At 64.9% G+C, this 54840-nt stretch carries 55 protein-coding genes (2 of these 55 running past the window's edge); 26 read left to right on the forward strand and 29 right to left on the reverse strand.

What is annotated here, in order from left to right:
• On the reverse strand, nucleotides 1–2153 hold the 5' portion of the coding sequence (gene ppsA / locus PSELUDRAFT_RS01320) for a phosphoenolpyruvate synthase (protein ID WP_088965143.1). It extends 235 nt beyond the left edge of the window; 2153 of the gene's 2388 nt are visible here — the first part of the coding sequence; it begins with the start codon at nucleotides 2151–2153; the stop codon falls past the left edge of the window.
• Nucleotides 2154–2441: 288 nt separating this feature from the next.
• Between ppsA and PSELUDRAFT_RS01325 the strand changes: the two genes are divergently transcribed.
• The 4 genes from PSELUDRAFT_RS01325 (at nucleotide 2442) to PSELUDRAFT_RS01340 (ending at nucleotide 5257) form a co-directional block, all read left to right on the forward strand.
• Nucleotides 2442–3263: a pyruvate, water dikinase regulatory protein gene (locus PSELUDRAFT_RS01325; RefSeq protein WP_088965144.1), complete on the forward strand. Its 822-nt coding sequence runs from the start codon at nucleotides 2442–2444 to the stop codon at nucleotides 3261–3263.
• Nucleotides 3264–3562: 299 nt separating this feature from the next.
• Nucleotides 3563–4588: a tryptophan--tRNA ligase gene (gene trpS, locus PSELUDRAFT_RS01330; RefSeq protein WP_088965145.1), complete on the forward strand. Its 1026-nt coding sequence runs from the start codon at nucleotides 3563–3565 to the stop codon at nucleotides 4586–4588.
• 58 nt (nucleotides 4589–4646) lie between these two features.
• Complete coding sequence (locus PSELUDRAFT_RS01335) at nucleotides 4647–4958, forward strand: chorismate mutase (protein ID WP_088965146.1); 312 nt, start codon at nucleotides 4647–4649, stop codon at nucleotides 4956–4958.
• Nucleotides 4955–5257 carry an isochorismate lyase gene (locus PSELUDRAFT_RS01340; protein WP_197693922.1) on the forward strand — a complete coding sequence of 101 codons (303 nt, stop codon included), beginning with the start codon at nucleotides 4955–4957 and terminating at the stop codon, nucleotides 5255–5257. The genes PSELUDRAFT_RS01335 and PSELUDRAFT_RS01340 overlap by 4 nt, the downstream gene beginning before the upstream one ends.
• On the opposite strand, the gene PSELUDRAFT_RS01345 is transcribed toward PSELUDRAFT_RS01340, so the two are convergent.
• On the reverse strand, nucleotides 5258–5872 hold the full coding sequence (locus PSELUDRAFT_RS01345) for a LysE/ArgO family amino acid transporter (protein WP_088965147.1): 615 nt from the start codon (nucleotides 5870–5872) through the stop codon (nucleotides 5258–5260).
• Nucleotides 5873–5987: 115 nt separating this feature from the next.
• Here PSELUDRAFT_RS01345 and PSELUDRAFT_RS01350 point away from each other — a divergent pair, with 115 nt between their 5' ends.
• Entirely contained in the window at nucleotides 5988–6881 is an 894-nt protein-coding gene (locus tag PSELUDRAFT_RS01350; protein ID WP_088965148.1) for a LysR family transcriptional regulator ArgP, read from the forward strand.
• A gap of 41 nt (nucleotides 6882–6922) precedes the next feature.
• Here PSELUDRAFT_RS01350 and PSELUDRAFT_RS01355 read toward each other — a convergent pair whose 3' ends face one another.
• The 11 genes from PSELUDRAFT_RS01355 to PSELUDRAFT_RS01405 form a co-directional block, all read right to left on the reverse strand.
• Nucleotides 6923–7264, reverse strand: a complete 342-nt coding sequence (locus PSELUDRAFT_RS01355) for a hypothetical protein (protein ID WP_088965149.1) — start codon at nucleotides 7262–7264, stop codon at nucleotides 6923–6925.
• A complete protein-coding gene (locus PSELUDRAFT_RS01360; RefSeq protein WP_088965150.1) occupies nucleotides 7264–8046 on the reverse strand; it encodes an MBL fold metallo-hydrolase in 783 nt (260 codons plus the stop codon). Before PSELUDRAFT_RS01360 ends, PSELUDRAFT_RS01355 begins: the two co-directional genes overlap by 1 nt.
• A gap of 10 nt (nucleotides 8047–8056) precedes the next feature.
• Nucleotides 8057–8836 (reverse strand): TatD family hydrolase, encoded by a 780-nt coding sequence (locus PSELUDRAFT_RS01365; RefSeq protein WP_088965151.1) that lies wholly within the window; start codon nucleotides 8834–8836, stop codon nucleotides 8057–8059.
• Nucleotides 8837–8947: 111 nt separating this feature from the next.
• On the reverse strand, nucleotides 8948–9658 hold the full coding sequence (locus PSELUDRAFT_RS01370; protein ID WP_088965152.1) for a hypothetical protein: 711 nt from the start codon (nucleotides 9656–9658) through the stop codon (nucleotides 8948–8950).
• 102 nt (nucleotides 9659–9760) lie between these two features.
• Nucleotides 9761–10153, reverse strand: coding sequence for a PilZ domain-containing protein (locus tag PSELUDRAFT_RS01375; protein WP_231895279.1), 393 nt, complete (start codon nucleotides 10151–10153; stop codon nucleotides 9761–9763).
• Entirely contained in the window at nucleotides 10153–11154 is a 1002-nt protein-coding gene (gene holB, locus PSELUDRAFT_RS01380) for a DNA polymerase III subunit delta' (protein WP_088965153.1), read from the reverse strand. The genes PSELUDRAFT_RS01375 and holB overlap by 1 nt, the downstream gene beginning before the upstream one ends.
• Nucleotides 11154–11777 carry a dTMP kinase gene (gene tmk, locus PSELUDRAFT_RS01385; protein ID WP_088965154.1) on the reverse strand — a complete coding sequence of 208 codons (624 nt, stop codon included), beginning with the start codon at nucleotides 11775–11777 and terminating at the stop codon, nucleotides 11154–11156. The genes holB and tmk overlap by 1 nt, the downstream gene beginning before the upstream one ends.
• Entirely contained in the window at nucleotides 11777–12775 is a 999-nt protein-coding gene (mltG, locus tag PSELUDRAFT_RS01390; RefSeq protein ID WP_088965155.1) for an endolytic transglycosylase MltG, read from the reverse strand. The genes tmk and mltG overlap by 1 nt, the downstream gene beginning before the upstream one ends.
• Before the next feature lie 134 nt (nucleotides 12776–12909).
• Nucleotides 12910–13464 (reverse strand): DUF2946 family protein, encoded by a 555-nt coding sequence (locus tag PSELUDRAFT_RS01395; protein WP_088965156.1) that lies wholly within the window; start codon nucleotides 13462–13464, stop codon nucleotides 12910–12912.
• 44 nt (nucleotides 13465–13508) lie between these two features.
• Complete coding sequence (locus tag PSELUDRAFT_RS01400) at nucleotides 13509–15998, reverse strand: ABC transporter permease (protein WP_231895280.1); 2490 nt, start codon at nucleotides 15996–15998, stop codon at nucleotides 13509–13511.
• The gene (locus tag PSELUDRAFT_RS01405) at nucleotides 15995–16690 is read right to left on the reverse strand and encodes an ABC transporter ATP-binding protein (RefSeq protein WP_088968345.1); all 696 of its coding nucleotides are present in this window, start codon (nucleotides 16688–16690) and stop codon (nucleotides 15995–15997) included. Before PSELUDRAFT_RS01405 ends, PSELUDRAFT_RS01400 begins: the two co-directional genes overlap by 4 nt.
• Here PSELUDRAFT_RS01405 and PSELUDRAFT_RS01410 point away from each other — a divergent pair.
• Nucleotides 16689–17333 (forward strand): arylesterase, encoded by a 645-nt coding sequence (locus PSELUDRAFT_RS01410; protein WP_231895281.1) that lies wholly within the window; start codon nucleotides 16689–16691, stop codon nucleotides 17331–17333. The two genes, PSELUDRAFT_RS01405 and PSELUDRAFT_RS01410, sit on opposite strands and share 2 nt — an antisense overlap.
• A 134-nt stretch (nucleotides 17334–17467) precedes the next feature.
• Here the strand turns inward: PSELUDRAFT_RS01410 and PSELUDRAFT_RS01415 are convergent, their stop codons facing one another.
• From PSELUDRAFT_RS01415 to PSELUDRAFT_RS01430, 4 genes are all read right to left on the reverse strand, one after another.
• Complete coding sequence (locus tag PSELUDRAFT_RS01415; RefSeq protein WP_088965158.1) at nucleotides 17468–18082, reverse strand: peroxiredoxin; 615 nt, start codon at nucleotides 18080–18082, stop codon at nucleotides 17468–17470.
• 232 nt (nucleotides 18083–18314) lie between these two features.
• The gene (aspS, locus tag PSELUDRAFT_RS01420) at nucleotides 18315–20108 is read right to left on the reverse strand and encodes an aspartate--tRNA ligase (protein ID WP_088965159.1); all 1794 of its coding nucleotides are present in this window, start codon (nucleotides 20106–20108) and stop codon (nucleotides 18315–18317) included.
• 87 nt (nucleotides 20109–20195) lie between these two features.
• Nucleotides 20196–20855 (reverse strand): DUF502 domain-containing protein, encoded by a 660-nt coding sequence (locus PSELUDRAFT_RS01425; RefSeq protein WP_088968346.1) that lies wholly within the window; start codon nucleotides 20853–20855, stop codon nucleotides 20196–20198.
• Between the two features lie 7 nt (nucleotides 20856–20862).
• Complete coding sequence (locus PSELUDRAFT_RS01430) at nucleotides 20863–21099, reverse strand: FmdB family zinc ribbon protein (protein WP_088965160.1); 237 nt, start codon at nucleotides 21097–21099, stop codon at nucleotides 20863–20865.
• Nucleotides 21100–21353: 254 nt separating this feature from the next.
• Here PSELUDRAFT_RS01430 and fabI point away from each other — a divergent pair, with 254 nt between their 5' ends.
• The 3 genes from fabI to PSELUDRAFT_RS01445 are packed head-to-tail and all read left to right on the forward strand — an operon-like array spanning nucleotide 21354 to nucleotide 24283.
• Nucleotides 21354–22130: an enoyl-ACP reductase FabI gene (gene fabI / locus PSELUDRAFT_RS01435; protein ID WP_088965161.1), complete on the forward strand. Its 777-nt coding sequence runs from the start codon at nucleotides 21354–21356 to the stop codon at nucleotides 22128–22130.
• 60 nt (nucleotides 22131–22190) lie between these two features.
• Nucleotides 22191–23114 (forward strand): phosphate acetyltransferase, encoded by a 924-nt coding sequence (locus tag PSELUDRAFT_RS01440; RefSeq protein WP_088965162.1) that lies wholly within the window; start codon nucleotides 22191–22193, stop codon nucleotides 23112–23114.
• Between the two features lie 2 nt (nucleotides 23115–23116).
• Nucleotides 23117–24283: an acetate/propionate family kinase gene (locus tag PSELUDRAFT_RS01445; RefSeq protein WP_088965163.1), complete on the forward strand. Its 1167-nt coding sequence runs from the start codon at nucleotides 23117–23119 to the stop codon at nucleotides 24281–24283.
• A 299-nt stretch (nucleotides 24284–24582) separates the two neighbouring features.
• Here PSELUDRAFT_RS01445 and rpsT read toward each other — a convergent pair whose 3' ends face one another.
• Complete coding sequence (rpsT, locus tag PSELUDRAFT_RS01450) at nucleotides 24583–24849, reverse strand: 30S ribosomal protein S20 (RefSeq protein WP_088965164.1); 267 nt, start codon at nucleotides 24847–24849, stop codon at nucleotides 24583–24585.
• 131 nt (nucleotides 24850–24980) lie between these two features.
• Here rpsT and murJ point away from each other — a divergent pair, with 131 nt between their 5' ends.
• The 7 genes from murJ to PSELUDRAFT_RS01485 all read left to right on the forward strand — a co-directional run bounded on the left by murJ (nucleotide 24981) and on the right by PSELUDRAFT_RS01485 (nucleotide 33143).
• Nucleotides 24981–26522 (forward strand): murein biosynthesis integral membrane protein MurJ, encoded by a 1542-nt coding sequence (gene murJ, locus PSELUDRAFT_RS01455; protein WP_088965165.1) that lies wholly within the window; start codon nucleotides 24981–24983, stop codon nucleotides 26520–26522.
• A gap of 56 nt (nucleotides 26523–26578) precedes the next feature.
• Nucleotides 26579–27418 carry an NADPH-dependent 7-cyano-7-deazaguanine reductase QueF gene (gene queF / locus PSELUDRAFT_RS01460; RefSeq protein ID WP_088965166.1) on the forward strand — a complete coding sequence of 280 codons (840 nt, stop codon included), beginning with the start codon at nucleotides 26579–26581 and terminating at the stop codon, nucleotides 27416–27418.
• Nucleotides 27419–27511: 93 nt separating this feature from the next.
• A complete protein-coding gene (gene ettA, locus PSELUDRAFT_RS01465) occupies nucleotides 27512–29179 on the forward strand; it encodes an energy-dependent translational throttle protein EttA (protein WP_088965167.1) in 1668 nt (555 codons plus the stop codon).
• A gap of 189 nt (nucleotides 29180–29368) precedes the next feature.
• Nucleotides 29369–30136 (forward strand): transporter substrate-binding domain-containing protein, encoded by a 768-nt coding sequence (locus PSELUDRAFT_RS01470; RefSeq protein ID WP_088965168.1) that lies wholly within the window; start codon nucleotides 29369–29371, stop codon nucleotides 30134–30136.
• 230 nt (nucleotides 30137–30366) lie between these two features.
• Nucleotides 30367–31131 carry a transporter substrate-binding domain-containing protein gene (locus PSELUDRAFT_RS01475; protein ID WP_088965169.1) on the forward strand — a complete coding sequence of 255 codons (765 nt, stop codon included), beginning with the start codon at nucleotides 30367–30369 and terminating at the stop codon, nucleotides 31129–31131.
• 52 nt (nucleotides 31132–31183) lie between these two features.
• On the forward strand, nucleotides 31184–32320 hold the full coding sequence (gene alr, locus PSELUDRAFT_RS01480; RefSeq protein WP_088965170.1) for an alanine racemase: 1137 nt from the start codon (nucleotides 31184–31186) through the stop codon (nucleotides 32318–32320).
• Nucleotides 32280–33143, forward strand: a complete 864-nt coding sequence (locus tag PSELUDRAFT_RS01485; RefSeq protein ID WP_088965171.1) for a LysR substrate-binding domain-containing protein — start codon at nucleotides 32280–32282, stop codon at nucleotides 33141–33143. The genes alr and PSELUDRAFT_RS01485 overlap by 41 nt, the downstream gene beginning before the upstream one ends.
• Before the next feature lie 53 nt (nucleotides 33144–33196).
• On the opposite strand, the gene PSELUDRAFT_RS01490 is transcribed toward PSELUDRAFT_RS01485, so the two are convergent.
• The 4 genes from PSELUDRAFT_RS01490 to PSELUDRAFT_RS01505 all read right to left on the reverse strand — a co-directional run bounded on the left by PSELUDRAFT_RS01490 (nucleotide 33197) and on the right by PSELUDRAFT_RS01505 (nucleotide 36452).
• On the reverse strand, nucleotides 33197–33718 hold the full coding sequence (locus PSELUDRAFT_RS01490) for a hypothetical protein (RefSeq protein WP_157724982.1): 522 nt from the start codon (nucleotides 33716–33718) through the stop codon (nucleotides 33197–33199).
• A 498-nt stretch (nucleotides 33719–34216) separates the two neighbouring features.
• Nucleotides 34217–34657 (reverse strand): hypothetical protein, encoded by a 441-nt coding sequence (locus tag PSELUDRAFT_RS01495; RefSeq protein WP_157724983.1) that lies wholly within the window; start codon nucleotides 34655–34657, stop codon nucleotides 34217–34219.
• Between the two features lie 475 nt (nucleotides 34658–35132).
• Complete coding sequence (locus PSELUDRAFT_RS01500; protein ID WP_088965174.1) at nucleotides 35133–35915, reverse strand: class III extradiol ring-cleavage dioxygenase; 783 nt, start codon at nucleotides 35913–35915, stop codon at nucleotides 35133–35135.
• Nucleotides 35916–35984: 69 nt separating this feature from the next.
• Complete coding sequence (locus PSELUDRAFT_RS01505) at nucleotides 35985–36452, reverse strand: DoxX family protein (protein ID WP_369800077.1); 468 nt, start codon at nucleotides 36450–36452, stop codon at nucleotides 35985–35987.
• 64 nt (nucleotides 36453–36516) lie between these two features.
• On the opposite strand from PSELUDRAFT_RS01505, the gene PSELUDRAFT_RS01510 reads away from it, so the two are divergent.
• From PSELUDRAFT_RS01510 to PSELUDRAFT_RS01530, 5 genes are all read left to right on the forward strand, one after another.
• Nucleotides 36517–37434: a LysR family transcriptional regulator gene (locus PSELUDRAFT_RS01510; protein WP_088965175.1), complete on the forward strand. Its 918-nt coding sequence runs from the start codon at nucleotides 36517–36519 to the stop codon at nucleotides 37432–37434.
• 164 nt (nucleotides 37435–37598) lie between these two features.
• Nucleotides 37599–39374 carry an ABC transporter substrate-binding protein gene (locus PSELUDRAFT_RS01515; RefSeq protein WP_088965176.1) on the forward strand — a complete coding sequence of 592 codons (1776 nt, stop codon included), beginning with the start codon at nucleotides 37599–37601 and terminating at the stop codon, nucleotides 39372–39374.
• 25 nt (nucleotides 39375–39399) lie between these two features.
• On the forward strand, nucleotides 39400–40338 hold the full coding sequence (locus PSELUDRAFT_RS01520) for an ABC transporter permease (protein WP_088965177.1): 939 nt from the start codon (nucleotides 39400–39402) through the stop codon (nucleotides 40336–40338).
• Between the two features lie 3 nt (nucleotides 40339–40341).
• Entirely contained in the window at nucleotides 40342–41433 is a 1092-nt protein-coding gene (locus PSELUDRAFT_RS01525; protein WP_088965178.1) for an ABC transporter permease, read from the forward strand.
• Between the two features lie 52 nt (nucleotides 41434–41485).
• Nucleotides 41486–43201 (forward strand): ABC transporter ATP-binding protein, encoded by a 1716-nt coding sequence (locus tag PSELUDRAFT_RS01530; RefSeq protein ID WP_088965179.1) that lies wholly within the window; start codon nucleotides 41486–41488, stop codon nucleotides 43199–43201.
• On the opposite strand, the gene PSELUDRAFT_RS01535 is transcribed toward PSELUDRAFT_RS01530, so the two are convergent.
• Nucleotides 43198–44061, reverse strand: a complete 864-nt coding sequence (locus PSELUDRAFT_RS01535) for a LysR family transcriptional regulator (protein WP_088965180.1) — start codon at nucleotides 44059–44061, stop codon at nucleotides 43198–43200. The two genes, PSELUDRAFT_RS01530 and PSELUDRAFT_RS01535, sit on opposite strands and share 4 nt — an antisense overlap.
• Before the next feature lie 90 nt (nucleotides 44062–44151).
• Between PSELUDRAFT_RS01535 and PSELUDRAFT_RS01540 the strand changes: the two genes are divergently transcribed.
• Entirely contained in the window at nucleotides 44152–44595 is a 444-nt protein-coding gene (locus tag PSELUDRAFT_RS01540; protein WP_088965181.1) for a multidrug/biocide efflux PACE transporter, read from the forward strand.
• A gap of 51 nt (nucleotides 44596–44646) precedes the next feature.
• Here PSELUDRAFT_RS01540 and PSELUDRAFT_RS01545 read toward each other — a convergent pair whose 3' ends face one another.
• Together PSELUDRAFT_RS01545 and PSELUDRAFT_RS01550 are read right to left on the reverse strand one after the other, a co-directional pair.
• Nucleotides 44647–45183, reverse strand: a complete 537-nt coding sequence (locus PSELUDRAFT_RS01545) for a hypothetical protein (protein ID WP_088965182.1) — start codon at nucleotides 45181–45183, stop codon at nucleotides 44647–44649.
• A 36-nt stretch (nucleotides 45184–45219) separates the two neighbouring features.
• Complete coding sequence (locus tag PSELUDRAFT_RS01550) at nucleotides 45220–46128, reverse strand: LysR family transcriptional regulator (RefSeq protein WP_088965183.1); 909 nt, start codon at nucleotides 46126–46128, stop codon at nucleotides 45220–45222.
• A 96-nt stretch (nucleotides 46129–46224) separates the two neighbouring features.
• Here PSELUDRAFT_RS01550 and PSELUDRAFT_RS01555 point away from each other — a divergent pair, with 96 nt between their 5' ends.
• From PSELUDRAFT_RS01555 to PSELUDRAFT_RS01565, 3 genes are all read left to right on the forward strand, one after another.
• The gene (locus tag PSELUDRAFT_RS01555; RefSeq protein WP_088965184.1) at nucleotides 46225–46494 is read left to right on the forward strand and encodes a DUF2798 domain-containing protein; all 270 of its coding nucleotides are present in this window, start codon (nucleotides 46225–46227) and stop codon (nucleotides 46492–46494) included.
• Nucleotides 46491–46922 carry a carboxymuconolactone decarboxylase family protein gene (locus tag PSELUDRAFT_RS01560; protein WP_088965185.1) on the forward strand — a complete coding sequence of 144 codons (432 nt, stop codon included), beginning with the start codon at nucleotides 46491–46493 and terminating at the stop codon, nucleotides 46920–46922. Before PSELUDRAFT_RS01555 ends, PSELUDRAFT_RS01560 begins: the two co-directional genes overlap by 4 nt.
• Nucleotides 46923–46994: 72 nt before the next feature.
• Nucleotides 46995–47462, forward strand: a complete 468-nt coding sequence (locus PSELUDRAFT_RS01565; protein WP_088965186.1) for a hypothetical protein — start codon at nucleotides 46995–46997, stop codon at nucleotides 47460–47462.
• A gap of 96 nt (nucleotides 47463–47558) precedes the next feature.
• On the opposite strand, the gene PSELUDRAFT_RS01570 is transcribed toward PSELUDRAFT_RS01565, so the two are convergent.
• The 4 genes from PSELUDRAFT_RS01570 to PSELUDRAFT_RS01585 form a co-directional block, all read right to left on the reverse strand.
• Nucleotides 47559–48488: a glyoxylate/hydroxypyruvate reductase A gene (locus tag PSELUDRAFT_RS01570; RefSeq protein WP_088965187.1), complete on the reverse strand. Its 930-nt coding sequence runs from the start codon at nucleotides 48486–48488 to the stop codon at nucleotides 47559–47561.
• 94 nt (nucleotides 48489–48582) lie between these two features.
• On the reverse strand, nucleotides 48583–49008 hold the full coding sequence (locus tag PSELUDRAFT_RS01575) for a GNAT family N-acetyltransferase (protein ID WP_088965188.1): 426 nt from the start codon (nucleotides 49006–49008) through the stop codon (nucleotides 48583–48585).
• Nucleotides 49009–49201: 193 nt separating this feature from the next.
• Nucleotides 49202–50671, reverse strand: coding sequence for a YdiU family protein (locus tag PSELUDRAFT_RS01580; RefSeq protein WP_088968348.1), 1470 nt, complete (start codon nucleotides 50669–50671; stop codon nucleotides 49202–49204).
• Nucleotides 50672–50915: 244 nt separating this feature from the next.
• Nucleotides 50916–53225 (reverse strand): YgiQ family radical SAM protein, encoded by a 2310-nt coding sequence (locus tag PSELUDRAFT_RS01585; RefSeq protein ID WP_088965189.1) that lies wholly within the window; start codon nucleotides 53223–53225, stop codon nucleotides 50916–50918.
• Nucleotides 53226–53429: 204 nt separating this feature from the next.
• On the opposite strand from PSELUDRAFT_RS01585, the gene PSELUDRAFT_RS19585 reads away from it, so the two are divergent.
• Nucleotides 53430–54840: the 5' portion of a methyl-accepting chemotaxis protein gene (locus PSELUDRAFT_RS19585; protein ID WP_088965190.1), read on the forward strand. It continues 230 nt past the right edge of the window; the window shows 1411 of its 1641 coding nt (coding positions 1–1411); the start codon lies at nucleotides 53430–53432; its stop codon lies off the right edge, out of view.

Consider the following 54840-nt stretch of genomic DNA (forward strand, 5'->3'; position numbering starts at 1 on the left):
CCGGAGTCACGATCCACGCCCAGGGTGAGCTGGGTCATGTCGTTGGAACCGATGGAGAAGCCGTCGAAGTACTGCAGGAACTTCTCGGCCAGTACTGCGTTGGTCGGCAGTTCGCACATCATGATCAGGCGCAGGCCGTTTTCGCCGCGCTTCAGGCCGTTGGCAGCCAGGATCTCGATGACTTTCTCGGCTTCGGCCAGGGTGCGCACGAACGGGATCATGACTTCCACGTTGGTGAGGCCCATCACGTCGCGCACTTTCTTGATGGCGCGGCATTCCAGCTCGAAGCAGTCGCGGAAGCTGTCAGCCACGTAGCGGGCGGCACCACGGAAGCCCAGCATCGGGTTCTCTTCGTGCGGCTCGTACAGCTGGCCGCCGATCAGGTTGGCGTACTCGTTCGACTTGAAGTCGGACATGCGTACGATGACCTTTTTCGGGGTGAACGCTGCGGCCAGAGTGGACACGCCCTCGGCGATCTTGTCGACGTAGAAGTCAACCGGGCTGGCGTAGCCGGCGATGCGATCGCTGATGGTGGCTTTCAGGTCGGCCGGCAGGCGGTCGAACTCCAGCAGCGCTTTCGGGTGGATACCGATCTGGCGGTTGATCACGAATTCCATGCGCGCCAGGCCCACGCCTTCGTTCGGCAGCTGCGCGAAGTCGAAAGCCAGTTCCGGGTTGCCCACGTTCATCATGATCTTGACCGGGGACTTGGGCATCTTGTCCAGTTCCAGGTCAACGATTTCCACGTCCAGCAGGCCGTCGTAGATGTTGCCGGTGTCGCCTTCGGCGCAGGATACGGTGACCTGCATGCCTTCTTTCAGCACGGCGGTAGCGTCGCCGCAACCTACCACGGCCGGGATGCCCAGTTCACGCGCGATGATCGCTGCGTGGCAGGTACGGCCGCCGCGGTTGGTGACGATGGCGGCGGCACGCTTCATTACCGGCTCCCAATCCGGGTCGGTCATGTCGGTTACCAGCACATCGCCCGGCAGTACGCGATCCATTTCGGAGGCGTCCTTGATGGTGCGTACCACGCCCTGGCCGATCTTCTGGCCAATGGCACGGCCTTCGCACAGCACGGTGGACTTGCTGTTCAGGCGGTAGCGACGCAGGGTGTCCTTGCGGTTTTCCTGCGACTTCACGGTTTCCGGACGGGCCTGCAGGATGTACAGCTTGCCGTCTTCGCCGTCACGGCCCCACTCGATATCCATCGGGCGGGCGTAGTGTTTTTCGATGATCAGCGCGTAGTGGGCCAGTTCGGCCACTTCTGCGTCGGTGATGGAGAACTGCTTGCGCAGTTCCGGCGCCACGTCCACGGTGCGTACCGAGCGGCCGGCTTGCGACGCATCGGTGAATTCCATCTTGATCAGCTTGGAACCCATGGTCTTGCGCAGGATCGCCGGGCGATCCGCCTTCAGGGTCGGCTTGTGTACGTAGAATTCGTCCGGGTTCACGGCCCCCTGCACCACGGTCTCGCCCAGGCCGTAGGAGGCGGTAACGAATACCACGTCCTCGAAGCCGGATTCGGTATCGATGGTGAACATCACGCCAGCTGCACCGGTATCGGAACGCACCATGCGCTGGATACCCGCGGACAGGGCCACCACGTCATGGGCGAAGCCTTTGTGCACGCGGTAGGAGATGGCGCGGTCGTTGTACAGGGAAGCAAATACGTGCTTGATGGCGTCCTTGACGTTATCAAGGCCGCGGATGTTCAGGAAGGTTTCTTGCTGACCTGCGAACGAGGCATCGGGGAGGTCTTCTGCGGTGGCAGAGGAGCGGACTGCTACGGAGATATCGGCGCCACCGGCGTCGGCAACCATTTTGTCCCAGGCTTGCTTGACGTCATTTTCAAGCTTTTCCGGGAACGGTGTATCGATGATCCACTGGCGGATTTGCTTGCCGACCTTGGCCAGCTCCGTCACATCATCGACATCCAGTTTGCCAAGGGCGTCGTTAATCCGGTCGGCAAGCCCGTTGTGTCGAAGAAAATCGCGGTAGGCATCTGCGGTAGTCGCAAAGCCCCCCGGCACTCGCACGCCGGAATTTGCCAGCTGGCTGATCATCTCGCCAAGCGAGGCGTTTTTACCGCCTACGCTTTCGACATCAGTCATACGCAGCTTTTCGAACCAGATAACGTAGTTCTCTGCCATCACTTCACTTCCTGTGTTGGATTGGGACGATAGGGAAGCCCGCATTCTAGCCGAACAACTCCTTGTTTGCGTAGCAACTTTTGCATTGCACAACGAAGGGATTTCCCTTGCCGGAACGGGGGATGGGCTTCCCTTGTTGATGCTATCTCATTGTTGGCTAAGGAAAAATGTAATTTATCGACTACATTAAACCGCAACATGGTTGTCACACCGCGGCTCAGCATCTTGTCGCTTGCGGCAATTGGGCACAGACTGTTGCGCACAACCCTACTCCAAGCAGGACATAGCATGCCAAACCGTCGCTCCGTGTTCTTTGTTTCCGATCGCACCGGTATCACCGCAGAATCGCTCGGCAACACCTTGCTCACCCAATTCGATACCGAAGAATTCAACCGCGAAACCGAACCGTTCATCGACACGGTGGAAAAAGCACAGGAACTGGCACAGCGCATCGACGAGATTGCGGCCAACGATCACCGCAAGCCGCTGGTCTTCACCAGCATCATCAAGGCCGACGTACGCGCAGCGCTGCAGGTGAAAAACGCGCTGGTAATCGACTTTTTCCAAACCTTCATCGGCGAACTGGAGGCCGAGCTGGGCGAGAAGGCCACCATGTCGGTGGGCAAGGCGCACGGCATGGATGACGAGGAAAAGTACGACCACCGCATCGAGGCGGTGAATTTCTCGCTGAACCACGACGATGGCGTGAAGCTGAAGGACCTGGACGAAGCCGACGTGATCCTGGTGGGCGTGTCGCGCTCCGGCAAGACGCCGACCTGCCTGTACCTGGCGCTGCAGTACGGCATCAAGGCGGCCAACTACCCGCTGACGCCGGAAGACCTGGACAGCCCGACGCTGCCCAAGATGCTGCTGCCGTACAAACAGAAGATGTTCGGCCTCACCATCGACCCTTCGCGCCTGCACAACATCCGCTCCGAGCGCCGCCCGGACTCGCGCTACGCCAGCATGGAAAACTGCCGCCGCGAGGTGAACGAGGCCGAATCGATGTTCCGCCACCATGGCGTGCAGTTCATCAGCACCACGCATATGTCGATCGAGGAGATTGCCTCCACCATCATGCACAATGCCCACCTGGTGCGGCGCTTCTAAGCTCCGGCGCCACGTCAGCTGCGCGTTGTTGATACGGCGTTGAGCAGTTTCCGGCACTGCGGCCAACTATAGAAATTTTGGCTTGACGCAATGCAATAAAGCATGTTGAGATGGAAAGCATGAATACCTGCTACGCAACTTCCTTCAGCTTTTTTACCTGGTGGCGCCACTAACGGCGGCACCCAGGTTGCGTACGCACAAGCAAACCCGGGAGCAGCCGACAAGGCGCCCCGGGTTGATTTTTTCCAGCAGTCCCCTCCCCCAGCGCCAAGTCGGTCTCCCAGACAACGGAGATCAGCATGGACAGCCTCGCAAACATCAGCAGTAGCGACATCATCCTCACCGGCGACCGCACTACCGGCCCGCTGCACCTTGGCCACTACGTAGGTTCGCTGCGCAACCGCGTGATCCTGCAGGACCGCTGCCAGCAATTCCTGCTGCTGGCCGACGCCCAGGCACTCACCGACAACATGGGCAACTACCTGAAAGTGCGCGACAACGTACTGCAGGTGGCGCTGGACTACCTGGCGGTAGGCATCGACCCGGCCAAGAGCACCATCTTCATCCAGAGCCTGGTGCCGGAGCTGATGGAGCTGGCGTCTTACTACCTCAACCTGGTGACCGTGTCGCGGCTGGAACGCAACCCCACCATCAAGGACGAGATCAAGCAGCGCGGCTACGAGCGCGACATTCCGGCCGGTTTCCTCACCTACCCGGCGGCGCAGGCAGCCGACATCACTGCTTTCAAGGCCAGCATCGTGCCGGTGGGCGAAGACCAGATCCCGATGATCGAGCAGACCAACGAGATCGTGCGCCGCTTCAACACCAGCGTTGGCCGCGAAGTGCTGGTGGAGTCGCGAGCCGTGGTGCCCGCCGCCGGCGCCCGCCTGCCCGGCATCGACGGCAAGGCCAAGATGTCCAAGTCGCTAGGCAATGCACTGGCGCTGTCGGCCAGTGCCGACGAGATCAGCCACGCGGTGAAGATGATGTACACCGACCCCAATCACCTGCGCGTGGAAGACCCGGGCCAGGTAGAAGGCAATGTGGTGTTCGCCTACCTGGACGTATTCGAGCCGGACAGCGCGCTGGTGGAAGACCTCAAGGCCCGCTACCGCCGCGGCGGCCTGGGCGACAGCGTGATCAAGAAACAGCTGGAAGAACGCCTGCAGGCACTGCTGGCGCCGATCCGCGCCCGCCGCGAGGAATATGCCAGGGACCCGGCGCAGGTGATGGAAATGCTGAAACAGGGCACCCGCAAGGCACGCGATGTTGCCGCCACCACCTTGGCGGAAGTGAAGAACGCCATGGGCCTCAATTACTACTAGACACCAACAGCCAGCCACCACCGGCCAGGGTTGGCCGCAAGCACACCGGGAGCACAGCATGGAATGGATCTACGACTGCCGTAACCTGAACGAAGTGCGCGAACAGATCGACCGCCTCGATCGCGCCATTGTCAGCCTGATCGCCGAACGCGGTGTGTACGTACAGCAGGCGGCCGGCTTCAAGCCCGGCGCCGAGCCGGAAGAAGACGGCAAACGCATCGACCAGGTGATGCGCCGCGTCGGCCGGCTGGCGGGGGAACTGGGGGCCGATGCGGCACTGACCGCCAAAATCTACCGCACCATGATCGGCCACTTCGTGGAAAGCGAACGCCGGCAACGCCTGCAGCAGCAGGAAGGCGTGGTCTCGTGAGCGGGCGCCTGCCGGCGCCCGACTGCCACGCGCTGGCGGATATCCGCACCGGCATCGACGACATCGACCAGCAGGTGATCCGCCTGCTGGGCGAGCGCTTCGGCTACGTGAAGGCCGCGGCCCGCTTCAAGCACGATGCCGACGCGGTGCGCGCGCCACAGCGCTTGCAACAGATGCTGGCGCAGCGCCGGGAATGGGCCACGCAGGCCGGGCTATCCGCCGACGTGATCGAGGCGCTGTATCGCCAGCTGGTGGATTACTTCATTGCCGAGGAACTGCGCCACTGGCAGGGCAGCTAACTAGCTGCCGGCCAGCGCCAGCGCACTAGCCAGGCTCCACATCACCGTGCCCACCACGCCGTCCAGCACGCGCCAGGACAGCGGCCGGGCGAACAGCGGCGCCAGCAGGCGGGCACCGTAGCCCAGCGACAGGAACCACAGCAGCGAGGCGCAGCTGGCGCCCAGCGCGAACCACAGCCGGCTGCCTGCCGGCTGCTGGCCGCCGATGGAGCCCAGCAGCACCACGGTATCCAGGTAGACGTGCGGGTTGAGCAGCGTCATCGCCAGCACGGTAAGCAGCGCCTGCCGCAGGGAAAGCTGCACCTGGCCGGTGGCCACCGCCAGGCTGTCGTTGCCCAGCACCGCGCGCCAGGCACGCAGCCCGTACCAGAACAGGAAGGCCGCGCCCCCCCAGCGGGCCAGCTCCAGCAGCAGCGGGCTGTGCTGGATCAGCACACCCATGCCGGCCACACCGGCGCCGATCAGCAGCACATCGCACACGATGCACACCAGCACGGTGGCGCCAACATGCTGGCGCAGCAGCCCCATGCGCAACACGTGCGCGTTCTGCGAGCCGATGGCCATGATCAGGCTGGCACCCAGCCCCATTCCCTTGAAAAACACCATGCTGTCCATGTGCGCTGCTCCTTGATGACTTGCCGCCATCTTGACGCAAAGCCGCTGCGGCCAACAGCAAGATTAATTTTTCTGCCGTATCATTAAATTTGCTTAATTTACTACTGGTAACGGCATGAAACTCGACCCGCGACAAAGCGAGGCCTTCCAGGTCAGCATCGCCTGCGGCAGCCTGGAAGCCGCCGCCAAACAGCTGCACGTCACACCGTCGGCGCTGTCGCAGCGCATCCGCGCACTGGAGGAAAGCCTGGGCAAGCCGCTGCTGGTGCGCAGCCGCCCCTGCCGCCCCACCCGCGAAGGCCAGCTGTTGCTGCAGCACCTGCAGCGCGCCGCACTGCTGGAAGCCGACCTGGCAGCCAGTTTTGCCGACGACGCCGGCGCCCTGCTCAGCGTACCGCTGGCACTGAACGCCGACAGCGTGGCCAGCTGGTTCCTGCCGATGCTGGCGCCGTTCCTGATCAGCAAAGGCATTCTGCTGGAGGTGACGGTGGACGATCAGGACCACACCTACAACCTGCTGCAGGCCGGGCTGGCAGTGGGCTGCGTCTCCACCGAGCCGCAAGCGATGCGCGGCTGCAGTGCCGTGGCGCTGGGGGTGATGCGCTACCGCGCCATGGCGTCGCCCGGCTTCATGCAGCGCCACTTCGCCGCCGGGGTGAGCCGCGACACGCTGCGGCGCGCGCCGGTGATGATCTACAACCGCAAGGACAAACTGCAGGACCAGTGGCTGCAGCAGCATTTCGGCCTGCGGCAGGCGGCCTGCCCCTGCCACTTCCTGCCTGCCTCCGACCCGTATCTGCAGGCGGTACGGCTGGGGCTGGGCTGGGGCATGCTGCCGGAAGTACAAGTGGCCGCGCATGGCGGCCACGAGGGTCTGCTGGATCTGCAGCCGGAGCGCCCGGTGGATGTGGCGCTGTACTGGCACAGCTGGAAGGTACAGGCGCCGCGGCTGGAGCAGCTGTCGGCGGCGCTGGTGGCGGCGGCACGCGAGGTGCTGCTGCCGGCATGACCAGGCTTGCGGCCAACGTTGGCCGCAAGCGAAGCAGCGGTTTATTGCTGTTCCGGCGGCGGCATCAGCCTTTCCATCAGGTCGCCCTGCCCGTGTGTCGGCTCCGGCAACAGGTGCAGGCCGCCCCAGGCGACCAACAGCATGACCGCCACCACCGCCCCGCCCTTGACCATGAAGCCATAGCTCCAGCCCACCTGCTGCCGGTTGCGGATGCCGTACAGCAGCGCCAGCGGCGGCAGGAAGAACGACAGGCTGCCCCACACGATACGGCCGTTATTGAGCGCCGCCATGGTGGCGCCCAGGCAGCCGATGTAGAAGGTGGCCACGGCAATGGCAAAAATCACGCCGACCACGCAGGTCAGCAGAATCAACAGGGTTCCCATCAGTCTTCCAGGTTCTCGGCCGGCAATTGCAGGCCATCGTAAGCAACCGACACACCCGCCGGGCACTGCGCCGTCAGCGCGTGATATTCCAGCTGGTGCGTCATGTGAATCAGCCAGGTCTGGCGTGCGGCCAACCTTTGCGCCCAGTGCAGCGATGCTTCCAGGTGCAGGTGCGAAGGATACGGCTCCGGCCGCAGGCAATCGAGGAACAGCGTATCCAGCCCCTGCAGCAGCGCGATGCTGCTGTCCGGAATCTCCGATACATCGGTGAGCCAGGCGGTGTTGCCGATGCGCCAGCCCAGGCAGGGCCAGGCGCCGTGGCGCAGCGGAATCGGCGTGACAGTCCCCCCGCCGATGCTGAACGGCGCACTCACCGTCTCGGTCAGCAGCACCGGCTTGTCCCATACCGGCGACGGCGGTGCCAGCGCGTAGTCGAAGCGGCGGCGGATATTGTCCAGCGTGAAGTCGTTGCCGTACAGCGTGATCGGCCCGCGCTTGACGTAGCAGAAGGCGCGCAGATCGTCGATGCCGTTGAGGTGGTCGGCATGCGGGTGGCTGTACAGCACCGCATCCACGCGGGTGATGCCTTCGCGCAATGCCTGCTGACGCAGGTCGGGCGAAGTGTCGATCAGCAGCCCCTGCTCGCCGATGCGCACATAGGCGGAACAGCGGGTGCGCACATTGCGCGCATCGCCGGAGCTGCAGGTGGGGCAGTTGCAGCCGATGGCCGGCGTGCCGCCGCTGGAGCCGCAGCCCAGTACCGTCCACTGCACCGAAGTCATCACGCTCTCCCTATGCCGTTTGGCGCTGCGCCTTGGCGAACAGGCGGAAATAGTTGTCGCTGGTGGCCTCGGCCAGCTGCTCGAACGCCATGCCGCGCAGCTCGGCCACATGCTCGGCCACGTGCTTCACATAGGCTGGCTCGTTGGTCTTGCCACGGTACGGCACCGGCGCCAGATACGGCGAATCGGTTTCCACCAGCAGGCGGTCCAGCGGCACCTTCTGCGCCACTTCCTTCACCACCGCGGCGTTCTTGAAGGTAACGATGCCGGACAGCGAAATGTAAAAACCCAGGTCCAGCGCCAGGCGGGCGATGTCCCAGCTTTCGGTGAAGCAGTGCATCACCCCGCCCACCGTGTCGGCGCCGTGCTCGCGCATCAGCCGCACCGTGTCCTCGGCGGAGGAACGGGTATGGATCACCAGCGGCAGGCCGGTACGGCGCGCGGCGCGGATGTGCACTGCAAAGCGCTCGTGCTGCCAGGCCAGGTCGCCCTGGCACCAGTGGTAGTCGAGCCCGGTTTCGCCGATGCCCACCACCTTGGGGTGGGCGGCATGCGCCACCAGCTCGTCCTCGCTGAATTCCTCGGCTTCCGGGTCGTCCGGGTGGATGCCCACGGTGGCGAACAGGTTGGCGTGCGCCTCGGCCAGCGCCAGCACCTCCGGGTACCTGGGCTTGCTCACCCCGATCACCATGGCGTGCGTCACGCCGTTGGCGGCCATATTGGCCAGCACTTCCGGCATGCGTACGGCAAGGTCGGGAAAATTGATGTGGCAGTGGGAATCGACCAGCATGTTGCTTCTTCCAAAAAAATTGCGGCCAACAGTTGGCCGCAACGTTTGCCTGCGAAATTGTAGAAGAACGTCAAACAGTTGTGAACCGCTGCCGTACAAGACTGCCGGGAATCAGAAGAAGTTCTCGCGCACGCTGTCGCGCAGTTTGAGGCCACGCTGGTTCATGTCTTCCAGCGCCCCATCCTTGACCATCCGCACCCGGTAGGCATAGACATAGCTGGCGTTGCGCGCCTCCATCAACTCCTGCTCGTAAAAAGCGCTGCCAACCGGAAACACCTTGCCTTTGTACACACTCGCCCGCAGGCCGAACAGCTTGCGCTCCGAAGCCTCTGTGCCTGGCTGGGGCACCACCTGCTTACTGGTTGCCAGGCAGGCCATCCGCTCCTTGCGGCTCTCATCCACACGCTGAAACACGTAGTTGCTGCTGGGAACACAGTAGGTCGGATTGATATTCAGATACTCGTACATCACGCGACCATCCAGCGCGATTTCAAGCTGCATGAATTCCGGATCGGCATCCGCCTGCGATCGCTCAAGAATCAGGTAGCCGGTAACGCTATCGCGGGTGCTGGTGGGGCCACCACTCTCCATCACCTGGTCCACCATGTAATCGCTGCGGAGCACCCGCCACTCACCGCCAAAATCGATCGGCTTACCCTTCAGCACCAGTCTGCTGACCACGCTCTGCTTCGGCAGCGCTGCCACAAACTTCTCGCCTTTTTCCTTGGCGCTGTCAAAAAAGCGGAAATCGACCTCCGCATCATTGGCATGTACTGCCGTAGCGATCAGGCTCAGCGCCAGCCATGCGAATGCTTTCTTCATCTTGTCTCTTCCTCGGTGCAATTTTTATGGCATTCAATAATGCCAAGTGATTTTACCGATAACACAAGCATGAAGAAACAGCAGTTATGCAAATAGCGTTGCTTACATGGTGTGCGTCGGCCGCGTGGAATTGATCGCGCCGGCCAGCAGGGTTTCGATACGTTCACGCGCCTGTTTGCCGGCATCGTTGGCCGCAAACTCGATGCCCACGCCCTGACTGCGGTTGGTATTGCCGGCCGCCGGGGTGATCCACACCACCTTGCCCTGCACCGCCACCTTCTGCGGGTCGTCCAGCAGCGTCAGCAGCAGGAACACCTCGTCATTCAGGTTGTAGCTGCGGGCGGTGGGCACGAAAATGCCGCCGTTGCCAAGAAAGGGCATGTAGGCGGCGTAGAGCGCGCTACGCTCCTTGATGGCCAGCGACAGCACGCCGGGGCGGGCGTGTTCGGGTTTGTCAGCCGGGTCGTTGCGGGCGGGCATCGGGGAATCGGTCATCAGTTTTTGCCGCTGAACACTTTCAGGTAGTGCATCAGCAGGGCCTCCAGTTGTAAACGGGTTACCAGCGTATGCTGGCCGAAAGGCTGCAACAGGTCGAGTTCGCGCTGGCAGTGCATCAGCTGCGGCAGGTCCAGGCGCGGCAGCAGGCGCTCCATCGCCGGCTGCATATCCGGATAATAGCGAACCCGGCCGGCCAGCTTCAAACCAGCCAGATCATGCAGCCACTTGGCCAGCCATGACAACGGCACCGCCAGTGGCAGTTTGTGGCGGTCGAGCTTTTCCATGGCCGCCAGCACGCTGCCCATGCCGATCTGGGTCAGCGCCTGTACGAAATCCTGACGCACCGTGGCCAGCTCGGCGTCATGCTCGAACACCGGCATGCCGCCGTGGAACGCCAGCTCGCTGGCCGCATCGGCCATGCCCTGCTGCTGCAGCCAGGCCAGGGCCTCGCCTGCTGCCGGGGCGCTGAGCGGAAACTGGCGACAGCGGCTCTTGATGGTGGGCAGCAGCCGTTGCGGTGCATCGGCCACCAGCAGGAACACCACGTCCGCCGGCGGCTCTTCCAGCACTTTCAGCAAGGCATTGGCCGCTGCCGGGTTGAGGCTTTCCGCCGGTTCCACCACCACCACGCGCAGGCCGCCGCGATGCGAGGACAGGTGGGCGAATTCGATCACCTCGCGCACGCCGTCGATCTTGATCACCGGCAGCTTGCGACGCGCGGCCTTGCCTTCCTTGCCCTCGTCGTCCTCATCCTCCACCAGCGGTGTCAGGTGGCGGTAGTCCGGGTGGTTGCCGGCATCGAACCAGTGGCAGGCCTGGCACTGGCCGCAGGCGTGGTGATCCGGCTGGCGGTTTTCGCACAGCAGCGCCCTGGCCACCTCGGCGGCAAACTCGCTCTTGCCGATGCCGGCCGGGCCGGTAAACAGCCAGGCATTGGGCAGCCGCTCGAAATGTGCGGCCAACCTTTGCCAGTCGGCGTATTGCCACGGGTAGCGCATCAGGCGACTTTCTGCTCGGCCAGTGCGGCGGCGATGCGCTGCTGCAGGTAGTCGATCGGGCTGCTGGCATCCAGTACCAGGAAGCGCTGCGGGTTGGCCTGCGCGCGCGCCAGGTACATCTGGCGTACACGCTGGTGGAAGTCCTCGCGCTCCTGTTCGAAACGGTCCGGCAGGCGGGTGCCTTCCAGCCGCGCACGCGCCACTTCCAGCGGCACGTCCAGCAGGATGGTGAGATCCGGCTGCAAGCCCTGCTGCACCCAGTTTTCCAGCACCGCGATGCGGTCTGCCGGCACACCGCGTCCACCGCCCTGGTAGGCGAAGGTGGCGTCGGTGAAGCGGTCGCTCACCACCCAGTTGCCGGCAGCCAGCTGCGGGCGGATCACGGTGGAGATCAGCTCCTGGCGGCTGGCGAACATCAGCAGGGTTTCGGTATCCAGCGTGGCGTCGGTGTCGATGTCCAGCAGGATCTCGCGCAGCTTTTCGCCCAGCGGGGTGCCGCCCGGTTCGCGGGTGAACACGGCGTCGATGTCCTGCTGCTGCAGCCAGTGGCGGATGAAGTTGAGATGGGTGCTCTTGCCGGCGCCATCCAGGCCTTCCAGCGTGATGAAGCGTGCGGTGGACATTATTGGCCCTTCTTCAGAATGTATTGGCGGACGGCGGCGTTGTGCTCGTCCAGTGTTTCGGAAAATTTCGACTCGCCGCTGCCGTCGTTCTTGGCAACGAAATACAGCGCGTGGCTGGGCGTGGGGTTGGCCGCAGCCTGCAGCGAGGCGCGCCCCGGCAGCGCAATCGGCGTCGGCGGCAGCCCGTCGCGGGTGTAGGTGTTGTATGGCGTGTCGCGGCGCAGGTCGGCCTTGCCGATGCTGCCGTGATATTGCTCGCCCATGCCGTAGATCACCGACGGGTCGGTCTGCAGCCGCATGCCTACCCGCAGCCGGTTGACGAATACGCTGGCCACCATGCCGCGGTCGGCTTCGCTGGCGGTTTCCTTTTCCACCAGGCTGGCCATGATCAGCAGCTGGTAGGCATTGGTATAAGGAGCGTCGGCAGCCCGCCCTTCCCAGGCCGCCTGCAACTGCTGCTGCAGCGCGTGGAAGGCCTGCTTGTAGACCGCCATATCGCTGCTGCCCGGGGTGTAGAAGTAGGTGCTGGGGAAGAACAAGCCTTCCGCCACGCCGCCGTTGATGCCCATTGCCGCCAGGATCTGGCTGTCGGACCAGTCCGCGGTGTCATGCTGCAGGTCGTTTTCCCGCTGCAGCGCACGGCGGAACTGGCGCAGGTTCCAGCCTTCGATGATGGTAACGCTGGACTGGTCCGGGTGGCCCTCGCCAAAGCGCGACAGGTACTGCCACATGGCGGTGGCGTTGCCGAACTGGTACAGGCCGGGCTTGAGCCTGCGGTCCACGCCCATCATGCGCGACAGCAGCGACATCACCCAGCGGTTGCGGATGGCGCCGTCTTCCTCCAGCGCGCGCGCGACCTGGCTCATGGTGCGGTTGGGGCCCACGGTCACTGCGTAGGGCTGTTTGGGCGGCACCACCGGCACCACCACCACCCAGGCCAGCCACAGGGCGAGCAAGGTGGCCAGCAGGGCCAGGGCCTGGAAAATCTGTCGAATCATGTTGCCTGTCTGGAGGTTATGCGCTTGTTACCGGCACAGGCCGCCGGCGGCCTGCGAGATCGCGCGTGATGATACCACGCGACGGCGCTGCCCCCGTGGCGGCAAGCCCCAGGCGTTGCGCCCCCGGCACGCGCTCAGGCGGATGGCTGCAGCACCACGCCGTAGCTGCCGGCCACACCGCCTTCCGGCAGCGGCTTGAGGCGCAGCACGCCTTCCGGCAGGTTCAGGTGCAGGCGCATGTCGCCGCGCCGCCAGGCCGCCCAGGCGGCCTCGTCCGGCTGCGCGCCGTCGATAGTGACGATGCACTCGGACAGCGCCAGCAGCTCGCGGTCGTCCACCAGCGCCGGCTCGCCGCCGATCTCGATGAACAGGCGGCCATCGTCGTCCAGGTAAGCCAGCCGCGGCCGCTCGGCATCCAGGTCCGGCACCAGCTGCCAGCCCTGCGACCAGCGGCGGGCGATGAACGGCGCCACGTCCAGTGCCACATACACCTTCTGCGGCCCGTTCTGTACATAGAAGCGCCCCTCGCCATCGCGGCTGTAGTTGCGCTGGAAGAATTCGACGATGGCCGGCTGCGACAAGCGCTCCTCGCGCAGCCACCACTGGCCGCGCGCATCCAGCCGCAGCCAGCCGAACACCGCCGGCACATTCGGCCATTTGGCCATGGCGGCCAGTACACTGTTATCCATAATTCCCTCCCCATCGCGCCTCACGGCCTGTGGCCGTGGCACGCTTACACGCCGCGCAACACTTCTACCGGTGAAGTGCGGCTGATGGTTTTCAATAATGGCGATGCGGCCAACACCACCAGCAGCGCGCCGGCGGCCAGACCCATTATCGGCAGCAGCCAGTTGGGTGCAAACGGCAAATCGAACAGTTTCACCGCCACCACACTGCCCACCGCCATGGCGCCGATGCCGGCCAGCAGGCCGGCCAGCGCGCCCAGCGCCCCCAACTCGGCCAGCAGCACGCTGCGCACCTGGGCGCGCGATGCCCCCAGTGCGCGCAGCAAGGCGGCGTCGGCGAGGCGCTCGTGGCGGGTGGTGGACAGCGCCGCCCACAGCACCAGAATGCCGGCCAGCAGCGTCAGCGCGAACATCGCTTCCACCGCCAGCGCCAGCCGCTCGATCACCCCGCGCACCTCGCGCACGATCACGCTGATGTCGATCACCGTCACATTCGGCAGCGCCGCCACCAGCCGGTTGTTGAAGCCGGCATCCGGCGCGCGGTAGCTGGCGATGTAGCTGGCGTTTTCCTGCCCCAGCCAGCCCGGCGGCCCCAATACGAAGAAATTGGGCTGGAAGCTGTCCCACGCCACCTTGCGCAGGCTGGTCACCCGCGCCTGGTAGCGGGTGCCGGCCACGTCGAAGCTCAGCATGTCGCCCAGGCGGATGCCCACCGTCTGCGCCAGCCCCGCCTCCACCGAGAACTGCGGCTGGCGGCTGCCCGCCGGCCACCACTGCCCGGCGCTGATATGGTTGCTGGCATCCAGCGCATCGCGCCAGGACAGGTTGAACTCGCGCTCCACCAGCCGCCGCGCGCGGTCATTCGGATAATCCTGCGGCCGCACCTGGCGCGTGTTGATGCTGAGCAAACGTGCTCTTGTCATGGGCAGCATCTGCGGCGGCGTGCGGCCAACCCTGGTGAACAGCCCGGCCAGCGCCGCGCGCTGTGGCGGCTGCAGGTTGATCAGGAAGGTATCCGGCGCATCCGGCGGTAGCGAGCGCTGCCAGGCGCCGATCAGGTCGTCGCGCACCACGGTCAGCGTCAGCAGCGCCATCAGGCTTACCGCCAGCGCCACCACCTGCAGCACCGCCAGCGCCGGGCGGCGGGCAAGATTGGTCAGGCCATGACGCCAGCCGCTCTGGCTGCCGCCGGCATAGCGCCCCAGCAGCCATACCAGCGCCCAGGCCAGCAGCGCCACCACGGCCAGAAAACCGAACAGCGCCGCCAGCAGCCATACCGCCAGCGTGGCATCCCCCACCTGCCATGCCGCCAGGCTCAGCAAGGCCAGCAGCGCCAGCAAGGGCGCCAGCAGCGAGCTGCCACGGCGCGGCAGATCGGCGCGCAGCACCGCCAGCGCCGGCACCTTGCGCAGCGCCAGCAGCGGCGGCAGCGCAAAGCCGGCCAGCAGGATCAGCGCCGACAGCGGGCCGGACAGCCAGGCCAGCAGCCCGGGCGCCGGCAAGCCTTCACCCAGCCACTGCCGGGCCAGGCTGATCAGCAAGGCCTGCACGCCGTAGCCGGCCAGCGTGCCCAGTCCGCCGCCCAGCAGGGCCAGCCACAGCAGCAGGCTGCCCCATACCGTGGCCACCTCGGCGCTGGTCTGGCCGAAGGCGCGCAGCATCGCCACGCTCTGCCAGTGGCGGTTCAGGTAACGGCGCACCGCCAGCGCCACCGCGGCGGCAGCCAGCGTTACCGACAACACCGCGGACAGGCCGAGGAAGCGCCGCGCCTTTTCCAGCGCCGAGCGCACTTCCGGGCGCGCCTCCTCGATGTCTTCCAGCCGGCTGCCCGCCGGCAGGCGAGGCGCTAGCCACTGCTGCATCACCGCCACCGCCGGCGCCTCGCCGGCCATGAACAGGCGGTAGCGGATGCGGCTGCCCTCCTGCACCAGGCCACTGGCCGGCAGGTCGCCAAGGTTGAGCAACACCCGCGGCACGAAGTTGTACAAGTCCACCGCGCCATCCGGCTCGCGCAGCAGCTCGCCGCTCAGCCGCAGCCGGCGCTGGCCGACACGCAATTCATCGCCCAGCTGCAGGCCCAGCTTCTGCAGCAGCCGGCTGTCGGCCCAGGCTTCGCCCGGCGCCGGGTGCAGCGCGCCCTGGCGTACGCCGGCCGCCGTGCGCAGCTGCACATTGCCGCGCAGCGGGTAGCCGTCGCTCACCGCCTTCAGCGTCACCAGCGTGGCCTGGTCGCGGGCAAACACCATGGAAGGAAAAGTGGCGCTGCGCGCGGTGCGCAGCCCGCCAGCTTCGGCCTGGCGCTGCCAGTCCAGCGGCGCCGGCTCGCGGCCGTTCACCACCAGGTCGGCCGCCAGCAGCTGGCTGGCCTGCCGCGTCAGCGCGCCGTCGATGCGCGCGGAAAAGAACGCCACGCTGCTCATCGCCGCCACCGCCACCAGCAGCGAGAACAGCAGCACGGTAAGCTCGCCGGCACGCAGCTCACGCCACAGCAGGCGCAGTCCCATGCGCAGCGACAGTCGCAGGCTGCCGGCCTTCATGCCTCACCCCGTTGCAGCACGCCGTCGTGCAGCCGGTAGACGGCATCGCAGCGCTCGGCCAGCTCGGCATCATGCGTCACCAGCACCAGCGCGGTGCCGGCCTCTGCATTCAATTCGAACATCAGCGCCACGATCTGGCGGCCGGTCACCGGGTCGAGGTTGCCGGTGGGTTCGTCGGCGAACAGCAAGGTTGGCCGCATCACGAAGGCGCGCGCCAGCGCCACGCGCTGCTGCTCGCCGCCGGACAGGTGGCGCGGGTAGTGTGCCAGCCGTGCGGCCAACCCTACCCGCTGCAGCATGGCGCTGGCAGCTTCGCGTGCATCGCGGCGCCCGGCCAGCTCCAGCGGCAGCATCACGTTTTCCAGCGCGGTAAGCTGCGGCAGCAGCTGGAAGTTCTGGAACACGAAGCCGACGTGCTCGCGGCGCAGCAGCGCGCGGCCGTCCTCGTCCAGTGCCGACAGCTGCTGCCCGGCCAGTTGCACCTCACCAGCGCTGGCGCCGTCCAGCCCGGCCAGGATTGCCAGCAGGGTGGACTTGCCGCTGCCGGAGGCGCCGACGATGGCCACGCTCTGGCCACGGCGGATGTCCAGCGAGACATCGTGCAGGATGCTCAGCGTCTCGCCGTGGTAATCCACTTGCCTCGCCACGTGGCGGGCGCTGAGAATGGCGTCTTGCTGCGAAGGAGTGTTCATGTTGTCCGTCATGTCTGCATTGTGTTCCGGCGCCGCGCGCCGCCTGGTTCCGGCCTGCCTGCTGCTGTGCACCTCCCTGGCCGCCCCCGCGGCGCTGGCGGCCAGGGTGGTGGTGTTCGGCGACAGCATCTCCGCCGGCTACGGCATCAACCCGGCGCAAGGCTGGGTGAAGCTGCTGCAGGACAAGCTGGGGGCACAACACACGGTGATCAATGCCAGCCTGTCCGGCGAAACCACCGCCGGCGGCCTGTCGCGCCTGCCTGCGGTGCTGCAACAGCACCGGCCGGACGTGGTGGTGCTGGAGCTGGGCGGCAACGACGGTCTGCGCGGGCTGCCGCTTATCGAAATGCAGCGCAACCTTTCCAGCATGGCACAACTGGCCAGATCCGCGCATGCCCGCGTACTGCTGATCGGCATGGCACTGCCACCAAACTATGGCCCGGAATACGGCGCCAGGTTCCAGCAGGTGTACCGCGACGTGGCGCGCCAGCAGAAGGCGGCGCTGGTGCCGCTGCTGGTGGCCGGCTTCGAGCGCGACCTCAGCCAGTTCCAGAGTGACGGCATCCACCCGATCGCCAGCGCCCAGCCGCGCATGGTGGCCAATGTGCTGCCCACGCTGCAGCCGCTGCTGCGCCGGCACTGAGCGGGTGCAGACCAGGCAGCCGGCAGCGCCACTGCGGCGCATGCTGGCGCGCTGAACACGATGACAAAACAAAAGCCCTGCCGGATGGCAGGGCTTTGTTCTGCTAATCAAGGTTGGCCGCAGCCAGACAGTGATTACAGGGAAGCGGCGTTCTCGGCCAGGTAGGAAGCCACGCCTTCGGCGGACGGCTTCATGCCTTTCTTGCCCTTGTTCCAGCCAGCCGGGCACACTTCGCCGTGCTCTTCGGTGAACTGCAGGGCGTCTACCATGCGGATCATTTCGTCAACGTTGCGGCCCAGCGGCAGGTTGTTGACAACCTGGTGCTGTACCACGCCGGACTTGTCGATCAGGAAGGAGCCACGGAAGGCCACGCCACCGTCGGCCTCCACGTCGAAGGCCTTGCACAGATCGTGCTGGATGTCGGCTACCAGGGTGTAACCAACCTGGCCGATGCCGCCCTTGTCCACCGGGGTGTTGCGCCATGCGGCGTGGGTGAACTGGCTGTCGATGGACACGCCGATCACTTCCACGTTGCGGGCCTTGAACTCGGCCAGGCGGTGGTCGAAGGCGATCAGTTCGGACGGGCACACGAAGGTGAAGTCCAGCGGGTAGAAGAACACCACGGCGTATTTGCCGGCGCTAGCCTGCTGGAAGGAGTAGTTGTCAACGATTTCGCCATTGCCGAGTACGGCGGAGAAGGCTTTGGAACCATCAAAGAACGGGGCTTGCTTGCCTACGAGTACGGCCATGAGGATCTCCTTGGGTAATGCGGTGTAAATGCTATCCGGTACTTCCGGTTGCTGACGCGGTTATAAATCAGCCCTCCGGAGTGCTCAAATTGAAATTGCCAATTTTGCCGATAGCAACTGGCAATGACTGTGGGCAACCTTCCGTTATATGGCCACCGCCGGCCGGGATTCAAGATGACCATGCAATAAAAAAGGACACCCGGGGGTGTCCTTTTGCCTTTTACGGTCAACCTCAGGCGGTCGGCTCGGCCTTCTGGCGCAGACGCAGGTTCAGTTCGCGCAGCTGCTTCTCGTCCACCGCGTTCGGCGCGTTGGTCAGCAGACACTGGGCGCGCTGGGTTTTCGGGAAGGCGATCACGTCGCGGATCGACTCGGCACCGGCCATCAGGGTCACCAGACGGTCCAGGCCGAAGGCCAGACCACCGTGCGGCGGTGCACCGAACTTCAGGTTGTCCAGCAGGAAGCCGAACTTGTTCTGCTGCTCTTCCGGCGAAATCTTCAGCGCGGCGAATACCTTTTCCTGGATCTCGGCGCGGTGGATACGCACCGAGCCGCCACCGATTTCCCAACCGTTCAGCACCATGTCGTAGGCGCGCGCCAGGCAGGCGCCCGGGTTGCTGTCCATCAGGTCCTCGTGGCCCGGTTTCGGGCTGGTGAACGGATGGTGGCAGGCGGTCCAGCGGTCGTCTTCCTCGTCGTGCTCGAACATCGGGAAGTCCACCACCCACAGCGGGCGCCATTCCTTCACGAAGTAGCCGCCTTCCAGGCCGCGCTCGTGGCCGATCTTGATGCGCAGTGCGCCGATGGCTTCGTTCACTACCTTGGCCTTGTCGGCGCCGAAGAAAATGATGTCGCCGTTCTGCGCGCCGGTACGCTCGATGATGGCCTTGATGCCGTCGGCGGACAGGAACTTCACGATCGGGGACTGCAGGCCCTCCTCGTTCAGCTTGGTAACGTCGTTCACCTTGATGTAGGCCAGGCCCTTGGCGCCGTAGATGGCAACGAACTGGGTGTAGTCGTCGATTTCCTTGCGGCTGATGCCGGAGCCGCCCGGTACGCGCAGGGCTACCACGCGGCCGTTGGCCATGTCGGCGGCGCCGCGGAACACCTTGAATTCTTCCGACTTCATCACGTCGGTCAGTTCGGTGAACTGCAGGCTCACGCGCAGGTCCGGCTTGTCGGAGCCGTAGTAGTGCATGGCGTCGGCGTAGCTCATGCGCGGGAACTTGCCCAGCTCCACGCCCATCACGTCGCGGAAGATCTCCTGCGCCATGTTTTCGGTGATGTCCATGATCTCGTCCTCGTTCAGGAACGAGGTCTCGATATCGATCTGGGTGAATTCCGGCTGGCGGTCGGCACGCAGGTCTTCGTCACGGAAGCACTTGGTGATCTGGTAGTAGCGGTCGAAGCCGGCCACCATCAGCAGCTGCTTGAACAGCTGCGGCGATTGCGGCAGCGCGAAGAACTCGCCCGGATGCACGCGGGACGGCACCAGGTAGTCGCGGGCGCCTTCCGGGGTGGAGCGGGTCAGCATCGGGGTTTCGATGTCGATGAAGCCCTGCTTGTCCAGGTGGTTGCGCACGCCCATGGCCACTTTGTAGCGCAGGCGCAGGTTCTTCTGCATCGCCGGGCGGCGCAGGTCGATCACGCGGTTGGTCAGGCGTACGTTCTCGGACAGGTTCTCGTCGTCGATCTGGAACGGCGGGGTAGCCGCAGCGTTCAGGATCTCGATTTCCTTGGCCAGGATCTCGATCTCGCCGGAGATCATCTTGCTGTTGGCGGTGCCGGCCGGGCGCTCGCGCACGATGCCGGTGATGGACAGCACGAATTCGTTACGTGCGCTGTCGGCGGTCTGGAACGCTTCCGGGGTATCCGGATCGATCACCACCTGCACCAGGCCTTCGCGGTCGCGCAGGTCGATGAAGATCACGCCGCCATGGTCGCGACGACGATGGGCCCAGCCTTTTACCGTAACGGTCTGGCCGAGGTATTTCTTGTCGATGAGTCCGCAATAATCGGTACGCATTGCAATGCCTTATGTGTTGAATTCGGGTAGTTCGGAAGACGATGGCTGACGATGAAGGGGTTGGCCGCACGCATGCGGCCAACCCTGTCAATTTCGCTCGTCGCTCAGTTGAGCGCGGGTGGCGGCGGGCGCCGGCGCCGGCGGCGCCACTACCCCCATCGAAATCACGTATTTCAGCGCTTCGTCCACGCTCATGTTCAGTTCACGCGTGTCGCGTTTGGGCACGATGATGAAGTAGCCGGAAGTGGGATTGGGCGTGGTGGGCACGTAGACGCTCACGTACTCTTCCTCGCCCAGTTCCGCCTTCAGCTGGCCATTGGGTGTGCCGGTCTGGAACGCCACCGTCCAGGCGTCCTGGTGCGGGAAACGCACCAGCAGCGCCTTGCGGAAGGCCTGGCCGGAATCGGACAGCAGGGTATCGCTGACCTGCTTCACGCTGTTGTAGATGGTGCTCACCACCGGCGTGCGGGTCAGGATCAGCTGCCACAGGTCCAGCAGGCGCTGCCCCAGCACGTTGGCCGCCATGAAACCGGTACCCACCAGCACGGCAATCGCCAGCACCACGCCCAGCCCCGGAATATTGAAGCCGAACAGGCTTTCCGGCCGCCAGGCGCGCGGCAGCAGCATGATGGTCTGATCCAGCGTACCGACGATCAGGTTCAGCACCCACAGCGTGATGGTCACCGGCAGCCAGATCAGCACACCGGTAACCAGGTAGCCGCGCAAAGTCAGCTTGATGTGTTTCATGTTGGTATCAGGCACAGCCACCACTACCACACCCGCCGCTGCCGCAGGCCGGCCCGCTGCTGCTGTTCTTGAAGTCGGTTACATACCAGCCGTTGCCCTTGAGCTGGAAGCCAGCCGCGGACAACTGCTTGGCGTAATCGCCACTGCCGCAGGACGGACATTGCGCAATCGGGTCATCGCTCATCTTCTGCAGATGCTCTTTTTGTGCCCCGCACGCAGCACAACGGTATTCGTAAATCGGCATGTTTTACCACTCCAACTACAACCACGATGAATATCGAACTATATTGCAGTGCATCAAAAAGCACCGCAACAAACACGCTCAGAATAATGGGGCCGGTCTGTTACAACCACAAGCGCCGGCTGCCAAACGGGCGATTATATCCGACTGATACGCCAATACAAAAACGGATTCATGGCACTGCAACACAAGCAGGCCAGCATCGCGACCGACCCGCCACCTAACGCTGGCCACCAGCCGGCTTTTTGGAGCTTCCCATGTCCCAAACCCATCTGCCCCTGGCCGGCAAGCGCGGCCTGATCGTCGGCATCGCCAACCAGAACAGCATCGCCTACGGCTGCGCCAAGGTGATGCACGAACTGGGCGCCGAAGTCGCCATCACCTACCTGAACGACAAGGCGGAAAAGTACGTACGCCCGCTGGCCGAAGCGTTGGCCGCACCGCTGGTACTGCCGCTGAACGTGGAAAACCCCGACGAGCTGCAGCAGGTGTTCGCCGCCATCGCCGAAACCTGGGGCCAGCTCGACTTCGTGATCCACTCCATTGCCTTCTGCCCGATGGACGACCTGCACGGCCGCGTCACCGACTGCTCGCTGCCGGGGTTTTTGCAGGCCATGCAGGTGTCGTGCTATTCCTTCATCGAGATGGCCCGCCTGGCCGAGCCGCTGATGCCGCAGGGTGGCACGCTGATCACCATGAGCTACTACGGCTCGGACAAGGTGGTGGAGAACTACAACATCATGGGCCCGGTGAAGGCGGCGCTGGAATCCAGCGTGCGCTACATGGCACACGAGCTTGGCCCCAAGGGCATCCGCGTGCATACCGTATCGCCCGGCCCGCTGAAGACCCGCGCCGCCAGCGGCATCGCCCACTTCGACCAGCTGATCGACAGCGCCATCGAACGGGCGCCGCAGAACCGGCTGGTGGATATCGACGATGTCGGCAACGTCTGCGCCTTCCTGGTATCCGATGCCGCCCGCGCGCTGACCGGCGAGGTCACCTACGTGGATGGCGGCTTCAACATCATGGCCTGATGACGTACGCCCGGCAGCAGCCCCGTCGCCGCCGGGCCCCTTTTGCACAGGAATAACAATATGACCCGCGACGAACACGCTTTTGCCGACATCATCGAACAGGCCAGGGCCAATGGGCCGCGCCCGATGGCGGTGGCGCACCCGTGCAGCAGCGAGGCGCTGCTGGGCGCGGTGGAAGCCGCCGACCACGGCATCGCCACCCCTATCCTGATCGCGCCGCGCGCCAAGCTGCAGAAGTTGGCCGCAAGCCTGGACATCGACCTTTCCCGCTTCGAGGTAATCGACGTGGAGCACAGCCACGCCGCTGCCGAACAGGCGGTGGCGCTGGTGCGCGAAGGCTTTGCCGACATGCTGATGAAGGGTAGCCTGCACACCGACGAATTCATGGCCGCGGTGCTGGACCGCAGCAAGGGCATCCGCACCGACCGCCGCGTCAGCCACATCTTCGTGATGAAGGTGGAAAGCTACCCGCGCTACCTGTTCATCACCGACGCCGCCATCAATATCGAGCCGGACCTGGAAGCCAAGCGCGACATCTGCCAGAACGCCATCGATCTGTGCCAGGCACTGGGCATTGCCCAGCCCAAGGTGGCGATCCTGTCGGCGGTGGAAACCATCAGCCCCAAGATCCGCTCCACGCTGGACGCGGCGGCACTGTGCAAGATGGCGGACCGCGGCCAGATCAAGGGCGGCGTGCTGGACGGCCCGCTGGCCTTCGACAACGCCATCTCGCATGAAGCCGCCGATACCAAGGGCATTACTTCCCCGGTAGCCGGGGAACCGGATATCCTGCTGGTGCCGGATCTGGAATCCGGCAACATGCTGGCCAAGCAGCTGACCTACCTGGCAGCCGCCGCCAGCGCCGGTATCGTGATGGGCGCCCGCGTGCCCATTGTCCTCACCAGCCGGGCCGATGATGCCGCTGGCCGCCTCGCCTCCGCCGCCGTGGCCAACGTACTGGCAGCCCGCCACAAGAAAGCCTGACCATGAGCAAGGCCCTGATCGCCGTCAACGCCGGCTCCGCCACCCTGAAATTCCGTGCCTACTCCCCGGATGGCCGCACGCTGCTGGCGCGCGGCATGGTGGATCACTTCGGCATGGAAGGCGGCGTGCTGGAACTGGATGCCGGCAGCAGCCACCAGCGGCTGACGCTGGCCGGCAGCAGCCGCGACGAGGCGGTCGGCGCCATGCTCAACCTGCTGGCCGACCACGCACTGCAGCCGCTGGCCGTCGCCCACCGCGTGGTGCATGGCGGCGCGGACTATCACGCACCGGTGGTGCTTACCGCCGAGGTGCTGGACGACCTGGCGGCGCTGATTCCACTGGCGCCGCTGCACCAGCCGGTAAGCCTGGCGGTGATGTCGGCCTTTGCCCGCCTGGACCCGCATCTGACGCAGATCGCCTGCTTCGACACCGCCTTCCACGCGCGGCAGCCGGCCATCGCCACCCGTTTCGGCATCGCCCGCCACTGGCACGATGCCGGCATCCGCCGTTACGGCTTTCACGGCCTGTCCTATGCCTCCATCGCCCGCCACCTGCCGGAACTGGGCCTGGCCGACGCCCGCGTGGTAGTGCTGCACCTGGGCAGCGGCGCCAGCGCCTGCGCGCTGCAGGCCGGGCAGAGCATGGCCTCCAGCATGGGCTTTTCCGCCGCGGACGGCCTGATGATGGGCAGCCGCCCCGGCAACCTGGACCCGGAAGTGGTGCTGTACTGGCAGGAACACGAAGGCATGGACGTGGCGGCAGTGCGCCAGGAGCTGTACAAGAAAAGCGGCCTGCTCGGCGTCTCCGGCGGCATTTCCGCCGATATGCGCGAGCTGCTGGCCAGCCGCGACGAGGCGGCGCGCGAGGCGGTGGAGCTGTTCTGCTACCGCGCGGCGCGCGAGGTGGCCTCGCTGGCCACCGCCATGCGCGGGCTGGATGCCATCGTGTTCACCGCCGGCATTGGCGAGCATTCACCGGAAATACGCAACCGCATCCTCAAGCAGCTGGCCTGGCTGGGCTTCGAAGCCGACCTTGCGGCCAACCTTGCGCACGCCACGCGGCTCACCGCCGCCAGCAGCCCGCGCCACGCCTATGTGCTGGCCACCGACGAGGAAGGCGAAATGGCACGCCAGGCCGCGGCCCTGCTGGCTGGCGACGTGGAGCTGTAAGCCGCTGCGGCAGGTACACAACAAACAGCAAAGCCCGCGGCAACGCGGGCTTTAGGCTGCTAACAAAAGTGCCTTGTTTGCACTCTACCGGACCCGGCAAAGCCGGGCCGCTCCAGCTAGACCCTTGAATCGGCAGCCTTCCCATTTACAAAACGAAGTCCTTTCGCGGAGCGAAAGGACTTCGTCAACACTCTCAAGCCCGCTGCAACGCGGGCTTTTTCTTGCCGGACAGGCGCCAGAAACACAAAAGGCCCCGCGTTTGCGGAGCCTTTGCGTTTTCTTTTTGCCGTTGCGGCAGATTAGGCAGCCATTGCCTTAACCTGGGCAGACAGACGGCTCTTGTGGCGAGCAGCCTTGTTCTTGTGGAACACGCCTTTGTCTGCAATACGGTCGATCACTTTGGTGGAAGCCTGGAATACTGCACGGGCGGCAGCCTTGTCGCCAGCTTCAACAGCCTTGATGACTTTCTTAACGGCAGTGCGGAACGCAGTACGCAGGCTAGCGTTGTGCGCGCGCTGCTTCAGAGCCTGGCGAGCACGTTTGCGAGCTTGTGCGCTGTTAGCCATGTGTTTCTCCTGATGAGCGGAATCTGAAACCGGCGATTCTAAGCCCTAACATGAGGTTTTGCAACAACAAACCCAGCCGCGTAAACTGGCGGCCGTTTTGCCGTTCCAACCTGCCCTGTTCCCATCAAAACATGAACTTGCTAAAAGCCCTGGCCAGAGTCAGCAGCATGACCCTGGTATCGCGCATTCTCGGCTTCGTGCGCGACACGATTACCGCGCGCATATTTGGCGCCGGTCTTGCCACCGATGCCTTTTTTGTTGCCTTCAAACTGCCCAACCTGCTGCGCCGCATTTTTGCCGAAGGCGCTTTCTCGCAAGCTTTCGTACCGGTGCTGGCGGAATACAAGGAACAGCGCGGCGAGGAAGCCACCCGCGTATTCCTGGCACACATCGCCGGCACGCTCAGCGTGGTGCTGGCCGTTGTGACGGCACTGGGCATGCTGGCCGCACCGTGGATCATCTGGATCACCGCGCCGGGCTTTGCCGACAACCAGGGCAAGATGGACCTGACCAGCCAGCTGCTGCGCATCACCTTTCCTTACATCCTGTTCATTTCGCTGTCGTCGCTGGCCAGCAGCGTGCTCAACACCTGGAACCGTTTCTCGGTGCCGGCGTTCACCCCCACGCTGCTGAACATCTCCTTCATCATCTGCTCGCTGCTGCTGACGCCGTATTTTCATCCGCCGGTGCTGGTGCTGGGCTGGGCGGTGTTCATCGGCGGCGTGGCGCAGCTGTTGTACCAGCTGCCCTATCTGAAGCAGCTGGACATGCTGCCACTGCCGCGGCTGGATCTGCGCGATGCCGCGGTATGGCGCGTGATCAAGAAAATGGGCCCGGCCATCCTGGGGGTGTCCATCGCCCAGGTGTCGCTGGTGATCAACACCATCTTCGCCTCCTTCCTCACCTCCGGCAGCGTGTCGTGGATGTACTACGCCGACCGGCTGATGGAATTCCCCACCGGTGTGCTGGGCGTGGCGCTGGGCACCATCCTGCTGCCGTCGCTGTCCAAGTACGCCGCCCGTGGTGACGAGGCGCGCGAGGAGTTCAGCCACCTGCTGGACTGGGGCATCCGCCTGTCGCTGCTGCTGGCGGTGCCGTCGTCGGTGGGCCTGGCGGTGCTGTCCAAGCCGCTGATCGCCACCCTGTTCATGTATGGCAAATTCAGCGCGCTGGATGCGCTGATGACGCAGCGCGCGCTGATCGCCTACGCGGTGGGCCTCACCGGCCTGATCGTGGTGAAGGTGCTGGCGCCCGGCTTCTACGCGCGGCAGAACATCAAAACCCCGGTGAAGATCGGCATCACCACGCTGATCGCCACCCAGCTGATGAACCTGGTGTTCATCGGCCCGCTGGCGCATGCCGGCCTGTCGCTGTCCATCGGCCTCGCCTCCTGCCTGAACGCCGGCCTGCTGTACCACCAGCTGAAAAAGCACGGCATCTACCGCCCGGATAGCGGCTGGAGCCGCTTCGTGCGCCAGCTGCTGATCGCCTGCGCGGTAATGGCCGGCGTGCTGATCGCCATCCAGGCCGGCTTCAGCATCGACTGGCACGGCCACAGCTGGCAGCGCGCGCTGTGGCTGATGCTGCTGGTCGGCATCGGCGCAGTGGCCTACTTTGGCGCGCTGTTCGCGCAGGGCCTGCGCCCGCAGCAGTTCATGCGCCGGGTGCACTGACTACAATAAACAGCATGCGGCCAACCTCAAGGTTGGCCGCGGCACGAGGAAGCACCATGACCCCGACTTACACGCCAGAGTTTTCCCCGCTGGGCAAGAAGGTGGACTACCAGGACCACTACGACGCCAGCCTGCTGTTCCCCATCGCCCGCCAGCAAAAGCGCGACGAGATCGGCGTGACGGCAGACGCGCTGCCATTTGCCGGCGTGGACCTGTGGACCGGCTACGAGCTGTCGTGGCTGAACGGCAAGGGCAAGCCGCAGGTGGCCATCGCCACCTTCCGCATCCCGGCCGACAGCCCGCGGCTGATCGAATCCAAGTCGTTCAAGCTGTACCTGAACAGCTATAACCAGACCCGCATCGACAGCTGGCAGCAGGTGGCGGCGCAGCTGGAGCTGGACCTGTCCAATGCCGCCGGCGCCAAGGTGGTGGTGAGCCTGCTCTCCCCCGCCGAGTTCGGCCGCGAACAGATCGTGGAGCTGGCCGGCGAGAGCATCGACGAGCTGGACATTGCGGTGGACAACTACGCGCCGTGCCCGGATACGCTCAAGGCCGATGCGGCCAACATGGTGAGCGAAACGCTGACCTCGCAGCTGCTGAAATCCAACTGCCTGGTCACCGGCCAGCCGGACTGGGGCAGTGTCGCCATCAGCTACACCGGCCCGCAGATCGACCGCGAAACCCTGCTGCGCTACCTGATCGGCTTTCGCCAGCACAACGAATTCCACGAGCAGTGCGTGGAGCGCATCTTCGTGGACGTGCTGCGCGCCTGCGCGCCGCAGCGGCTTACCGTGTACGCGCGCTACACCCGCCGCGGCGGCCTGGACATCAACCCCTGGCGCAGCAACGACCCGGCGGCACAAACGCCGGACAATGTGCGCACCGCACGGCAGTAAGCCTGCGGCCAACGTTGGCCGCAAGCTGCCCGCCGCTGTTAAAATCGGCGCCTGATTTTTCATTGCCAACCGTTTACGGGTATACCAAACACCATGGCTCAATACGTGATGTCCATGCTCCGCGTGAGCAAGATCGTCCCTCCCAAGCGCCAGATCATCAAGGACATTTCCCTGTCCTTCTTCCCCGGCGCCAAGATCGGCCTGCTGGGTCTGAACGGCGCCGGTAAATCCACCGTGCTGAAGATCATGGCCGGGGTGGAAAAGGAATACGACGGCGAAGTGCAGTGGCAGCCGAACCTGAACATCGGCTACCTGCCGCAGGAACCGCAGCTGGACCCGGAAAAAACCGTGCGCGAGGAAGTGGAAAGCGGCATGGGCGCGGTGATGGGCGCGCAGAAGCGCCTGGAAGAGGTTTACGCCGCCTACGCCGAGCCGGATGCCGACTTCGACGCCCTGGCCGAAGAACAGGCCAAGCTGGAAGCCATCATCTCCGCCGGCGCCGGCGACAATATCGAACTGCAGCTGGAACTGGCCGCCGACGCGCTGCGCCTGCCGCCGTGGGATGCCAAAATCGGCCCGCTGTCCGGCGGTGAAAAACGCCGCGTGGCACTGTGCAAGCTGCTGCTGTCGCAGCCGGACATGCTGCTGCTGGACGAACCGACCAACCACCTGGATGCCGAATCGGTGGAATGGCTGGAGCAGTTCCTGGTGCGCTTCCCCGGCACCGTGGTGGCAGTAACCCACGATCGCTACTTCCTCGACAACGCCGCCGAATGGATCCTGGAACTGGACCGCGGCGAAGGCATTCCGTGGAAGGGCAACTACTCCAGCTGGCTGGAGCAGAAAGAGGCGCGCCTGGAGCAGGAAGCCAAGGGTGAAGCCGCGCGCATGAAGGCGATGAAGCAGGAACTGGAATGGGTACGCCAGAATCCGAAAGGCCGCCAGGCCAAGTCCAAGGCGCGTCTGGCCCGCTTCGAGGAGCTGTCCAGCTTCGAACACCAGAAGCGCAACGAGACCCAGGAAATCTTCATTCCGGTGGCCGAGCGCCTGGGTAATGAAGTGATCGAATTCGACGGCGTGTCGAAAGGCTTCGGCGACCGCCTGCTGATCGACAACCTGTCGTTCAAGGCCCCGCCAGGCGCCATCGTCGGCATCATCGGCCCCAACGGCGCCGGTAAATCCACGCTGTTCAAGATGATTGCCGGCAAGGAACAGCCGGATGCCGGTGCGGTGAAGATCGGCCAGACCGTGCAGATGGCCTTTGTCGAGCAGAGCCGCGAAGGCCTGGAAGGCGACAAGACCGTGTTCGAGGACGTATCCGGCGGCGCCGACATCCTCACCGTGGGCAAGTTCGAGATGTCCAGCCGCGCCTACCTCGGCCGCTTCAACTTCAAGGGTGGCGACCAGCAGAAGAAGGTGGGCATGCTCTCCGGCGGCGAACGCGGCCGCCTGCACCTGGCCAAGACCCTGCTCAAGGGTGGCAACGTGCTGCTGCTGGATGAACCGTCCAACGACCTGGACGTGGAAACCCTGCGCGCGCTGGAAGACGCGCTGCTGGAATTCGCCGGCACCGTGTTCGTGATCTCCCACGACCGCTGGTTCCTGGACCGTATCGCCACTCATATCCTGGCGGCGGAAGGCGAATCGCAGTGGACCTTCTTCGACGGCAACTACCAGGAGTACGAAGCCGACAAGAAGAAACGCCTGGGCGAGGAAGGTGCCAAGCCCAAGCGCATCCGCTACAAGCCGATTACCCGCTAAGCCTTGCGGCCAACCCTGGCCACCCCGCACAAGCCCGCGCCCGCTGCGCGGGCTTTTTGCATGGCATGTCCAGATTTGCGACCAGGGTATACATATTTGCTACCGGGGGTTTGGCAGGACAGTTATGGATGCAGTAGAACCGCTGCCACACAGGCCCATTGCGGACTGACAAAACGAAGAGGAGACCTCATGAAGTTCAAGACTGCACTGATCGCCGCCGCGGCATGCGCGCTGCCGGTACTGGCCCAGGCTGAAGTGGTACGCATCGTGACCGACGTCAGCTACCCGCCGTTCTCCAAGCAGGCCGCCGACGGCAGCATTACCGGTTTCGACCCGGACATTGCCCGCGCCGTTTGCGCCGAGGCCAAGCTGCAGTGCGATCTGAAAGCCATGGACTTCGACGGCATCATCCCGGCGCTGCAGGCCAAGAAATACGATGTGGCCATCGCCTCGATGAGCATCACCCCGGAGCGTGCCAAGGTGGTGAACTTCAGCGATATGTACTTCAACGTGCCGGGCCGCCTGCTGGCCAAGGAAGGCACCAAGATCGACGACGCCTGGTACAAGGGCAAGAATATCGGCGTACTGCGCAGCGCGGTACAGGAGCAGGAAGGCATCGCCAAGCTGAAGCCCAAGGGCGCCAGCATCAAGATCTACGGCAAGATCACCGACGCCTTCCTCGACCTGTCCAGCAACCGTCTGGACGCGGTTTTCCTGGAATCCACCGTGGGTGAGGAAGACTTCCTGAAAACCCCGAAGGGCAGGGGCTACGCCTTCGTGGGCCCGGTGTTCAACGACCCCAAGTTCTACCAGGGCTGCGGCATTGCCGTGCAGAAGGGCAACAAGGAGCTGCTGGCCAAGATCAACGTGGCGCTGAAGAAGATTCTGGCTGACGGCACCTACAAGAAGATCCAGGGCAAGTACTTCAAGAACGACATCTACCCGTTCAAGAACTAAGCGGCACCGCCTGGCAAGGGCAGCGGCAGCCGCCCTGTTCCCGCACACAACCCCGCACCGTAGCCCGGTGCGGGGTTTTGCTTTTGCCGCCGCCGGTTTTGCATCTGCAGCATGAAAATCTCTCATGCCCCGTTGGTGATTAATCATTTGTGGGCGCATCAGCACGCCAGTAGCCTTGTTTCAACGGCCCCCCCCCTGCGCCGCACATACAACGAGAACTGGAGAACGTCATGAATTGCAAGCATGCCCTCGCACTGTCCCTGCTGTGTTCCCTGCCCCTGCTGGCCCAGGCCCAGGCAGTGCGCATCGTTACCGATGTCAGCTACCCGCCGTTCTCCAAGGTCAACCCGGACGGCAGCATCGTCGGCTTCGATCCGGACATCGCCCGCGCCGTGTGTGCCGAGGCCAGGCTGCAGTGCGAGATCAGCACCATGGACTTCGACGGCATCATCCCGGCGGTGCAGGCCAAGAAGTTCGACATGGCCATCGCCTCGATGAACATCACCCCGGAACGCGCCAGGGCGGTGGATTTCAGCGATATGTACTTCAACATCCCCGGCCGCCTGGTCGCCAAGCAGGGCACCAAGGTGGACGACGCCTGGTTCAAGGGCAAGACCATCGGCGTGCTGCGCACCTCCATCCAGCGCGAGGAAGCCACCGCCAAGTGGGTGCCCAAAGGCGTGAAGCTGAAGCTGTACAGCAAGGTGACCGACAGCTTTCTCGACCTGACCAACCAGCGACTGGACGCGGTGTACCTGGATGCCAACGTCGGCGATGAGGACTTCCTGAAAAAGCCGATGGGCAAGGGCTATGCCTTTGTCGGCCCGGTCTACAACGACCCCAAGTACTACATGGGTAGCGGCATGGCGGTGCAGAAGGGCAACAAGGAGCTGCTGGCCAAGGTGAACGCCGCGCTGAAGAAGATTCTGGCCGACGGCAGCTACAAGAAGATCCAGAACAAGTACTTCAGCTACGACATCTACCCGTTCAAGTAAGCCTCCTACCCGCCTGCCGCCGGGGCGCCCTGCCCCGGCATGAAAGCCCGCCATGACCCGTACCGCCTACGCCGAGATAAATCTGTCCGCCCTGCGTCACAACTACGCGCTGGCCAGGCGCCAGCTGCCGCACACCCATGTGTGGGCAGTGGTGAAATCCAACGGCTACGGCCATGGCCTGCTGCGCGTGGCGCAGGCGCTGCCGGATGCCGACGGCTTTGCACTGATCAACCTGGACGACGCGCTGGCGCTGCGCCATGCCGGCATCGGCGCGCGCATCCTGCTGCTGGAAGGCGCCATCGAGGCGCGCGAGCTGGAGGAAGCCGCCGCCTGGCAGCTGGACGTGGTGGTACGCTCCGAGCACCAGCTGCAGTGGCTGCGTGCTTGCGGCCAACCTTTGCGGGTGTGGGTCAAGGTGAATACCGGCATGAACCGCTTCGGCTTCGTGCCGGAGCGCGCCATCGAGGTGGTGGCCGAGCTGCGTGCGCTGGGCTGCGAAGTGGCCGGGCTGATGACGCACTTCGCCTGCGCCGATGACCTGGCGATCCGGCTGGATGCGCCATGGCAGCGCTTCATGCAGGCGGTGGAGGCCACCGCCCTGCCGTTCACCGCCGCCAACAGCGCCGCCACCCTGCGCGCCGGCTTCACCCACGGCGCCGCGGTGCGCCTGGGCGGCCTCTTGTACAACAACAACCCGTTCTACCCCGACACCAGCCTGTGGCTGCAGGGACTGCGCCCGGTGATGCGCTTTGCCGCTCGCATCGTGCACACCAGCGAGCTGGCCGCCGGCGACAGCATTGGTTATGGCGCCGCCTACACCGCCGAGCGCCCGATGCGCATCGGCATTGTGGGTGCCGGCTATGGCGACGGCTATCCGCGCGCCGCGCCCAGCGGTACCCCGGTGTTGGTAAACGGCTGTCGCGTACCGCTACTGGGGCGGGTGGCAATGAACGTGCTGGCCATCGACCTCAGCGCGCATCCGGAGGTGGATATCGGCGACGAGGTGACGCTATGGGGCGATGCAGCACTGCCTTGCGACGAGATTGCCTGGCGCTGCGGCACCATCAGCGAAGAGCTGCAATGCGCATTGACTAGCCGGCTGCCGATACGGCAGATTGTGGCGGACCATACTCTGCCCCGCCTGCCCGATGAACAAACTGCCCCCGCTGAATGCGCTGCGTATCTTTGAAGCGGTTGCCCGCCTGCAAAGCTTCACCAAGGCCGCCGAAACGCTGTGCCTGACCCAAAGCGCGGTCAGCCACCAGGTGCGCAACCTGGAAGAACACTTCGGTTTTCCCTTGCTGGTGCGCAGCCAGCGCGGCATTGCGCTGACGCCGGAAGGCGCCACCCTGCAGCACTGTCTGCATACCAGCCTGCAGCAGATCGACGATACCTGCCGCCAGCTCAGCCAGCGCCAGCACAGCATCCGCATCAAGTCGCCACCGTCCATCGCCGTGCGCTGGCTGGTGCCGCAGCTGCAGCAGTTCAAGGCGCAGTTTCCCGACCTGGACATCAATGTCAGCACGGTATGGGAAGAAAAACCTGCCTTCGACTGGGGGCTGTTCGACCTGGCCATCCAGTACGGTGACGGCGACTGGCCCGGCGTCACCGTGGAGCTGCTGCACCGCGAGGAACTGACCCCGGTAGCTTCGCCCGCCCTGCTCGCCGACAAGCGCCAGTTGCAGATGGCCGACCTGGCCGACTACCCGCTGATCCACACCAGCCGCGACCGCCACGACTGGGAGCTATGGCTGGATGCGCCGTGGCCCAAAGGGCAGAAAGAACTGCTGTTCGATGCCGACGTGATGGGCATCGAGGCCGCGCGCCACGGCCTGGGCATCGCCCTGCTGGACCCGTTCATCGTGCAGGATGCGCTGGCCGACGGCAGCCTGGTCACCCCCTGCGAGCGCACCGTGCCATCCGGCAAGGGCTACTACCTGGTACTGCCGCCACACGAGCGCCATGTGCGCCGGGTGCAACCGCTGGTGCGCTGGCTGCAACAGGCGGCCTGAAACAAAAAAAAGCCCGCAATAGCGGGCTTTTGCTTGTACGGCAAACCGGCCTATCAACCGATGTAGTAGCCGTCGCTGCTCTCACGTTTGGCGATGTTGTAGCTATCGCCGCTCTCGCGCTTGGCGAGGAAGTAGTTGTCGCTGCTTTCGCGTTTGGCGATGTTGTAGCTGTCGCCGCTCTCGCGCTTAGCGAGGAAGAAGTTGTCGCTGCTTTCGCGTTTGGCGATGTTGTAGCTGTCGCCGCTTTCGCGCTTGGCGAGGAAGTAGTTGTCGCTGCTTTCACGCTTGGCGATGTTGTAGCTGTCGCCGCTCTCGCGCTTGGCGAGGAAGTAGTTATCGCTGCTTTCGCGCTTGGCGATGTTGTAGCTGTCGCCGCTCTCGCGCTTGGCGAGGAAGAAGTTGTCGCTGCTTTCGCGTTTGGCGATGTTGTAGCTGTCGCCGCTCTCGCGCTTGGCGAGGAAGTAGTTGTCGCTGCTTTCACGCTTGGCAACAGTTGCAGACTGGGCGGCGGTTTCTGCCTGGGCAGCACCGGCAAACACGGCAAAAATAGAAGCAATCAGTACGAGCTTTTTCATGATCATATCCTTTATTCAATACGCGGCCAGGTACTTTTAGGCCAAATTATTCAGTTTTTCCGCCTTGTCAACATGGCAGGCTAGACACTTCCTCTACTGCGTCACGCCTTTGCTCTACTTGTTCTGTCTTGTAATGTAGTAACTATAGTTACTATCTAAGCTAGGATAAAGCACAAAGATTCGAATTATTAGTTCTGGTTTTTCGAACAAAGTTCAAAATATCTGCAGGAAAGCCGGCTGGCAGGGAAAAACACCCGAACGGGCACTGTGCTGGTGACAGGTTTTGTACGGAAAAACTCAACCTTGCCGGGCGATACGCACAAGCAGCCAGAGGGACACGCCCCACAGCAAGGTGGGCACTTTCAGGCTGCAGGCATAAGTGCCAGCTGGCTCCAGCCACGCAGCCGGGCATACAGAACCAGGCCTGCAATATCAAAAAGCCCGCAAGGCGGGCTTTTTGTACGGATGCTCAGGAAAGCGAACACGGCATGTCATGCGTTAGCTGATATACCAGGAGTCGCTGCTTTCGCGCTTGGCGATGTAATAGGCATCGCTACTTTCGCGTTTGGCGATATACCACGGATCATTGCTTTCGCGTTTGGCGATGTACCAGGAATCGCTGCTCTCGCGCTTGGCGAGGAAGTAGGCATCACCACTCTCGCGTTTGGCGAGGAAGTAGGCATCACCACTCTCGCGTCTGGCGAGGAAGTAGGCATCGCCACTCTCGCGTCTGGCGAGGAAGTAGGCGTCGCCACTCTCGCGTTTGGCGAGGAAGTAGGCATCGCCACTCTCGCGTTTGGCGAGGAAGTAGGCATCACCACTCTCGCGTTTGGCGATGTACCACGAATCAGAGCTTTCACGCTTGGCGATGTAATAGGCATCGCTGCTTTCGCGCTTGGCCATATACCAAGAGTCGCTACTTTCGCGTTTGGCTGTCATTGTCTGCGCATCCTGACCTTCATCCGAAGCCGGGGTGCTGGCGGCCAGAGCCGTTCCTGCAGACAAGGTTAAAAGAGAAGCAAGCAGTATCAGCTTTTTCATGATGTGTTCCTTTCAAGAGCTAGCTGCACTTGTCGGATTCCACCCCTCACCCCGTACTTGTTGGCTCCAGCTCTGGCTGCCAAGCAATGCGCTCGCGCTCAAGCCGGTTGTCCTGCGTACTTGTTCTGATGCGCTAACTATAGAAAGCGCATCGGGCGCGAACAGTACAATTATTCGAAGTCGGCATGCAGATTTCTTCAACGAAATAGTTAAAACTTATTAACTAAACAATTGCGACTGAATGCCCACTTGCAGAAACTCGCCCCGGCTGTCATCCAGGCCGTAACCACGGCTTTCCACACCTGACACGCGCTGCCGGGCATAAAAAAAGCTCCCGCTGGCGGGAGCTTTTTTTGCCGTATCAACACTTCATCTAGACGGCATCCGCATCGAACACCCAGGCATCCATGGTAACGGACGCATATTCGATGCCGCGGTGCAGGCTGCGGGCCGGGCGGCCAGCTGCCGCGCCCATGGCGAAGAACAGCGGCAACAGGTGTTCGTCGGTGGGGTGGTTCTGCTTCGCAAACGGTGCATCCGCCTGCCAGTTCAGCAGTGCCGGCACATCGCCGCGCTGCAGGCGCACCGCGATCCAGTCGGCAAATGCCTGCGCCCACGGCTGGGCCGGCGTACCCGGAGCGCCCAGCGCGTACAGATTGTGGGTGATGCTGCCGGAGCCGATGACCAGGATGTCCTGTGCGGCCAACCCTGCCAGCGCCTGGCCCAGCCGGTAATGCGCGGCGGCATCCTGGCGCGGCTGGGTGGACAGCGTCACCACCGGGATATCCGCCTCCGGATACATCGTCAGCAGCGGCACCCAGCCTCCGTGGTCCATGCCATCGGCCGGGTCGTGCTGGTGGGCAATGCCGGCGGCAGACAGCGCGTCGCTTACCTGCTGCGCCAGCGCCGCGTCACCGTGTGCCGGGTAGCTCAGGCGATACAGCTCGCGCGGGAAGCCACCGAAATCATGCACGGTGCGCCACTGCGGTGCGCTGCCGATCAGCGGCTGCAGCGCCAGGTAGTGCGCGGACATGATCACGATGCCGCGCGGGCGCGGCAGCTTGGCCGCATGCGCCTGCCAGATATGGCGGGCCGGCGATTCGTTGATCAGCACATCCGGGCCGCCGTGGGAGATAAACAGTGGGGCGATAGTCATGGTGTTGCTCCGGCAGGTGCGCTGCGGCCAACGGTCGCAGCGCAATGGAAGATTATCGTGGTGGCCAGCTTAGCGCTGCGGCTTGCCCAGCGGCTTCAGTGCCAGCGCGCCATCACCCAGCAGGGCCTGCACCAGGGCAGCCACCGCCAGGAACACCGGGTATTCCCAGCCACCGCCCTTGTTGCTGAACACCCAGCCGTTGCCGCCGTGGCCGAAGATGGCGGCGCCCAGCAGCAGCGGTACCAGCAGCAGGGCCAGCTGACGGGCAGCCACACCCAGCAGGATCAGCGTGCCGCCGCCCAGCTCCGCCACGATGGTGACGTAGCCCAGCCAGCCTGGCAGACCGATACTGCTGAAGTAACCGGCAGTGCCGGCCGGGGTGAACACCAGCAGCTTCATCAGGCCGTGGGCAATGAACATGATGCCCAGTGCCAGGCGCAGCAGCAGGGCGGCATAGGGTGCGGTGCGGGAGTCGATCATGATGGCTTCCTTCGGGTGGGTGTTGCTGCGTGCTGCAGCGATGGAGTCATTAAACACCTTGCCTGCAAGCGAATAAACCGCTAATCATTAAATGAATTGCTAATCAACAAGAAATAATCCCATGGACAAACTGGTCGCCCTGCGGGTGTTCCACAGCATTCACGAAGCCGGCAGTTTCGTTGCCGCCGCCGGCAGGCTGGAGATGTCCACCGCCATGGTGAGCAAGTATGTGAGCGCGCTGGAGCAGGAGCTGGGCACCCGGCTGATCCAGCGCACCACGCGCCGGCTGGCGTTTACCGAGGCGGGGCTGGATTACGCCCGCCGCGCATCGCTGATCCTGGCGCAGCTGGAAGAAGCCGACGCCGCCGCCATGCAGCAGAGCGTGGAGGCGCGCGGCACGCTGCGCATGGCGGCGCCGCTGTCGTTCGGCATGCGCTACCTGGGCGGCTGGCTGGCCGAACTGCGCCGCCGCCACCCGCAGCTGAAGGTGGAGCTGGAGCTGTCCGACCGCCAGGTGGATCTGGTGGAGGACGGCTTCGACCTGGCGCTGCGCATCAGCACCCAGCCGCTGGGTGGCGGCATGATCGCCCGCCCGCTGGGGCGCATCCCGCTGCTGCTGTGCGCCGCCCCCGGCTACCTTGCGGCCAACGGTACGCCGCAATCACCACAGGATCTGGCCGGCCACAGCTGCCTGCGCTACCAGCAAGGCAACCACCCGCAGAGCTGGCGCTTCTGGCGCGACGGCGAGGAAAGCAGCATAGAAGTGGACGGCCCGCTGCAAAGCAATAACGGCGATGTGCTGGTCAACGCCGCGATCGCCGGCATGGGCCTGCTCTACCAGCCGCGCTTCCTGCTGGAAGACGCCTTGCAGCGCGGCGAGTTGCTGCCGCTGCTGACGCAGTACACCACCCGCTGTGCCGATGTCTACGTGGTGTATCCTGCCCGGCGCTACCTGCCGCAGAAAGTCAGGGTGCTCATCGAATTACTGCAGGACATGCTGGCCGGCCACAGCGTGCCTGCACCAATGGCCAGCAGCTAGCACGCCACGCCGGCACACCGCTTGCATTAAGCTTGCCCGCCTGCGAGCACGGCAACATGACCAGGCGCAAAACCCGGCATTTGTTGCCAGAATATAAAGAAAGCAAAAACCGGCAGTCCCCAGGACTGGAAAGAAAACACCGGGAAGCAATTAGAGGAGCAGACATGAACAAACACGCCGTGCTGGCCCTGTTGGCCGCATTGAGCTTGCTGCCGGCGGCGCAGGCCGCCGACATGAACAAGGTACTGCGGGTGGCGATGAACGCGCCGGAAACCGGCTTCGACCCGGCCAAGGTATCCGATCTGTACTCCAGCACCATCACCGAAAACATCTACGACCCGCTGGTCAGCTACGACTACCTGGCGCGGCCGGCCAGGCTGGTGCCCAACACCATCAGCGCACTGCCCACCGTCTCGGCGGACGGCAAGGTGTACACCTTCCGCATCAAGCCCGGCATCTACTTTGCCGACGATGCGGCCTTCAAGGGCAAGAAGCGTGAGCTGACCGCCGCCGACTACGCCTACAGCCTGAAACGCCACCTAGACCCCGGCATCAACTCGCCGTGGAGCTACCTGCTGGAAGGCCGCTTCGTCGGCACCGACGAGCTGGTGAAAGCCGCCGGCAAGGGCGCGCTGAACTACGATGCGCCGGTGGAAGGCATCAAGGTAGTGGACAAGTACACGCTGCAGCTGACGCTGCGCGACACCAACTTCAACTTTCTGTCCATCCTCGCCATGCCGGCTTTCGGCGCCGTGGCACGCGAGGTGATCGACGCCAACCGCGACAACACCAACGCCCACCCGGTGGGCACCGGCCCCTACCTGCTGAAAGAGTGGAAGCCGGGCAGCAAGATCGTGCTGGAAGCCAACCCGGGCTTCCGCAAGGTGGTGTTCGACAGCAAGCCGGGCAACGACCCGGTGGACAAGGCGGTGGTGCGGGTGCTGCAGGGCAAGACCCTGCCGCGCATCGGCCGCATCGAGGTAGCGGTCATCGAGGAGGAGCAGCCGCTGTGGCTGTCCTTCCTCAACCGCCAGCTGGACATCAGCGGCATTCCGCAGGCGGCGCTGCAGGAGGCACTGGTGATCGACCCGAAAGACCCGCTCAAGGTGAAGCTGGCCGACAAGTACGCGCGCCAGGGCATGCAGTTGCAACGCATGCAGATGCCGGAAGTCACCTTCCACTTCTTCAATATGCAGGACCCGGTGGTGGGCGGCGACAGCAAGGACAAGATCGCGCTGCGCCGCGCCATCGCCATGGCCTTCCCGGTGAGCGAGACCATCGCCACCATCCGCCGCGGCCAGGCGGTGCCGATGAATTACATCGTGCCGGCCGGGGTGGCCGGCCACAACCCGGCGTTCCGCGGCGCCAGCAAGTATGACCCGGCGGCGGCCAACGCCCTGCTGGACCGCTTCGGCTACCGCATCGGCAGCGACGGCTACCGCAGCCGCCCGGACGGCAAGCCGCTGGCCATCGAGCTGGCCTGCGGCACCAGCGCCACCGACAAGCAGTGGAACGAATACTGGCAGAAGGCCTTCGACAACCTGAAAATCCACCTCACCTTCCGCCAGGGCAAGTGGAACGAGCTGGCCAAGGCCAACCGCCAGGGCAAGCTGCAGATGTGGGGCATGGCCTGGGGGGCGGACTACCCGGACGGCGAGAACTTCATGCAGCTGCTGTACGGCAAGAACGCCGGCGATTCCAACTCCGCCGACTTCAAGAACGCCGAGTACGACCGCCTGTACGAAGCCTCGCTCAAGCTGCCGGACGGCGCGGAACGCAACCGCCTGTACGACGCCATGAACAAGATTGCGGTGGTGCAACAACCGTGGATCTTCGGCGATGTGCGCGTGCGCAATACCCTGGCCCACCCGTACGTGAAGGGGCTGAAGCTGCACCCGCTGCTGAACACCACCTGGCGCTACCTGGACCTGCAGAAATGATCACAGTGGCGGCGGGAGTGTAGACATGCTGGCTTTCATCATCCGCCGCGTGTGGCAGATGGTGCCCACCCTGTTCGGCGTCATGCTGTTGCTGTTCGTGCTGTTCAACTGGGTGGGCGGCGACCCGTCCTACATCCTGGCCGGCAAGAGCCTGAGCACGGAAACCCTGCTCAGCATCCGCCGCCAGCTGGGGCTGGATCTGCCGCTGTGGCAGCAGTTCCTGATCTTCGTGAAGCAGGTGCTGACGCTGGACTTCGGCACCTCCTGGTCCACCCAGCAGCCGGTGTCCGCCATCCTGCAAAGCCGCATCGGCCCGTCGCTGCTGCTCACCGGCGGCATGCTGCTGGTGGGCACCGTGCTGTCGGTAAGCATCGCCGCGCTGGTGGCCTACCTGCGCGGCGGCCTCACCGACCGGCTGGTGACGCTGATCAGCACCTGCGCCATGTCGGTCAGCGCACTGGTGTACATCATTGCCGGGCAGTACTGGCTGGCCTTCAAGTGGGGCTGGTTCCCCATCATGGGCTGGAGCGACAGCCTGCTGGCCAATGTGTTCAGCTACCTGCCGCTGCCGCTGTTGATGGGGGTGATCGTCGGCCTGGCGCCGGACGTGCGCTTCTTCCGCAGCTGCTTCGTCGAGGAGATGAACCACGACTACGTGCGCACCGCCCGCGCCAAGGGCCTGGCCGAGCCGGTGATCATGCTCAAGCACGTGCTGCGCAATGCCATGATTCCGGTGGTGACCTCGCTGATGATGTCGCTGCCCTACCTGATGATGGGCGCCATCCTGCTGGAGACCTTCTTCGGCATTCCCGGCATGGGCAAGGAAGTGGTGATGGCGGTGGACCGCAGCGACTTTCCGGTGATCAAGGCCATCACCATCTACATCGCCATGGCCACCATGGTATTCAACCTGCTAGCCGACATCGTCTACAAACTCATCGACCCGCGCGTGCATCTCGAATAAACCATGATCAACCCGGCCTCCCTACCGCCCGTCAGCAGCGCGCAGCCGCACAACAGTCTTACCCGCCAGGGCTGGCGCCGCCTGCGCCGCGACCGCATCGGCTTTGCCGCGCTGTGCGTGCTGGCCGTCTACCTGCTGATCGCGCTGGGGGCGTGGAGCGGCCTGCTGGCGCGCCACTGGCAGGATGAAGTGGCGGTGTCGTTCGCCCCGCCCACCCTGCTGCGCCACCTGGCGCCACAGCATGTGCAGCTGAACGCCGCCGACATCGATGCGGCCAACCATCAGGCTGCGGCGGCAAGCAGCGCCGCCGACAGCAGCGCCGCCACCGGCGTAAGCGCCAGCGACGACCCGCTGGCCGCCGACATGGCCGCCGCACAGCAGCAGGCCAAACAGTACCGCACCGCCAGCAGCAGCAAGGCGGAGTCGCTGCCGTTCGGTGCCGACCAGCGCGGCCGCGACGTGCTGCAGAAGGTGCTGCAGGGCACCGCCACCTCGCTGCTGGTGGGGCTGAGCGGCGCGCTGCTGGCACTTGCCATCGGCACCGTGCTGGGCGCGCTGTCCGGCTACTTCGGCGGGCTGCTGGACGATGCGCTGATGTGGTTCTACAGCGTGTTCACCTCGCTGCCCGACCTGCTGCTGCTGCTGGCCTTTGCCGCCGTCAGCGGCCGTGGCGTGAACACCATGGTGATGGTGATGGCGCTGACCAGCTGGACCGGCACCTTCCGCCTGATGCGCGCCGAATTCATCAAGCACAAGTGCCGCGAATACGTGCGTGCGGCCAACGCCATCGGCGCCGGCCACGTGCGCCGCATGCTGCACCACATCCTGCCCAACGTCAGCCACCTGCTGCTGGTGCAGTTTTCCCTGCTTACCGTGGCGCTGATCAAGTACGAGGCGGTGATGTCCTTCCTCGGCTTCGGCGTCGGCGTCGGCCAGGTGAGCTGGGGGGCGATGCTGTCCGAAGCACCGTCCGAACTGCTGCAGGGCTACTGGTGGCAGATGCTCACCGTCACCGTGTTCATGTCGGTGCTGGTCACCGCCTTCTCGCTGCTCACCGACAGCCTGCGCGATGCGCTCGATCCCAAAGCGAAATAACACCTACAGTGAAATTGCCCTGAAAGTGACCCAAGCCCACGTGGAACCACCGATGACCCCGCCCACCCCGCCGCTCTTGAGTGTCCGCAACCTGCGCGTCAGCTTCCGCGACGAGCACGGCCACTGCGTGGAAGCGCTCAAGGGCATCAGCTTCGACATCCCGGCGGGGCGCACCGTGGCGCTGGTGGGCGAATCCGGCTCCGGCAAATCGGTGACCGCCATGGCCATCACCCGGCTGCTGCCGGCGCATGGCAGCCAGATCGACGCCGGTAGCGATATCCGCTTCGACGGCCGCAATCTGCTGACCATGGGCCGCCGCGAGCTGCGCCGCCTGCGCGGCGGCGAAATCGCCATGGTGTTCCAGGAGCCGATGACCTCGCTCAACCCGGTGTACACCGTGGGCGAGCAGATCATCGAAACGCTGATGCTGCACACCGGGGTTGGCCGCAAGGCGGCGTACCAGCGCGCAGTGGCGCTGCTGAAGGAAGTGGGCCTGCCGGCGCCGGACCGCAAGATGAGCAGCTACCCGCACCAGCTGTCCGGCGGCCAGCAGCAACGGGTGATGATCGCCATCGCCATTGCCTGTGAGCCCAAGCTGCTGATCGCCGACGAGCCCACCACCGCGCTGGATGTCACCATCCAGCAGCAGATCCTGCAACTGCTGGCCAGCCTGCAGAAGAAGCACGGCATGGCGGTGCTGTTCATCAGCCACGACCTGGAGCTGGTGGGGCAGTTCGCCGACGAGGTGATCGTGATGCACCACGGCCAGATCCGCGAACACGCGCCGGTGCGGCAGATCTTCGAAGCGCCGCAGGACGTGTACACCAAGGCGCTGCTGCGCTGCCGCCCGCACCTGTCGCACCGCCCGGCGCGGCTGCCGGTGATCAAGGATTTCCTCGGCGACGCCGGCTACAGCGAGCCGCCGCCGCGCCAGCGCGGCTACCTGCCGGACGACGAGGTGATCCTGGAAGTGCAGGGGCTATGCGTGGACTACCACAGCCGCCACGGCTGGCTGGGGCGGCGCGAAACCTGCCACGCGGTGGACGAGGTATCGTTCCGCCTGATGCGCGGCCGCACCCTGGGCATCGTCGGTGAATCCGGCTCCGGCAAGACCACGCTGGGGCAGGCGCTGCTGCGGCTGCTGCCGGCCAGCCGCGGCCAGGTGCGCTTTGCCGACCAGGACCTGCTGGCGATGGGGCCGCGCGAATTCGCCGCCTACAAGCGCCGCATCCAGATCGTGTTCCAGAACCCCTACGCCTCGCTCAACCCGCGCATGAGCGTGGCGCAGATTCTCACCGAGCCGATGCTGCTGCACGGCATCGGGCAGAACGGCAGCGAACGGCTGCAACTGGCCGCTAACTGGCTGGAACACGTGGGCCTTAGCCGCCAGGCGCTGGCCAAGTACCCGCACGAGTTTTCCGGCGGCCAGCGCCAGCGTATCGCCATCGCCCGCTGCCTGACCATGCACCCGGACATCCTGATCTGCGACGAATCGGTATCGGCGCTGGACGTATCGGTGCAGGCGCAGGTGCTCAACCTGCTGCAGGATCTGCAGGACGAGCTGGGGCTGTCCTACCTGTTCATCTCGCACGATCTGGCGGTGGTGAAACACCTGTCGGACCAGGTACTGGTGATGCAGCAGGGCCGCTGCGTGGAGCTGGCCGACGCCGACACGCTGTATGCCCACCCGCAGCACGACTACACCCGCCAGCTGCTGGCCGCCATCCCCAAAGGTTGGCCGCACGGCTTCAAGCCGCAGGTGGCCTAGAACTCCGCCCCCAGCAATACCTGCAACATCCAGGCTGCCGCCGGCCCCGGCGGCTGGCGCCGCGACCACACCGCATCGATGCGCTGCCGCCGTGGCCAGCCGGCAACCGGCAGCCGCTGCAAACCACTGCCATAGCGCTCCACCAGCCAGTGCGGCAACTCGGCCCAGCCAAAGCCGTGCAGCGCCATCTCCATCAGCAGCAGGTAGCTGGGCGCCGACCAACACTGCCCGCCGCTGTCCGGCTGCGGCGTGTCCTGATAGGTGCGCAGCCGCAGCTCGCGCCAGCGCAGCAGCTCGGCCTCGCCCACGCTGGCCAGCTGCGCCAGCGGGTGGCCAGCCGCCACGTACAGCGAGGTTTCCGCCTGCCGCGCCAGTGCCTGGTGCGCCAGGTCGGCGGCATAGTCGGCCCTCGCCATCATCAAGCCCAGGTTCGCCCGCCCGCCCTGCACCAGCGCCAGTACATCGTCCTGCTCGCCCACCAGGCATTCCAGCTCCACCAGTGGAAAGCGCTCGGCAAAACGCCCCAGCACCGCTTCGAAATCGCCGGTATGAAAGGTATCGGACAGCACGATGGCCAGGCGTGTCTCCTGCCCTGCCGCCAGCAGCTGCGCCTGTTGCAGCAGGCTGTCCTGGCTGGCCAGCGACTGGCGTGCAAACGGCAGCAGCCGCTGCCCGGCGGCGCTGAGCTGCGGCTGGCGGCCGCCGCGTTCGAACAGCGTCACCCCCAGGTCGATCTCCAGGTTGGCAATGGTTTCGCTGATGGTGGACTGGCGCTTGCCCAGGCTGCGCGCGGCGGCGGAAAACGAGCCCTGCTCGGCGGCCAGCACGAAGGCGATCAACGCATCGGTGGAAAGTGACATATCGGATACTCCGATGGAACCTAACTTTTATCTACGTATAAAACCTATCACACTGCCCAGCATCCTGATAGCAACAAGGTGGGCCGCAATATGGACTCCTACGCGAAAACCCTGCGCGAACGCATCTTTCACGCCGTACTGTACGAAGCGTGCGCCATGGCCATGCTGGTGCCGCTGGGCAGCTGGCTGGCTGGTGCCGACCTCGGCCATATGGGGGCGCTGGCGCTGATGATGTCCAGCATCGCCATGCTGTGGAACATGCTGTTCAACACGCTGTTCGAGCGGCTGGAACGCCGCTACGGCTGGCGCCGCACGCCGTCGGTGCGCTGCCTGCACGCCATCGGCTTCGAAGGCGGCATGCTGCTGCTGACCATCCCGGTGATTGCCTGGTGGCTGCAATGCAACCTGTGGCAGGCGCTGATGATGGACATCGGCGTGCTGCTGTTCTTCCTGGTCTACACCTATCTGTTCAACTGGAGCTACGACCACACCCGCGCCCGGCTGCTGGCGCGGCGGCTGAGTCCGCAGGGCTGAGCCGGCCTGATTGAACAAGCAGGGCAAATTGAGTAAAGCGATGAGGTAATGCTAGCGGGGCGGCAGCAGGTACAGGCCGTCAAAGCCCAGGTGGTGGGTAAGCTCGCGCACGATCAGCAGCGTGGCGGCGAACTCGCCGTCCAGCGGCAGGCCCTCCGTCCTGGCGGGCCTGCCCTGCACCACTTCGGCAAAGCGGCCGAAGGTGAACTCCAGCTGCGTGGTGGGCAGCCACACCTCCTCGCTACCGCCGCCGACTATGCCGGCGTGGCGCGCCACTTCGTGCACCAGCGCGTCGTCGCAGTACAGCGTGGCATCCGCCAGCAGCTGTGCGCGCAGCGGCGCCAGCGCGTCTTCCACCACCATGATGGCTTCTTCCATCTCATAGGCGGTGGGCGGCACGTGGCGGAACAACTCGGCGCTGCGCCGCGAGCCCAGCGCCACCGTCAGCAGCGCCTCGGGCGCCGCGCCGCTGCCGCTGGCGAACGCGCACTGGTCCGCTCCCAGCCGCAGCACGGTAATGGCGCCTGCCGCCTGCCGCAGCCGGGCACGCTGGTAAAGCTGCAAAATTCCGCTGTCTGCCGCGCTCATGACAATTTTCTCCAGGTCGGTATTGCAGTGTAGCGCCTACGGCTCTTCACCGGAAAACAGCGGGTGCCCGGTGGTGAAGCCGATCAGGTGGTCCAGCAGCGCCCTCACCCGCGCTGGCAGCAAGCGCTGCTGCGGCCACACCGCATAGATATCGCGCGCATCGCCGCGCCAGTCCGGCAGCGCCCGCTGCAGGCGGCCTTCCACCAGTGCCTGGTGCGCCAGGCTGAGCGGGCAATACAGGATGCCCAGCCCGGCGCTGGCCAGCTCCACCGCCAGCCTGATCTCGTTCACCCGCAAACGGGTGCGCTCCGGCGGCGGCAGCTTGTGCCACTCGCCGCTGACGCGGTGCTGCAGCCGCCATTCCATCAACGGCTCGGCCAGCAATAGCGCATGCCCGGCCAGCTCCTGCGGATGTTGCGGCCAACCATGTTGCGCCAGGTAGCCCGGCGCAGCCACCAGCACGGTGGGCGCCCGCCCCAGCAGCCGCTGGTTGAACTGCGAGTCCGGCAGCGGCCCGACGCGAATCGCCAGGTCGGCGCCGCTGCCGATCAGGTCTTCACGCTGGTTGCTCAGCTGCAGATCCAGGCTGATGTCCGGGTAGCGGGCCAGAAAGCCGGCCCACGCCGGCTGCAGCACGCCGCTGGCCAGCGACACCGGTGCCAGCACCCGCACCTTGCCGGCCACGTGGTTGATCGATACATCCAGCGCCTCGGTAGCCTGGCGCAGCGAGGCCAGCAGCGGCCGGCAGCGTTCGTAGTACTGCCAGCCCTCGCTGCTGGGCACCAGCTGCCGCGCGCTGCGATGCAGCAAGCGGCAGCCCAGCTCGGCCTCCAGCCGCTGCAGCCGGCGGGTCAGGGTGGCGGCCGGCATGCCGGCCTTGCGGGCGGCGGCGTTCAGGCTGCCGCTTTCCACGATGCTCACGAACAGTGCCAGATCATCCAGCATGATTCCATTCCTGCAATTTGATTTTGAAATTTTAGCCATATTTGCAGAAAGCAGCGTCAAGTAAGCTGACATCATTAACCAATAGGAGCCCGTACCATGCCCCACGCCCTGCGTCTGCGCCTGATCTTCGCCCTGCTGATGTCCTGCCTGATGTCGCTGCTGATGACCGCCTGGGTCACCTGGCTCAACCTCGGCAGCGGCCCGGCCTTTCTGGCGCACTGGCGCCATGCCTTCATTGCCGCCTGGCCGGCGGCGTTCAGCGTCGTGCTGCTGCTGGCGCCCCGGGTACAGCGCCTGAGCCTGCGCCTGGCCGGCAGACAGCATGCGGCCAACCCTTCCCCACAAAGCACCGGAGTCCGTTCATGAGCAACTTGCGTCTTCCCTACTACCAATTGTCTGCCGACGCGCTGGCCGGCCTGCGCCAGTGCAAGCAGGCGCTGGAACACAGCCCGCTGGGGCTGCCGCTGATCGAGCTGATCAACCTGCGCATCTCGCAGCTCAATGGCTGCAGCTACTGCCTGGGCCTGCACGCCAGCGCGCTGCGCGAACGCGGTGAAAGCCAGCAGCGGCTGGATGCGCTGGCCGGCTGGCATGCCAGCAGCCTGTTCAGCCCGCGCGAGCGCGCCGCGCTGCAGTGGGCGGAATCGCTTACCGCGCTGCCGGACAGCCATGCGCCCGACAGTGACTATCTGCCGCTGGGCGAGCACTTCAGCGCGCAGGAGATATCCGACCTGACCTGCGCCGTCGCACTGATGAACGCCTTCAACCGCCTGGCGGTGGGCATGCGGCAATAAGCAGTCCGGTTGGCTTATTGCCATCGTGTGGACTATGGTTGCCCTAGCGACAACTTGGCAAAGGAGGAAGCCATGAATCGCAGCAAACTGTTGATCCTGCTGACACTGGGCCTGTTGAGCGGCTGTGCCGGCTACGGCTACCACGAGCATATGCACGAAGGCATGGGCGGCGGCATGGAGGGCGATATGCATGCCCAGCATGACGGCATGATGGACATGAACGGCCAGATGATGGGCGCCGCCTTCTTCCGCCAGGGCATGCTGGTGGCACAAGGCGGGCGCACCCTGTACCGCTTCGATCGCGATCAGCCCGGCAGCGGCGTCAGCAGCTGCAATGACGGCTGCTCCGCCAAGTGGCCGCCCTATCTCGCCCCGCCCGGCGCCACCGCGCAGGGCCCGCTGGGCCTGCTTACCCGCAGCGATGGCAGCAAGCAGTGGACCTTCCGCGGCTCCCCGCTGTACTTCTGGTCCGGCGACCAGAAAGCCGGCGACATGATGGGCGACAATTTTGCCAGCATGTGGCATGTGATCCGCCCCTGAGACCCTAAACCCTAGACCCTAGTCCCCAAGACCCGGGCTCAAAGCCATGCGGCCAACCATCAAGGTTGGCCGCATGGCTTTTTCACGGCTCCGGCGCTAGTAACCGCGCTCGCGTATCACCCGGCCGTCCGGCTCCTCGCCGGCGCCAAGCAGCGCCAGCTTGGCCACAATCTGCTCCACCGCTTCGCGGCGCAGGGTAATGGCGGCGATATGCGGCGTTACCGTTACCGCCGGGTGCTGCCACAAGCGGCTGTCCGCCGGCAGCGGCTCGCTGGCAAACACGTCCAGCTGTGCGCAGCGCAAATGGCCGCTGTCGAGCTGCGCCAGCAGCGCCTGCTCGTCCAGCAGGTCGCCGCGGCCGGCATTGATCAGCATGGCGCCGGCCGGCAAGGCGGCCAGCCGCTCGGCGTTCAGCAGGCCCTGCGTTTCCGGCGTGGACGGCAGCACGCAGGCCAATACATCGCTGCCGGCCAGCAACTCCGCCAGGCCCTCGTCGCCGAACAGGCAATCGACACCAGCCAGCTGGCGCGGCGTGCGGCTCCAGCCGCTTACCGCGTAACCGTCCGCCGCCAGCGCCTGCGCCACCGCTCGGCCGATCTCGCCCAGCCCCAGCACGCCTACGCGCACCTCGCCCGGCAGCCGTGGCGCCAGCATCTTCCACACCCCGGCCGCCTGCTGACGGCGGTAGATATCCATGTGCCGCTGGTAGGACAGCACGCCAAAGCGCACGTATTCCGCCATCTGCGGCGCCATGCCGCCATCCAGCAGCCGGTAGATCGGCAGCGCCGGCGACAGGTCGTCGCGCACCAGCAGCTTGTCCACCCCGGCGCCCAGCGTGAACACCGCCTTGAGCCGGGCAAGACTGCCGAACAGGCCCGGTGGCGGGCCCCAGGTCACCACGTACTCCACCAGTGCCGGGTCGTGCATCTCGTCCAGCGCAATGAAGGTCTGCTGCGGCAGCGCGGCGCGGAACAGTTGCAGGTAGGCGGCGACTTCTTTCGGGCTAGGGGTATGGATCAGGATCATGATGGCTTCCGGGGTGCCTTATCGATAAATGAACTGCCGTCATGTTAGGGCAGATGGCGGCCCGCGGTCAGCCTTGCGGCCAACCTTGCAGACGCTACAGCAGCGGCTTTTTCAGGTAGATGCGCTGGTGGCCCGGCGGGCAGTCGTCCAGCACGCCCATGAACCGGAAGCCCAGCTTCTGGTAGAAATCCGGCGCCTGGAAGCTGTAGGTGTACAGGAACAGGCCGGCACAGCCACGGCGCCGCGCCTCCTCCTCCACCTGCGCCATCAGCGCCGCACCGAGGCCGGCGCCGCGCTGCGCACGGTCCAGCCACAGGTAGTCCACGTACAGCCAGCCCATGCCGGAATGGCCGAACAGCCCGCCCACCACCTGGCCGGCGGCATCGCGCGCATACAGCTCGACATCGCTATAGCCGTAGTCGCCGATGTGCTCAATGTTGTAATCCTTCAAGCCCTGCTGAATCACCGCCCGCGCCTGCGGGTCGCTACCGAGGGTGAAGCGGAAATCTTGCTGCGCCATGCCGGCCTCCTTGCACGATGAGGCCACCAGTCTAGCCGGGTTTTTCCGCCCGCCGCGAGTTGCAGTCCCGTTTCCGTAGCGCGTTGTCCCGCTTGGCGGTACGCAGCTTGGCTTGAACGACATGAAGCCCGATGTTTAGCGTGCACTTCTGGTGCGCGGATATCGCCAGCATCAGCGGCTTGGGCAAGTCACCTCAGGTACCGCAGAAGGTACGGTAACCCGCCGCCAGCGCTTCCGGCGCCGGCTGGGTATAGCGCTCCAGCCCGGCACGCTCGGTGAACGGTGCCGCCAGTACCGCCAGCAGCTGCAGGGTGGGCGCCATGTCGCCTCGCTCGCTGGCGGCGGCCAGGGCTTCTTCCACCAGGTGATTGCGCGGGATGTACAGCGGGTTGGCCGCACGCAGCGCGGCGGCGGCCTGCTCGGGTGTGGTGCCACTCGCGGCCAGCTGCAGCCGCCACTGCGCCAGCCAGTCGGCCAGCGGCTGCGGCTCGACAAACAGCGCGGCCAGCCGGCTGTCGTCGCCGTCGGCGGCATCGGCCAGGAAGCGCCAGGCCAGGGTATGGTCGGCGCGCTGCGCTTCCAGCAGCGCCAGCCAGTCTTCCAGCAGGCCCGGCCCCTCCACCGGCGCCAGCGCCAGCTTGCGGTAGCCCTGCGCACGCCACTGCTGCAGGTACTGTTGGGCAAAGCCTTCCACCAGTGCGGTAGCCGCCGGCACTGCACTGGCCGGGTCGTCCGGTGCGATCAGCGGCAGCAGCGTCTCGGCCAGGCGGGCCAGGTTCCATTGCGCGATCCACGGCTGGTTGCCGTAGGCGTAGCGGCCCTGGTTGTCGATGGAGCTGAACACCGTGTCCGCATCGTAAGCATCCATGAAGGCGCAGGGGCCGAAGTCTATGCTTTCGCCGCTGAGCGCCATATTGTCGGTATTCATCACGCCGTGGATGAAGCCGACGTGCATCCAGCGCGCGATCAGCGCCGCCTGCGCCGCGCACACCGCTTCCACCAGCGCCAGATAAGGGTTGGCCGCAGCGGCCAGCTGCGGGTAATGGCGGGCGATGGTGTAGTCGGCCAACGCCTGCAGCTGTTCCAGCTCGCCACGGGCGGCAAAGTACTGGAAGGTGCCGACGCGGATGTGGCTGGCCGCCACGCGGGTGAGCACCGCGCCCGGCAGCGTAGTCTCGCGGAACACCTCCTCGCCGGTGGCTACCACCGCCAGCGCGCGGGTGCTGGGAATGCCCAGCGCGTGCAGCGCCTCGCCGATGATCAGCTCGCGCAGCATCGGCCCCACCGCGGCGCGGCCGTCGCCACGACGGGAGAACGGCGTACGCCCGCTGCCCTTGAAGGCGATGTCGCGGCGCTGGCCGTGGCGGTCGATCACCTCGCCCAGCAACAGTGCGCGGCCATCGCCCAGGCTGGGCGAAAAGCCGCCGAACTGGTGGCCGGCATAGGCCTGGGCAATGGGCTGCGCACCTGCCGGCAGCTCGGCGCCGGAAAACCATGCGGCCAACGTTTGTGGCGCCACATCCGCCGTCTCCAGCCCCAGTTCGTCGGCCAGCGCGGCATTCCAGTGCAGCAGCTGCGGTGCGCGCGGCGGCTGCGGCTGCCACGGAACCGCGTGCTGCGGCAGGTCGCGGGCGTAGCTGTTGTCGAAGGCGATGGTGGTCATGGTGCGACTCCGGTATGGGTTCAGGTTTTGACCGCCCGCCGGCGGCAAGGTGCAGGTGGCAGCCAGCAAAAAGCCGCCCAGGCTGCAGACATAATCCGGCGTGAAGGTGCTGCCGGACCCGGCCAAGCCGGGCCGCCCCGACTGGGTTATTGAATCGGCAGTCTTGCTGTTTTTTACAACAAAGCCCTTGCGCGATGCACAAGGGCTTTGTGTTCCAGCCACCCAACGGGCGGCCTGCTGGTGCTTAGCGGCTACGGCCTGCCGGTTTGCCGCCCGGCTTGGCGCCGCCACCGCTGCGGCCGGTGTTCGGCTTGGCAGCGGCCGGTTTGGCAGCGACGGACTTGGCGGCCTGCGGCTTGGCAAAGCTCTTGCCGTGGCCGTTGCCGTTACCCCGCGCGGCAGCAGCCGGGGCGCGCTGTGCGCCCGGTTTGCCACGGCTGCCCGCCGGGGCATGGTGGGCAAAGCGGTTGCGCGCTGCGGCAGCCTTGTCGCCCGGTGGCGTCGGCGGAATCAGGCACTGCTTGCTGTGGCCGATCAGATCGGTGCGGCCCATATCGATGAGCGCGTCGTGGATCACCTGCCAGTTGTCCGGGTGGTGATAGCGCAGCAGCGCCTTGTGCAGCCTGCGGCGGTAGCCGTCGCGCACCACGTCCACCTTTTCCGAGCTGCGGCTCAGCCGCTTGAGCGGGTTGCGGCGGGTGTGCCACATGGTGGTAGCCAGCGCCATCGGCGTCGGGGTGAAGGTCTGCACCTGGTCGAGGCGGAAGTTGTTCTTCTTCAGCCACAGCGCCAGGTTCACCATGTCCTCGTCGCTGGTGCCGGGGTGGGCGGCGATGAAGTACGGAATCAGGTACTGTTCCTTGCCGGCCTGGCGGCTGAAGCGTTCGAACAGCTCCTTGAACTTGTCGTAGGCGCCCATGCCCGGCTTCATCATCTTGGACAGCGGGCCGTCCTCGGTATGCTCCGGCGCAATCTTCAGGTAGCCGCCCACGTGGTGCTGCACCAGCTCCTTGATGTACTCCGGCGATTTCACCGCCAGGTCGTAGCGCAGGCCGGACTGGATGTTGATCTTCTTCACCCCCGGAATCGCCCGCGCCTTGCGGTACAGCTGGATCAGGTGGCTGTGGTCGGTGTTGAGGTTCTCGCAGATGTCCGGGTATACGCAGGACAGCTTGCGGCAGGAACGCTCGATGTTCGGGTCCTTGCAGCTCAGGCGGTACATGTTCGCCGTCGGGCCGCCCAGGTCGGAGATGTGGCCGGTAAAGCCCGGTGTCTTGTCGCGGATCTCCTCGATCTCTTTCAGGATCGAGTCTTCCGAACGGCTCTGGATGATGCGGCCCTCGTGCTCGGTGATCGAACAGAAGGTACAGCCGCCAAAACAGCCGCGCATGATGTTGATCGAGTACTTGATCATCTCCCAGGCCGGGATGTGGGCATCGCCGTAGCTGGGGTGCGGATTGCGCGCATACGGCTGGCCGAACACGAAATCCATTTCCTCGGTGGTGAGCGGAATCGGCGGCGCGTTCAGCCACACGTCGCGCGTGCCGTGCAGCTGCACCAGCGCGCGGGCGTTACCGGGGTTGGATTCCAGGTGCAGGGTGCGGCTGGCGTGCGCATACAGTACCGGGTCGTGCGCCACCGCCTCGTAGGACGGGATGCGGATCACGGTCTTGGCGCGCTCGGCGCGGCGCTTGGCCAGGCGCTCTTCGCGCGATTCGATGCGGATCACCTGCGGCGCAGCCGGATCGCTGCCCGCCGTGGCCTGGGCCGCCTGCTCGGGAATCTCCTGGTAGGGGTTGAGGTGCGGGTCTACCTTGCCCGGCACGTCCACCACGCTGGAATCCATCTCCTGCCACTCGTCGTCCGGGCGCCAGCCATGCGGCACCATGAAGGCGGTACCACGGATGTCGCGCATCTCGGACAGCTTCTCGCCACGGGCAGCGCGGTGGGCGATCTCCACCAGCGCGCGCTCGGCGTTGCCGAACAGCAGGATGTCGGCCTTGGAGGTCACCAGCACCGACTGGCGTACCTTGTCGCTCCAGTAGTCGAAGTGGGCAATGCGGCGCAAGCTGGCCTCGATGGAACCGATCATCACCCCCACGCCCGGGTAGGCTTCGCGGCAGCGCTGCGCGTACACCGTCACCGCGCGGTCCGGGCGCTTGTTTGCCTCGGCATGCGGGGTGTAAGCATCGTCGGAGCGCGGTTTGCGGTCGGCGGTGTAGCGGTTGATCATCGAATCCATATTGCCGGCGGTCACGCCGAAGAACAGATTGGGCTTGCCCAGCTCGCGGAAGGCGTCAGCGCTGTTCCAGTCCGGCTGCGCAATGATGCCCACGCGGAAGCCCTGTGCCTCCAGCAGACGGCCGACCAGCGCCATGCCGAAGCTGGGATGGTCGATGTAACAGTCACCCGACACGATGATGATGTCGCAGCTGTCCCAGCCCAGTTCGTCCATTTCGGCGCGGGTCATGGGCAGGAACGGGGCGGTGCCGAAACGGCTGGCCCAGTATTTACGGTAACTGTTGATGGCTTGCGGAGCTGCGGGAAGCGTCATTGTCAAAACGGCATTTCTGGAAAGAGCGCGCATTGTGCCAGAAAGCGGCCTGGCTTTCACGCCGAAAAAGGCTTTTTTTTCATCGACATAGCCAGCATATAACCCTATTTTGAAAGAGGAATCCCCACCACCCGCCACCCCGCCGCCAGGCACGGCCCACCGCGCCGCCCCTCCCGCGACAACAGCAACAAGAAAGGCTGCGCCATGGGCATTCGTCACTACCTCAGCGGTTTGAGCATCCGTACACAATTCCTGCTGGTACTGGCCAGCGTAGGCTGCGGCCTGCTGCTGTATGCCGGCGTGGGCTGGCGGCAGCAGGAAATGCTGCGCGTGGGCGGGCCTGCCTACCAGAACATCGTGCGTGGCAAGGACATGGTGGCCGATATCCTGCCGCCGCCGCGTTACATCATCGAATCCTACCTGGTGGTATTGCAGGCGCAGCAGAGCCACGACAGCAGCGGCGTACAGGCACTGGCGAAACGGCTGGACGAGCTGGCGCGCGACTTCGATCAGCGCGGCAGCTACTGGAGCGGCCAGCCGCTGAGCCCGCCAAGCCGCCAGTTACTGCTGCAGGATGCCGATGCGCCGGCACGGCAGTTCTTTGCCCTGGCGCGCGAGAAATTCTTTCCGCAGAAACTGGCCGGCCAGGACACCAGCGCCACCCTGCAACAGTTGGCCGCACTGTACCAGCAGCACCGCCTGCAGATAGACAAGCTGGTTGAGCGTGAAAACGCAGCGCTGGCAACAGAGGAACAGGCCGCCGAAACGGCGGTGGCGCAAAGCCGCATCATCATTCTGTGCAGCCTGGCCGCCATCCTGCTGCTGGCGCTGTGGCTGGTGCTCACCATCAGCCGCGCACAACGCCAGCAACTGGCGCTGCTGCAGCAGGCCCTGCAACAGGTGGCGCTGGGCAATCTGCAGCACCCCATCGGCAGCGAACAGGGCAATGAACTGGGCCAGCTCAGTAATGCCAGCGAAAGCATGCGCCAGAACCTGCAGCAGCGGATCACCCGGGTACGCGACGCCGCGCACCACCTCAAGCACAGCAGCGACAGCATCCACGCCGAAGCTCAGCTGGTACACAGCGTGGCGCGCACCCAGCAGGACGGCATCGCCGGCATGGGGCAGCAGGTGGCCGGCCTCACCGGCATGCTGGCGCAGCTGGCCAGCGACAGCGCCACTGCCGCGGCCTCCAGCGGCGAAGCCACCAGCGCCGCGCAGCAAAGCGGCCAGGAACTGCAGCTGAGCGGCGAGGTACTGCAACAGGTAGTGGACACCGTGCGCATCACCGCCAGCCTGCTGGAAGAACTCAGCACACGTGCAGAGGAAATCGGCGGCGTCACCGGCACCATCCGCGACATCGCCGAGCAGACCAATCTGCTGGCGCTCAACGCCGCCATCGAAGCGGCCCGCGCCGGGGAAAGCGGCCGCGGCTTTGCCGTAGTGGCGGATGAGGTGCGCAAACTGGCCGAACGCACTTCGCAGGCCACCGGCAATATCGGCGGCATCCTGGGCAGCGTGCAGCAATCCACCCGCGAGGCCGCCGGCAGCATACGCCAGGGCCTGCAGCAGTCCGAGGCCGGGCTGGGCAAGGTACGCGATGCCAGCCGCACCA

Source organism: Vogesella sp. LIG4, assembly GCF_900090205.1.
In the GTDB taxonomy this organism is placed as follows: Bacteria; Pseudomonadota; Gammaproteobacteria; order Burkholderiales; family Chromobacteriaceae; genus Vogesella.

Coding starts and splice junctions, on each gene's coding strand:
- PSELUDRAFT_RS01510 (WP_088965175.1), top strand. CDS start 36,517: ATGGACAAACTGGTCGCCCTGCGGGTGTTCCACAGCATTCACGAAGCC.
- PSELUDRAFT_RS01560 (WP_088965185.1), top strand. CDS start 46,491: ATGAGCAACTTGCGTCTTCCCTACTACCAATTGTCTGCCGACGCGCTG.
- PSELUDRAFT_RS01440 (WP_088965162.1), top strand. CDS start 22,191: ATGACCCGCGACGAACACGCTTTTGCCGACATCATCGAACAGGCCAGG.
- PSELUDRAFT_RS01570 (WP_088965187.1), bottom strand. CDS start 48,488: ATGATCCTGATCCATACCCCTAGCCCGAAAGAAGTCGCCGCCTACCTG.
- aspS (WP_088965159.1), bottom strand. CDS start 20,108: ATGCGTACCGATTATTGCGGACTCATCGACAAGAAATACCTCGGCCAG.
- PSELUDRAFT_RS01365 (WP_088965151.1), bottom strand. CDS start 8,836: ATGCTGGTCGATTCCCACTGCCACATCAATTTTCCCGACCTTGCCGTA.
- PSELUDRAFT_RS01375 (WP_231895279.1), bottom strand. CDS start 10,153: ATGACCGATTCCCCGATGCCCGCCCGCAACGACCCGGCTGACAAACCC.
- alr (WP_088965170.1), top strand. CDS start 31,184: ATGACCCGTACCGCCTACGCCGAGATAAATCTGTCCGCCCTGCGTCAC.
- queF (WP_088965166.1), top strand. CDS start 26,579: ATGACCCCGACTTACACGCCAGAGTTTTCCCCGCTGGGCAAGAAGGTG.
- PSELUDRAFT_RS01360 (WP_088965150.1), bottom strand. CDS start 8,046: ATGACTTCGGTGCAGTGGACGGTACTGGGCTGCGGCTCCAGCGGCGGC.
- ettA (WP_088965167.1), top strand. CDS start 27,512: ATGGCTCAATACGTGATGTCCATGCTCCGCGTGAGCAAGATCGTCCCT.
- PSELUDRAFT_RS01555 (WP_088965184.1), top strand. CDS start 46,225: ATGCCCCACGCCCTGCGTCTGCGCCTGATCTTCGCCCTGCTGATGTCC.
- PSELUDRAFT_RS01515 (WP_088965176.1), top strand. CDS start 37,599: ATGAACAAACACGCCGTGCTGGCCCTGTTGGCCGCATTGAGCTTGCTG.
- PSELUDRAFT_RS01395 (WP_088965156.1), bottom strand. CDS start 13,464: ATGGATAACAGTGTACTGGCCGCCATGGCCAAATGGCCGAATGTGCCG.
- tmk (WP_088965154.1), bottom strand. CDS start 11,777: ATGTCCACCGCACGCTTCATCACGCTGGAAGGCCTGGATGGCGCCGGC.
- PSELUDRAFT_RS01350 (WP_088965148.1), top strand. CDS start 5,988: ATGAAACTCGACCCGCGACAAAGCGAGGCCTTCCAGGTCAGCATCGCC.
- PSELUDRAFT_RS01520 (WP_088965177.1), top strand. CDS start 39,400: ATGCTGGCTTTCATCATCCGCCGCGTGTGGCAGATGGTGCCCACCCTG.
- mltG (WP_088965155.1), bottom strand. CDS start 12,775: ATGATTCGACAGATTTTCCAGGCCCTGGCCCTGCTGGCCACCTTGCTC.
- PSELUDRAFT_RS01400 (WP_231895280.1), bottom strand. CDS start 15,998: ATGAAGGCCGGCAGCCTGCGACTGTCGCTGCGCATGGGACTGCGCCTG.
- PSELUDRAFT_RS01540 (WP_088965181.1), top strand. CDS start 44,152: ATGGACTCCTACGCGAAAACCCTGCGCGAACGCATCTTTCACGCCGTA.
- PSELUDRAFT_RS01355 (WP_088965149.1), bottom strand. CDS start 7,264: ATGGGAACCCTGTTGATTCTGCTGACCTGCGTGGTCGGCGTGATTTTT.
- fabI (WP_088965161.1), top strand. CDS start 21,354: ATGTCCCAAACCCATCTGCCCCTGGCCGGCAAGCGCGGCCTGATCGTC.
- PSELUDRAFT_RS01335 (WP_088965146.1), top strand. CDS start 4,647: ATGGAATGGATCTACGACTGCCGTAACCTGAACGAAGTGCGCGAACAG.
- PSELUDRAFT_RS01525 (WP_088965178.1), top strand. CDS start 40,342: ATGATCAACCCGGCCTCCCTACCGCCCGTCAGCAGCGCGCAGCCGCAC.
- PSELUDRAFT_RS01475 (WP_088965169.1), top strand. CDS start 30,367: ATGAATTGCAAGCATGCCCTCGCACTGTCCCTGCTGTGTTCCCTGCCC.
- holB (WP_088965153.1), bottom strand. CDS start 11,154: ATGCGCTACCCGTGGCAATACGCCGACTGGCAAAGGTTGGCCGCACAT.
- trpS (WP_088965145.1), top strand. CDS start 3,563: ATGGACAGCCTCGCAAACATCAGCAGTAGCGACATCATCCTCACCGGC.
- PSELUDRAFT_RS01580 (WP_088968348.1), bottom strand. CDS start 50,671: ATGACCACCATCGCCTTCGACAACAGCTACGCCCGCGACCTGCCGCAG.
- PSELUDRAFT_RS01415 (WP_088965158.1), bottom strand. CDS start 18,082: ATGGCCGTACTCGTAGGCAAGCAAGCCCCGTTCTTTGATGGTTCCAAA.
- PSELUDRAFT_RS01445 (WP_088965163.1), top strand. CDS start 23,117: ATGAGCAAGGCCCTGATCGCCGTCAACGCCGGCTCCGCCACCCTGAAA.
- PSELUDRAFT_RS01550 (WP_088965183.1), bottom strand. CDS start 46,128: ATGCTGGATGATCTGGCACTGTTCGTGAGCATCGTGGAAAGCGGCAGC.
- PSELUDRAFT_RS01585 (WP_088965189.1), bottom strand. CDS start 53,225: ATGACGCTTCCCGCAGCTCCGCAAGCCATCAACAGTTACCGTAAATAC.
- PSELUDRAFT_RS01495 (WP_157724983.1), bottom strand. CDS start 34,657: ATGACAGCCAAACGCGAAAGTAGCGACTCTTGGTATATGGCCAAGCGC.
- PSELUDRAFT_RS01410 (WP_231895281.1), top strand. CDS start 16,689: ATGTTGTCCGTCATGTCTGCATTGTGTTCCGGCGCCGCGCGCCGCCTG.
- PSELUDRAFT_RS01535 (WP_088965180.1), bottom strand. CDS start 44,061: ATGTCACTTTCCACCGATGCGTTGATCGCCTTCGTGCTGGCCGCCGAG.
- rpsT (WP_088965164.1), bottom strand. CDS start 24,849: ATGGCTAACAGCGCACAAGCTCGCAAACGTGCTCGCCAGGCTCTGAAG.
- PSELUDRAFT_RS01490 (WP_157724982.1), bottom strand. CDS start 33,718: ATGAAAAAGCTCGTACTGATTGCTTCTATTTTTGCCGTGTTTGCCGGT.
- PSELUDRAFT_RS01485 (WP_088965171.1), top strand. CDS start 32,280: ATGAACAAACTGCCCCCGCTGAATGCGCTGCGTATCTTTGAAGCGGTT.
- PSELUDRAFT_RS01370 (WP_088965152.1), bottom strand. CDS start 9,658: ATGAAGAAAGCATTCGCATGGCTGGCGCTGAGCCTGATCGCTACGGCA.
- PSELUDRAFT_RS01565 (WP_088965186.1), top strand. CDS start 46,995: ATGAATCGCAGCAAACTGTTGATCCTGCTGACACTGGGCCTGTTGAGC.
- PSELUDRAFT_RS01430 (WP_088965160.1), bottom strand. CDS start 21,099: ATGCCGATTTACGAATACCGTTGTGCTGCGTGCGGGGCACAAAAAGAG.
- PSELUDRAFT_RS01470 (WP_088965168.1), top strand. CDS start 29,369: ATGAAGTTCAAGACTGCACTGATCGCCGCCGCGGCATGCGCGCTGCCG.
- PSELUDRAFT_RS01325 (WP_088965144.1), top strand. CDS start 2,442: ATGCCAAACCGTCGCTCCGTGTTCTTTGTTTCCGATCGCACCGGTATC.
- PSELUDRAFT_RS01500 (WP_088965174.1), bottom strand. CDS start 35,915: ATGACTATCGCCCCACTGTTTATCTCCCACGGCGGCCCGGATGTGCTG.
- PSELUDRAFT_RS01425 (WP_088968346.1), bottom strand. CDS start 20,855: ATGAAACACATCAAGCTGACTTTGCGCGGCTACCTGGTTACCGGTGTG.
- murJ (WP_088965165.1), top strand. CDS start 24,981: ATGAACTTGCTAAAAGCCCTGGCCAGAGTCAGCAGCATGACCCTGGTA.
- PSELUDRAFT_RS01575 (WP_088965188.1), bottom strand. CDS start 49,008: ATGGCGCAGCAAGATTTCCGCTTCACCCTCGGTAGCGACCCGCAGGCG.
- PSELUDRAFT_RS01530 (WP_088965179.1), top strand. CDS start 41,486: ATGACCCCGCCCACCCCGCCGCTCTTGAGTGTCCGCAACCTGCGCGTC.
- PSELUDRAFT_RS01405 (WP_088968345.1), bottom strand. CDS start 16,690: ATGAACACTCCTTCGCAGCAAGACGCCATTCTCAGCGCCCGCCACGTG.
- PSELUDRAFT_RS01345 (WP_088965147.1), bottom strand. CDS start 5,872: ATGGACAGCATGGTGTTTTTCAAGGGAATGGGGCTGGGTGCCAGCCTG.
- PSELUDRAFT_RS01545 (WP_088965182.1), bottom strand. CDS start 45,183: ATGAGCGCGGCAGACAGCGGAATTTTGCAGCTTTACCAGCGTGCCCGG.